This is a genomic window from Alteromonas gilva (assembly GCF_028595265.1).
Taxonomy (GTDB): Bacteria; Pseudomonadota; Gammaproteobacteria; order Enterobacterales; family Alteromonadaceae; genus Alteromonas; species Alteromonas gilva.
Window position 1 is genome coordinate 2,421,283 of record NZ_JAQQXP010000001.1, and the last position, 57,671, is coordinate 2,478,953.

General features: G+C 47.7%; 53 protein-coding genes and 1 pseudogene (2 of these 54 only partly in view). 26 read left to right on the forward strand and 28 right to left on the reverse strand.

Annotation, left to right across the window (positions count from 1 at the left end; all coding sequences use genetic code 11):
* Together OIK42_RS10610 and OIK42_RS10615 are read right to left on the reverse strand one after the other, a co-directional pair.
* On the reverse strand, positions 1–1,497 hold the 5' end (the start) of the coding sequence (locus tag OIK42_RS10610; RefSeq protein WP_273640376.1) for an efflux RND transporter permease subunit. Its footprint begins 1,662 nt before the window's first position; only the first 1,497 of its 3,159 coding nucleotides appear in the window; its start codon is at positions 1,495–1,497; its stop codon lies beyond the left edge, outside the window.
* Positions 1,498–1,500: 3 nt separating this feature from the next.
* Positions 1,501–2,706 (reverse strand): efflux RND transporter periplasmic adaptor subunit, encoded by a 1,206-nt coding sequence (locus OIK42_RS10615; RefSeq protein ID WP_273640378.1) that lies wholly within the window; start codon positions 2,704–2,706, stop codon positions 1,501–1,503.
* Positions 2,707–2,967: 261 nt separating this feature from the next.
* Here OIK42_RS10615 and OIK42_RS10620 point away from each other — a divergent pair, with 261 nt between their 5' ends.
* Positions 2,968–3,276: an isoamylase early set domain-containing protein gene (locus OIK42_RS10620; RefSeq protein ID WP_273640380.1), complete on the forward strand. Its 309-nt coding sequence runs from the start codon at positions 2,968–2,970 to the stop codon at positions 3,274–3,276.
* A gap of 78 nt (positions 3,277–3,354) precedes the next feature.
* Here the strand turns inward: OIK42_RS10620 and OIK42_RS10625 are convergent, their stop codons facing one another.
* Positions 3,355–4,284, reverse strand: a complete 930-nt coding sequence (locus OIK42_RS10625) for an electron transfer flavoprotein subunit alpha/FixB family protein (protein ID WP_273640382.1) — start codon at positions 4,282–4,284, stop codon at positions 3,355–3,357.
* On the reverse strand, positions 4,281–5,033 hold the full coding sequence (locus OIK42_RS10630; protein WP_273640384.1) for an electron transfer flavoprotein subunit beta/FixA family protein: 753 nt from the start codon (positions 5,031–5,033) through the stop codon (positions 4,281–4,283). The genes OIK42_RS10625 and OIK42_RS10630 overlap by 4 nt, the downstream gene beginning before the upstream one ends.
* A 280-nt stretch (positions 5,034–5,313) precedes the next feature.
* On the opposite strand from OIK42_RS10630, the gene OIK42_RS10635 reads away from it, so the two are divergent.
* The 6 genes from OIK42_RS10635 (at position 5,314) to OIK42_RS10660 (ending at position 9,957) form a co-directional block, all read left to right on the forward strand.
* Positions 5,314–6,960, forward strand: coding sequence for an electron transfer flavoprotein-ubiquinone oxidoreductase (locus OIK42_RS10635; RefSeq protein WP_273640386.1), 1,647 nt, complete (start codon positions 5,314–5,316; stop codon positions 6,958–6,960).
* A 98-nt stretch (positions 6,961–7,058) separates the two neighbouring features.
* Positions 7,059–7,454, forward strand: coding sequence for an H-NS histone family protein (locus OIK42_RS10640; protein WP_273640388.1), 396 nt, complete (start codon positions 7,059–7,061; stop codon positions 7,452–7,454).
* A 46-nt stretch (positions 7,455–7,500) separates the two neighbouring features.
* A complete protein-coding gene (locus tag OIK42_RS10645; RefSeq protein WP_309568762.1) occupies positions 7,501–8,286 on the forward strand; it encodes an alpha/beta fold hydrolase in 786 nt (261 codons plus the stop codon).
* Between the two features lie 245 nt (positions 8,287–8,531).
* Positions 8,532–8,756: a DUF2788 domain-containing protein gene (locus tag OIK42_RS10650; protein WP_273640390.1), complete on the forward strand. Its 225-nt coding sequence runs from the start codon at positions 8,532–8,534 to the stop codon at positions 8,754–8,756.
* Positions 8,757–8,790: 34 nt separating this feature from the next.
* A complete protein-coding gene (gene fldA / locus OIK42_RS10655) occupies positions 8,791–9,315 on the forward strand; it encodes a flavodoxin FldA (RefSeq protein ID WP_273640392.1) in 525 nt (174 codons plus the stop codon).
* Between the two features lie 162 nt (positions 9,316–9,477).
* Positions 9,478–9,957 (forward strand): energy transducer TonB, encoded by a 480-nt coding sequence (locus OIK42_RS10660; RefSeq protein ID WP_273640394.1) that lies wholly within the window; start codon positions 9,478–9,480, stop codon positions 9,955–9,957.
* 74 nt (positions 9,958–10,031) lie between these two features.
* On the opposite strand, the gene OIK42_RS10665 is transcribed toward OIK42_RS10660, so the two are convergent.
* Positions 10,032–12,038, reverse strand: coding sequence for a methyl-accepting chemotaxis protein (locus OIK42_RS10665; protein ID WP_273640396.1), 2,007 nt, complete (start codon positions 12,036–12,038; stop codon positions 10,032–10,034).
* Positions 12,039–12,450: 412 nt separating this feature from the next.
* On the opposite strand from OIK42_RS10665, the gene fur reads away from it, so the two are divergent.
* The gene (gene fur, locus OIK42_RS10670; protein ID WP_273640397.1) at positions 12,451–12,876 is read left to right on the forward strand and encodes a ferric iron uptake transcriptional regulator; all 426 of its coding nucleotides are present in this window, start codon (positions 12,451–12,453) and stop codon (positions 12,874–12,876) included.
* Between the two features lie 89 nt (positions 12,877–12,965).
* Here fur and OIK42_RS10675 read toward each other — a convergent pair whose 3' ends face one another.
* From OIK42_RS10675 to OIK42_RS10690, 4 genes are read right to left on the reverse strand one after another with little or no spacing between them, the layout of a single operon-like run.
* Positions 12,966–13,829 (reverse strand): aminotransferase class IV, encoded by an 864-nt coding sequence (locus OIK42_RS10675; protein WP_273640399.1) that lies wholly within the window; start codon positions 13,827–13,829, stop codon positions 12,966–12,968.
* A 24-nt stretch (positions 13,830–13,853) separates the two neighbouring features.
* Positions 13,854–14,780: a 5-oxoprolinase subunit C family protein gene (locus OIK42_RS10680; RefSeq protein WP_273640400.1), complete on the reverse strand. Its 927-nt coding sequence runs from the start codon at positions 14,778–14,780 to the stop codon at positions 13,854–13,856.
* A 3-nt stretch (positions 14,781–14,783) separates the two neighbouring features.
* The gene (locus OIK42_RS10685; RefSeq protein ID WP_273640401.1) at positions 14,784–15,512 is read right to left on the reverse strand and encodes a 5-oxoprolinase subunit B family protein; all 729 of its coding nucleotides are present in this window, start codon (positions 15,510–15,512) and stop codon (positions 14,784–14,786) included.
* Positions 15,512–16,279 (reverse strand): 5-oxoprolinase subunit PxpA, encoded by a 768-nt coding sequence (locus tag OIK42_RS10690; RefSeq protein ID WP_273640403.1) that lies wholly within the window; start codon positions 16,277–16,279, stop codon positions 15,512–15,514. The genes OIK42_RS10685 and OIK42_RS10690 overlap by 1 nt, the downstream gene beginning before the upstream one ends.
* Before the next feature lie 66 nt (positions 16,280–16,345).
* On the opposite strand from OIK42_RS10690, the gene OIK42_RS10695 reads away from it, so the two are divergent.
* A complete protein-coding gene (locus OIK42_RS10695) occupies positions 16,346–17,179 on the forward strand; it encodes a CvfB family protein (protein ID WP_273640405.1) in 834 nt (277 codons plus the stop codon).
* 10 nt (positions 17,180–17,189) lie between these two features.
* Positions 17,190–17,585, forward strand: coding sequence for an OsmC family protein (locus OIK42_RS10700; RefSeq protein WP_273640407.1), 396 nt, complete (start codon positions 17,190–17,192; stop codon positions 17,583–17,585).
* Between the two features lie 199 nt (positions 17,586–17,784).
* On the opposite strand, the gene OIK42_RS10705 is transcribed toward OIK42_RS10700, so the two are convergent.
* Positions 17,785–18,384 carry an outer membrane beta-barrel protein gene (locus OIK42_RS10705; RefSeq protein ID WP_273640409.1) on the reverse strand — a complete coding sequence of 200 codons (600 nt, stop codon included), beginning with the start codon at positions 18,382–18,384 and terminating at the stop codon, positions 17,785–17,787.
* 404 nt (positions 18,385–18,788) lie between these two features.
* On the opposite strand from OIK42_RS10705, the gene OIK42_RS10710 reads away from it, so the two are divergent.
* From OIK42_RS10710 to OIK42_RS10720, 3 genes are read left to right on the forward strand one after another with little or no spacing between them, the layout of a single operon-like run.
* A complete protein-coding gene (locus OIK42_RS10710) occupies positions 18,789–19,871 on the forward strand; it encodes an efflux RND transporter periplasmic adaptor subunit (RefSeq protein WP_273641500.1) in 1,083 nt (360 codons plus the stop codon).
* Positions 19,872–19,890: 19 nt separating this feature from the next.
* Positions 19,891–23,172 (forward strand): efflux RND transporter permease subunit, encoded by a 3,282-nt coding sequence (locus tag OIK42_RS10715; protein ID WP_273640410.1) that lies wholly within the window; start codon positions 19,891–19,893, stop codon positions 23,170–23,172.
* On the forward strand, positions 23,165–26,230 hold the full coding sequence (locus OIK42_RS10720; RefSeq protein WP_273640412.1) for an efflux RND transporter permease subunit: 3,066 nt from the start codon (positions 23,165–23,167) through the stop codon (positions 26,228–26,230). Before OIK42_RS10715 ends, OIK42_RS10720 begins: the two co-directional genes overlap by 8 nt.
* A 75-nt stretch (positions 26,231–26,305) precedes the next feature.
* Here OIK42_RS10720 and OIK42_RS10725 read toward each other — a convergent pair whose 3' ends face one another.
* The 3 genes from OIK42_RS10725 to OIK42_RS10735 form a co-directional block, all read right to left on the reverse strand.
* On the reverse strand, positions 26,306–26,635 hold the full coding sequence (locus tag OIK42_RS10725; protein WP_273640414.1) for a DUF3718 domain-containing protein: 330 nt from the start codon (positions 26,633–26,635) through the stop codon (positions 26,306–26,308).
* Positions 26,636–27,426: 791 nt separating this feature from the next.
* A complete protein-coding gene (locus tag OIK42_RS10730; RefSeq protein ID WP_273640415.1) occupies positions 27,427–28,221 on the reverse strand; it encodes a DUF2189 domain-containing protein in 795 nt (264 codons plus the stop codon).
* Positions 28,222–28,558: 337 nt separating this feature from the next.
* Positions 28,559–28,999, reverse strand: coding sequence for a hypothetical protein (locus OIK42_RS10735; RefSeq protein ID WP_273640417.1), 441 nt, complete (start codon positions 28,997–28,999; stop codon positions 28,559–28,561).
* 282 nt (positions 29,000–29,281) lie between these two features.
* Here OIK42_RS10735 and OIK42_RS10740 point away from each other — a divergent pair, with 282 nt between their 5' ends.
* The 5 genes from OIK42_RS10740 to msrQ all read left to right on the forward strand — a co-directional run bounded on the left by OIK42_RS10740 (position 29,282) and on the right by msrQ (position 34,391).
* Positions 29,282–30,508, forward strand: a complete 1,227-nt coding sequence (locus OIK42_RS10740) for a pyridoxal phosphate-dependent aminotransferase (RefSeq protein ID WP_273640419.1) — start codon at positions 29,282–29,284, stop codon at positions 30,506–30,508.
* The gene (yfbR, locus tag OIK42_RS10745) at positions 30,508–31,125 is read left to right on the forward strand and encodes a 5'-deoxynucleotidase (protein ID WP_273640420.1); all 618 of its coding nucleotides are present in this window, start codon (positions 30,508–30,510) and stop codon (positions 31,123–31,125) included. The genes OIK42_RS10740 and yfbR overlap by 1 nt, the downstream gene beginning before the upstream one ends.
* A gap of 4 nt (positions 31,126–31,129) precedes the next feature.
* On the forward strand, positions 31,130–32,497 hold the full coding sequence (locus OIK42_RS10750) for an anti-phage deoxyguanosine triphosphatase (RefSeq protein ID WP_273640421.1): 1,368 nt from the start codon (positions 31,130–31,132) through the stop codon (positions 32,495–32,497).
* Between the two features lie 223 nt (positions 32,498–32,720).
* Positions 32,721–33,725 (forward strand): protein-methionine-sulfoxide reductase catalytic subunit MsrP, encoded by a 1,005-nt coding sequence (gene msrP / locus OIK42_RS10755; RefSeq protein ID WP_273640422.1) that lies wholly within the window; start codon positions 32,721–32,723, stop codon positions 33,723–33,725.
* 21 nt (positions 33,726–33,746) lie between these two features.
* Positions 33,747–34,391: a protein-methionine-sulfoxide reductase heme-binding subunit MsrQ gene (gene msrQ, locus OIK42_RS10760; protein ID WP_273640424.1), complete on the forward strand. Its 645-nt coding sequence runs from the start codon at positions 33,747–33,749 to the stop codon at positions 34,389–34,391.
* Between the two features lie 272 nt (positions 34,392–34,663).
* On the opposite strand, the gene OIK42_RS10765 is transcribed toward msrQ, so the two are convergent.
* Both OIK42_RS10765 and OIK42_RS10770 read right to left on the reverse strand, forming a co-directional pair.
* A complete protein-coding gene (locus tag OIK42_RS10765; protein WP_273640425.1) occupies positions 34,664–35,371 on the reverse strand; it encodes a choice-of-anchor E domain-containing protein in 708 nt (235 codons plus the stop codon).
* Between the two features lie 190 nt (positions 35,372–35,561).
* Positions 35,562–35,960 (reverse strand): rhodanese-like domain-containing protein, encoded by a 399-nt coding sequence (locus OIK42_RS10770; RefSeq protein WP_273640427.1) that lies wholly within the window; start codon positions 35,958–35,960, stop codon positions 35,562–35,564.
* 115 nt (positions 35,961–36,075) lie between these two features.
* Here OIK42_RS10770 and OIK42_RS10775 point away from each other — a divergent pair, with 115 nt between their 5' ends.
* The 3 genes from OIK42_RS10775 to OIK42_RS10785 all read left to right on the forward strand — a co-directional run bounded on the left by OIK42_RS10775 (position 36,076) and on the right by OIK42_RS10785 (position 38,232).
* On the forward strand, positions 36,076–37,065 hold the full coding sequence (locus OIK42_RS10775) for a helix-turn-helix domain-containing protein (protein WP_273641502.1): 990 nt from the start codon (positions 36,076–36,078) through the stop codon (positions 37,063–37,065).
* Between the two features lie 273 nt (positions 37,066–37,338).
* Positions 37,339–37,701: a hypothetical protein gene (locus OIK42_RS10780; protein WP_273640428.1), complete on the forward strand. Its 363-nt coding sequence runs from the start codon at positions 37,339–37,341 to the stop codon at positions 37,699–37,701.
* Positions 37,702–37,752: 51 nt separating this feature from the next.
* Complete coding sequence (locus tag OIK42_RS10785) at positions 37,753–38,232, forward strand: YchJ family protein (protein WP_273640430.1); 480 nt, start codon at positions 37,753–37,755, stop codon at positions 38,230–38,232.
* A 36-nt stretch (positions 38,233–38,268) separates the two neighbouring features.
* On the opposite strand, the gene OIK42_RS10790 is transcribed toward OIK42_RS10785, so the two are convergent.
* Positions 38,269–39,255, reverse strand: a complete 987-nt coding sequence (locus OIK42_RS10790; RefSeq protein ID WP_273640431.1) for a glycoside hydrolase family protein — start codon at positions 39,253–39,255, stop codon at positions 38,269–38,271.
* A 171-nt stretch (positions 39,256–39,426) separates the two neighbouring features.
* Between OIK42_RS10790 and zntR the strand changes: the two genes are divergently transcribed.
* From zntR to OIK42_RS10805, 3 genes and pseudogenes are all read left to right on the forward strand, one after another.
* Entirely contained in the window at positions 39,427–39,849 is a 423-nt protein-coding gene (gene zntR / locus OIK42_RS10795) for a Zn(2+)-responsive transcriptional regulator (protein WP_273640432.1), read from the forward strand.
* Positions 39,846–41,096: an SO_0444 family Cu/Zn efflux transporter gene (locus OIK42_RS10800; protein WP_273640434.1), complete on the forward strand. Its 1,251-nt coding sequence runs from the start codon at positions 39,846–39,848 to the stop codon at positions 41,094–41,096. The genes zntR and OIK42_RS10800 overlap by 4 nt, the downstream gene beginning before the upstream one ends.
* Positions 41,097–41,182: 86 nt before the next feature.
* Positions 41,183–41,326, forward strand: a pseudogene (locus OIK42_RS10805) (YqaE/Pmp3 family membrane protein).
* Here the strand turns inward: OIK42_RS10805 and OIK42_RS10810 are convergent.
* From OIK42_RS10810 to OIK42_RS10830, 5 genes are all read right to left on the reverse strand, one after another.
* On the reverse strand, positions 41,310–42,884 hold the full coding sequence (locus OIK42_RS10810; RefSeq protein ID WP_273640435.1) for a tryptophan halogenase family protein: 1,575 nt from the start codon (positions 42,882–42,884) through the stop codon (positions 41,310–41,312). The pseudogene OIK42_RS10805 and the gene OIK42_RS10810 overlap by 17 nt on opposite strands.
* 23 nt (positions 42,885–42,907) lie before the next feature.
* Positions 42,908–44,395 (reverse strand): tryptophan halogenase family protein, encoded by a 1,488-nt coding sequence (locus tag OIK42_RS10815; RefSeq protein WP_273640437.1) that lies wholly within the window; start codon positions 44,393–44,395, stop codon positions 42,908–42,910.
* Between the two features lie 12 nt (positions 44,396–44,407).
* Complete coding sequence (locus tag OIK42_RS10820; RefSeq protein WP_273640443.1) at positions 44,408–45,442, reverse strand: cupin-like domain-containing protein; 1,035 nt, start codon at positions 45,440–45,442, stop codon at positions 44,408–44,410.
* Positions 45,443–45,454: 12 nt separating this feature from the next.
* On the reverse strand, positions 45,455–46,180 hold the full coding sequence (locus OIK42_RS10825; protein ID WP_273640444.1) for a SapC family protein: 726 nt from the start codon (positions 46,178–46,180) through the stop codon (positions 45,455–45,457).
* 143 nt (positions 46,181–46,323) lie between these two features.
* Complete coding sequence (locus tag OIK42_RS10830) at positions 46,324–49,386, reverse strand: TonB-dependent receptor (RefSeq protein WP_273640445.1); 3,063 nt, start codon at positions 49,384–49,386, stop codon at positions 46,324–46,326.
* Between the two features lie 631 nt (positions 49,387–50,017).
* Between OIK42_RS10830 and OIK42_RS10835 the strand changes: the two genes are divergently transcribed.
* Positions 50,018–51,115, forward strand: coding sequence for an ROK family transcriptional regulator (locus OIK42_RS10835; protein ID WP_273640446.1), 1,098 nt, complete (start codon positions 50,018–50,020; stop codon positions 51,113–51,115).
* A gap of 24 nt (positions 51,116–51,139) precedes the next feature.
* On the opposite strand, the gene OIK42_RS10840 is transcribed toward OIK42_RS10835, so the two are convergent.
* Positions 51,140–52,519 (reverse strand): GntP family permease, encoded by a 1,380-nt coding sequence (locus tag OIK42_RS10840; RefSeq protein ID WP_273640448.1) that lies wholly within the window; start codon positions 52,517–52,519, stop codon positions 51,140–51,142.
* Between the two features lie 111 nt (positions 52,520–52,630).
* On the opposite strand from OIK42_RS10840, the gene OIK42_RS10845 reads away from it, so the two are divergent.
* A complete protein-coding gene (locus tag OIK42_RS10845; RefSeq protein ID WP_273640450.1) occupies positions 52,631–53,176 on the forward strand; it encodes a gluconokinase in 546 nt (181 codons plus the stop codon).
* Between the two features lie 33 nt (positions 53,177–53,209).
* On the opposite strand, the gene OIK42_RS10850 is transcribed toward OIK42_RS10845, so the two are convergent.
* The 6 genes from OIK42_RS10850 to tmk form a co-directional block, all read right to left on the reverse strand.
* Entirely contained in the window at positions 53,210–54,202 is a 993-nt protein-coding gene (locus tag OIK42_RS10850; protein ID WP_273640452.1) for a substrate-binding domain-containing protein, read from the reverse strand.
* A 124-nt stretch (positions 54,203–54,326) separates the two neighbouring features.
* Positions 54,327–54,851: an O-acetyl-ADP-ribose deacetylase gene (locus OIK42_RS10855; protein WP_273640454.1), complete on the reverse strand. Its 525-nt coding sequence runs from the start codon at positions 54,849–54,851 to the stop codon at positions 54,327–54,329.
* Between the two features lie 16 nt (positions 54,852–54,867).
* Complete coding sequence (locus OIK42_RS10860; protein ID WP_273640456.1) at positions 54,868–55,431, reverse strand: pyridoxamine 5'-phosphate oxidase family protein; 564 nt, start codon at positions 55,429–55,431, stop codon at positions 54,868–54,870.
* Positions 55,431–56,213, reverse strand: coding sequence for a TatD family hydrolase (locus OIK42_RS10865; RefSeq protein WP_273640459.1), 783 nt, complete (start codon positions 56,211–56,213; stop codon positions 55,431–55,433). The genes OIK42_RS10860 and OIK42_RS10865 overlap by 1 nt, the downstream gene beginning before the upstream one ends.
* Positions 56,214–56,223: 10 nt before the next feature.
* Entirely contained in the window at positions 56,224–57,108 is an 885-nt protein-coding gene (gene holB, locus OIK42_RS10870) for a DNA polymerase III subunit delta' (RefSeq protein WP_273640461.1), read from the reverse strand.
* Positions 57,102–57,671 carry the 3' portion of a dTMP kinase gene (gene tmk, locus OIK42_RS10875; RefSeq protein WP_273640462.1) on the reverse strand. Its footprint extends 51 nt past the window's final position, so 570 of the gene's 621 nt are visible here — the last part of the coding sequence; its start codon lies off the right edge, out of view; its stop codon occupies positions 57,102–57,104. Before tmk ends, holB begins: the two co-directional genes overlap by 7 nt.

Sequence of the window (57,671 nt, forward strand, 5' to 3'; positions counted from 1 at the left end):
ATCGTAAGGTTTGAGCTTCATATGAGCCAAATGCGCTGGCAGGATAAGCTTTGATTCAACCAGTGAAAACAACAGGCAAACAATGACCACCAGACCAATGGTTTTCCATATTACGCCAAACGGACCAGACACCATGAGCATAGGCGAGAACGCCGCCACCGTTGTAAGTACGCCAAACGTAGCCGGCATAGCCACCTTTTTAACCCCGGCAATGACGTTGTCGGTGCTGTGGCCTTTTGCGTCAATCTCAGAATAGGCCGACTCCCCCATAATAATGGCATCATCTACCACAATGCCGAGTACAAGGATAAACGCAAACAAGCTTAGCATGTTGATTGAAACGCCCAGCATATCCAGGGGCAGTATCATCAGTGTGCCTAAGAAACACACCGGCAAACCCACCATTACCCAGAACGCCAGCTTGATCTTCAAAAACAGCGACAGGACTAAAAAGACCAGTAACCCGCCAAAAAACATATTTTCAAGCATCATATTAAGCCGATCGGCCAAATAAAATGACGCATCGCCCCAGACGTCGGCGTTTATATTGGCCGGAAACTTAGGCTTTTGTTTCTCGATATACGCGTTAACTTCTTTAGATATTTCCAATGCATTTTGATCGCCAACGGCTTTTACCCGCACATTTACTGCGGGCTGATTATCAAACTTGGCATAGGGCGAGTCTTCAATAAAACCATCATCAATAGTCGCAATATCGCCAAGAGTTAAACGACTGCCATCAGCGCGGGTAAGCAGGACAACCTGAGCAAACTCCCACCCTGTATACGCCTGCCCTTTAGTGCGCAGTAAAATATTACCCGAATCTGATTTAATGGAGCCACCGGGCAGATCTACCGACGATGCGCGTATCGCATTAACCACTTCGGAAAACGTCAGGTTGTATTTTTGCAGTGTATATTCCGACAACTCGATGGAAATTTCGTAGTCGCGGTCTCCTACCACCTGCACACTGGATATTCCCGGCAGATTAGCAACGTCATCGCGCAGATCTTTGGCGAACTCTTTTAATTCGCGTTCATTGGCGTCGCCATACACCGCAATCCACAATACATCCTGTTGGAATTTGGTACGATACACCACCGGTTTTTCGGTATTACCGGGGAATCTGGGAATGGCATCAACCTGCGATTTCACTTCGTCGAGGACAACCTGAACGTCATAGTCATCCTCGACCTGGATAGTAACTGAGCCCATTCCTTCGACGGCCGTTGCGGTGATCTGTTTGATACCATCTAAATCCTTGATAGCGTCTTCCAGTTTCAGTAATACGCCTTCTTCCACTTCTTGTGGCGCCGCGCCCAGGTATGGGACACGAACAGAAATCAGGTTGACTTCAAAATTCGGAAACACCTGCTTTTGAATAGACATAGCGCCGAATATACCGCCAACCAGTAAAATCCACATCAACAGGTTAGCCGCAACATTATTACGGGCAAACCAGGCAATCAAACCTGTCTGGGTATTATAGTGCTGCATGACTTAGGCTCCCGTGTTTAACAAACTGTCTTGTGCAGGTTTGTCTTGTGTAGCCGGGTTTTCTTCAGGTAACCGCACAGGCATGCCATCATAAGGATTAGGTACTGCACTGCGCACAACTTTATCGCCGTCATCTAATCCGCCAGCAATAAACACCGACTCAGGACTTGAGCGCACCACGTCGACGTCTCTGATAAATAACTGATTGTTATCGTCAACCACCAACACGGTGCCATCCAGACGTAATAAATTTCGCGGTAACACAATGAGTGATTGTGCATTGGTGCCGCTAATGACGGCTTTAACAAACTGACCAAAACGCAAAGGTGCACCCTGGGCTCCAGCACTGCGCAGATACGGGTCTTTCACTTCCACTACCGCATAAATCAGCCGGTTAGTGGTATCAAGTACGCCTTCACTACGAACAAGTTTACCTTGCCATTGCATGGACTTACCGCCAACCACTGCACTCAGTGTTACTTCATTTTGGTTAGCAATACCGGTTGAAAGATCAATAAATGCCAAATCGCTATCGGTCAGTGGCAAACGTATTTCCGCTACATCCGTAGCATAAATTTCGCCAACCAGACTACCGGTTCCTACAAACTGGCCTAAATCAACACTGCGCTCTACAACAATACCATCGTAAGGGGCTATTACCTGAGTGCGGCTTAAGTTACGCTGAGCCCTGGCCAGCTTGGCTTTAGCAGCTTTTACATTGGCCTGTTCTTTGGCTAGCTGCGGTTTGCGCAAGCCTAATTCCGGGGCTACCACATCATTGACTGAGCGCCATTCCTGGGCCGCAACTTTACCGCGCGCCAGTTCTTCTTGCAGCGCCGCTTCGGCTTGTGCCAATTCAGCTTCTGCCAGACTCAATTCTGTTTGATAATCATCCTGTTCAACGGTTAACAATACGTCGCCCTGTTTAAACATGCCGCCCACCACAAAGTTGTCGGCCACAGAGACGACCCGGCCACTGACCTGGATTGCAATACTGGTTTTATGCTCTGGCTGCACATTACCCTGGCTGCTCACGGTAAACTCAATGTTTTCTGAATAAACCGGTTGCGCGTCAACCAAAAAGGCCTGTTCTTCTACGACCTTCTTCTCTGGCGGCTTTTTGCTGATGATCATAATGGTAGCTGCTATGGCCGCCAAAACTAACAAGATAATCGGCAGCGCCGATTTAACTAACGATGATGCCTTCATTTATTATTTCTCGGTAATGCTCGTTATTGCTGCTTATTACGCACAGCTTTACTAATACTAAGTGATAGGTTGGCAATTCTACGTTTACAGCGACTATTTTGCCCGTCTAACTTTGTTAACAAATGTAACGGGCCAGTGTTTTTTCAGGCATGCTGTCAAGCGCATTAATTAGGGCAGATTTGACACCGATAAACACTTGAATCGATGACTTTTTGAGCGTAATTTAGATGAAAAGCTATTTGTTGAGCAGGAGAGAAAACAATGAGTCTTAAAAAGCAGTATTTAAAATCAAAACCGGTGTGCAAAGTGACCTTTAAACTAACCGCGACTGAAGCTGGCAGTGCTTCATCAGCCAAGCTAATTGGCGATTTCAACGCGTGGGATGTCGCCGCACAACCAATGAAGAAACTTAAAAATGGTGATTTCACCCAAACCCTGAATTTACCAGCCGATGCAGAGTATCAGTTTCGCTATTTGCTCGACGATGCTACCTGGGAAAATGACTGGGATGCCGACGCGTACGCGCCTTCTCCGGTCAGTTTTGAAGACAACTCAGTAGTGCGCGTATAAACGCGGTAATACTTTAAAATAGCCCGCGGTAACAACTACGGCGGGCTACTTTGTTGACGGTAGCGCTTGGTATACCGTTTAGCTCAGCGCCCTGTCAATTTCTGGCAGAGCCTTAAACAAATCGGCAACTAAGCCATAGTCTGCTACCTGAAATATCGGCGCTTCGGGATCCTTGTTGATGGCGACAATGACCTTTGCGTCTTTCATTCCCGCTAAGTGCTGAATGGCCCCGGAAATCCCCACGGCTATATACAACTGTGGTGCAACTATTTTACCGGTTTGCCCCACTTGCATATCATTGGGCACAAACCCCGCGTCAACCGCAGCGCGGCTGGCGCCCACCGCAGCGCCTAATTTGTCGGCAATACTCTCCAGCATAGCGAAATTCTCGCCATCCTGCATACCGCGTCCACCTGATATCACAATATTAGCGGCGGTCAGCTCGGGGCGCTCCGATTTGGTCATTTCAGCGTGTTCAAAGGTTACCTGTTGATTTTCGATTACCGTATCAAGGGCCACCACCTCTGCGCTGTTTCCCTCACTGGCAGCATCAAAAGCAGACGCTCGTACAGTCAGTACCTTTACGCTGTCATGGCTTTGGACAGTGGCAATAGCATTGCCAGCATAAATTGGCCGCACAAAAGTATCGGCACTTTCTATACCTGTAACATCCGATAACTGCACCACATCTAACAAGGCTGCAACCCGCGGCATAAAGTTTTTACCTGTAGTGGTTGCAGCTGCCAGAATATGCGAATAACCGTCTGCCATACTCACAACCAGTTCAGCTATGTTTTCTGCCAGTTGATGAGCATACACCGGGTTATCGGCGGTCAGTACCTTAGTAACGCCGGTGATTGATGCTGCCTGTCGGGCAACCTCCTGGCACTGACTGCCCGCCACTAAAATATGCACGTCGTCGCCAAGTTGCAGTGCAGCTGTAACCAGCTTGAGTGTTTCCGTTTTCAATTGTGCGTTATCGTGTTCTGCGTAGACCAATGTACTCATGAGATCACCTTTGCGTCGTCGCGAAGCTTACTAAGAAGTTCCGTTACCGTATCAACCATTTCGCCACCGGCGCGAACCGGGGGAGGCGTTACTTTTAGCGTTTGGGTCCGTGGGCTTATATCGACACCGAGTTGCGCTGCTGTCATCACGTCCAGGGGTTTACGTTTGGCTTTCATGATGTCAGGTAACTTGGCAAAACGTGGCTCGTTTAAGCGCAAATCCGTTGAAATGACAGCAGGTAGTTTCAAGGTTAACGTCTGCAGTCCACCATCTATTTCACGGGTAACCTGGACGCTTTGCGCAGCCACATTAACCTTAGAAGCAAAAGTCCCCTGCGGCATGCCCGTTAACGCAGCCAGCATCTGCCCTGTCTGGTTATTATCGGAGTCGATAGCCTGCTTGCCAATAATGACTAGCTCCGGCGACTCCTGTGCAACAATTTTTGCCAGCAATTTAGCGACCTGCAATGACTCAGGAAAGTCATCACATTCGATATGAATACCGCGGTCGGCGCCCAGTGCCATTGCGTTGCGGATTTGTTCCTGGCATGCTTTAGGACCAATACTCACAACAATTATTTCGCTCGCTACGCCCTGCTCTTTTAGGCGTACCGCCTCTTCTACCGCGATTTCGCAAAACGGATTCATCGCCATTTTGGCATTAGTGAGATCAACACCGGTCTGATCAGACTTCACCCTCACTTTAACGTTGTAATCAATCACTCGTTTCACCGGAACTAGTACTTTCATATAAGCCTCTTCTTATCTCGGATAGCTGTCGCTGCTTGCACTATGAATATCAGTCAGACATCTGGCCAATCACAGCCAGTGGGTTGTCTTATCCGCTGTCAAATTACAATTACAACAAGTCAGCAACATTTTTATAATAAAATTTACTTCCAGTTGACGTTAACGTCAACCTGGTTTAGCTTGAAGCTATCGTTTAAAAAGTTGCAAGGTGGCAAAAATGGTTGCCACTTTCGCTTACACCCACGCTATTAACAGGTCGTGACAACAGAGGAGTCTTGGTATGGAACGCGAATCAATGGAGTTTGATATTGTCATTGTTGGTGCCGGGCCAGCAGGCTTATCCAGTGCTATTCGTGCTGCCCAACAGGCTGCAAAAAATCATCAGGAACTCACCATTTGTGTTATTGAAAAAGGCTCAGAGGTGGGAGCCCATATTTTATCTGGCGGCGTCATGGAGCCGGGTGCCCTGGAAGAACTCATACCGGATTGGCAGAACAAAGTTGCCCCGTTAAATCAGCCGGTCACCGCCGAGGCAACTTACTTGCTGCGCAGTGAAACAAGCGCCACCCGGTTACCTGACATGCTGACGCCTAAAACAATGCATAACCAGGGCAATTACATCGTGTCGCTGGCCAATTTGTGTCGCTGGCTAGCCGAACAAGCCGAAGCCCTGGGCGTAGAAATATTTCCCGGTTTTGCCGCGGCAGAGATTTTGTATAACGATGATGGCTCTGTTGGCGGCGTGATCACCGGCGATATGGGGGTGGCAGCCGACGGTAGTGAGAAAGACAGTTACATACCGGGTATGGCACTCAAAGCCAAATATACTCTCTTTGCTGAAGGCAGTCGTGGTCATCTGGGTAAAGCGTTGATCAGTCAGTTTGAACTTGATAAAGACAAAACAGCGCAACATTACGCCATCGGCTTTAAAGAAATTTGGCAAATACCGCCCGAACAGCACCAGGCAGGACTTGTCATCCACTGTGCTGGCTGGCCACTGAATGACGCTGCTGGCGGTGGGTATTTATATCATGCGGAAAACAACCAGGTGCTGGTCGGCCTGATTGTGGATTTAAATTATCAAAACCCTTATTTAAGCCCCTTTGACGAATTTCAGCGCCTTAAACATCATCCCCTGTTTGCCAGCTATTTAACCGGTGGAGAACGTATTGCCTATGGTGCACGGGCGATCACCAAAGGCGGCTATCATGCGCTACCACAAATGGCATTTCCCGGTGGCTGCCTGATTGGTTGTAATGCAGGAACGCTCAATTTTTCTAAAATTAAAGGCATCCATACGGCAATTAAGTCAGGCATAGTTGCGGCCGACACAATTGTTGAACAGTTAAGCCGAAACACTGACATTAATTTTTGTACGCATTTTAATCAGACCTTTAAAAATAGTGATCTGTGCAAAGAACTTTATAAAGCGCGCAATTTTGGACCTGCATTACATAAGTTCGGTAATTTAGTAGGCGGTGCGTTTAATACCATTGAACAAAATTTACTCAATGGCAATTCGCCTTTCACAATTAAAGACACTAAAGCTGACTTTTCAAATATGAAAACAGCGACTAACTATTCGCCAATTAATTATCCCAAACCCGACAATAAACTCAGCTTTGACAAATTAAGCTCCGTCTATTTGGCAAATACCAGTCACGATGAAGATCAGCCTTGTCATCTGCAGTTAAAAGATAAACAGATCCCCATTACAGTAAATCTTCCAGAATACGCAGAGCCCGCTCAACGCTATTGCCCGGCGGGCGTCTATGAGATCGTCAATAACGAACAACATCAGCCTGAATTGCAAATAAATGCAGCCAATTGTGTGCATTGTAAAACCTGTGATATTAAAGATCCGTCACAAAATATACGTTGGTTTGTTCCCGAAGGTGGCAGTGGCCCTAACTATCCAAACATGTAAAATTACTGGCTATTTTTGATCAGTAAAATAATTTTTGAAAACTCACTTATTTAATTTAGAATTAGGGGCGTACTTTAACCAACTATTGGATAAATAAAATGAGTGAGTTTTTAAATGTATTAACTCATGGAAGACGTTTACAAGGTGCCGTAAAGGAATTATCGGTAGAAGAATTAGAAAGTGTCCAACAAAAACTATCCAGCATTATAGATAAAAGAAAAGAGCAGGAAGCTGAGGCAGCTAAAGCACAACAAGAAAAGCTGGCTAAACTGGAAGAAATAAAACAGCAAATGAGTGAAGCAGGTATCGACATTGCTGATTTGCAGGACGTAAGCGAAACTAAATCAAAACGTAAAACTGGCAAAAAACGTCCGATAAAGTACAAAATCACCAAAGACGGTGAAACTACAACCTGGACCGGTGTAGGCCGTATGCCGTTAGTATTCAAAGAAGTACTTGAAAATGGCCAGTCACTGGACGATTTCGCCGTTTAATGCCTGAACCCTGGCGCCCACCCTACCCGGAGACTTCCTTCCAACTATGACCATTTCACTGAATTACGAGCAGTTTGAGTGTGATCAGTCAGAGGCGCCATGGGTTGTGTTAATTCACGGCCTGTTTGGCAATTTAGACAATCTGGCCGTGCTGCGCCGTGCCTTGCAAAACGATTTCAACGTGTTGGCTATCGATTTGCCTGACCACGGCGAGTCACCCTGGGTGGAGACCTTTACACAAGCAGGCTGTGTCAACGCCCTGTATGAATTGCTAGCACAACAATCTATCAGCAAATGTCACCTGATTGGCCATTCATTAGGGGGTAAGGTGGCAATGAAAATGGCGTTACATCACCCCGGCATTATAAGTAGTCTGATAGTGCTGGATATCGCCCCAACCTCTTATCAGCCAAGCCACCAGGGAGTATTCGCTGGCCTCAAAAAAGTTGATCTGAGCAGCATTAGTAGCCGTAAAGAAGCCGACAATGTAATGCAAACAGAAATCAAGATTGCCGGTGTGCGACAGTTTTTGCTGAAAAGTCTCTATCAGGATACACAGGGACACTGGCAGTGGCGCTTTAATGTAGCGGGTCTGGAAAAGGACTACGTCAACATAAGTAGTTTTGAGACGTCACAGGATCAACAGTTTGCAGGGCCTGTAACCTTTATCAAAGGTGGCGAGTCGGATTACATTACACGTGAGCATCAATCCACAATCGCGCAGTTATTTCCTGCTGCAAAAGCAAAAATTGTGGAAGGGGTTGGTCATTGGTTGCATGCCGAAAAGCCCCAGGTGGTCAATAAACTTGTACTGCGCGCGTTACAACAGTAGCGCTCTATTCACCCTGTAAATAATAACTATTTGCATTTGAGCATTTATTTTATGCTAAACTCGCGACAAATATGGCTGATGTTGCTAAGACAAACCACCCGAACACGTTAAAAACGGAATTTTGAAGCGACATGGGTCACGCTGATCAGGGTTGGCACAGACAATGATTAACGACGCGAAGATTGCCTGCGACAGCGCCAATACTGTGGTATAGTCTGCGCGCAAAAAAGTAGTGAAGGTTTTTTATGTTTGCAAAGTATTACGAACAAATCGAATCCATCATGCTTGATTTGGCCTTAGTATGCCTGTTTGTTCTTATGATTTTTGCCGTGCATGACGTACTTAAAAAAAATGACGTCCCCCTGATTGGCAAAGTCGTTGCCTATGGTGTGCTGGGCCTTGGTGCTATGGGTTTTGTTGCAAAGGGTATAATCCAGTTAATCTGGCAGAGCAACGGTGTATCCGGATAAACAGTTTTAAAGAAAGAGTAGATAGAGGTTAAATATGGCAAGTGTTGGCCTGTTTTTTGGTAGCGACACTGGCAATACCGAGCATATTGCCAAGTTAATTCAGAAGGAATTAGGTAAAAACCTGATTGCTGTTCACGATATCGCAAAGAGTTCAAAGGAACAAATCGCTGAGTTCGATTTATTGCTTTTTGGTATTCCGACCTGGTATTACGGTGAAGCGCAGTGCGATTGGGACGACTTCTTCCCCGAGCTAGAGCAAATCGATTTCACCGACAAACTGGTTGCAATCTTTGGTTGCGGCGATCAGGAAGACTACGCCGAGTACTTTTTAGATGCCATGGGCATGGTCAGAGATATCGTTGAGGCTCGCGGTGCCATATTGGTTGGCCAGTGGTCAACGGAAGGGTATGAGTTTGAAGCCTCTAAAGGCATGGCCGATGATGACCACTTTGTTGGCCTGGGTATCGACGAAGATCGTCAGCCTGAGCTCACCGAGGAGCGTGTACGCGCCTGGTGTAAACAGTTACATGATGAGTTGTGCCTGGCCGAACTAGCCTGAGCGCCAGCTTAACTAATATATCGCATAAAACCTTATTAACGTTCGCCGCGCTGATAAGGTTTTTTTATGTCTGTTGATGCTGGTAAACTCAGTAACGGAAAATCCGCCAGGTAAGCATATCCCGGCAACCTCCGGCGATTAACAAGAGCATTAAGGATGAACATGCGACACCTTCTAATACCCGCTGCACTTTTTATACTGACCGGATGTCAGTCTGCTGCACCCACCAACTCTGCAACATCACATCACGCCAGCCCTGCGCAAGCGCAGATTGGCGCTGGTGCAACATTTAAGCGCTTTGCGCCCCGCTATCCAATCAGCGCCGCCAGACGAGGTCTCGAAGGCTGCGCAACAATTGCCTATACACTTACCCCCGCCAATGAGATTAAGGACGTCCTGGTTATCGATAGCAGTGATGAAGTCTTTGCCACAGAAGCGGTAACAGTGCTCCCTAAATGGAACTGGTCGGTCGTACCTGCTGAACACTTAATCCGGCCCATACGTTTGCAAACCCGCTTTGAGTTTTGTCTTCAGGATGGCAGTGGTCACTGCACACCAGAGGCGTTAGCCACCGGCACCGAATGTCGCGGCGAAGATCTGGTCATTTCATCAGGATCAATGATCAAAAAGGTAAGCTGGTAAGCTGGCTTATCCCTTGCATCGCACAATTGCTAACATAACTGCTTGCGCGTGCCCTGAGAATTACCTGACCCGCTTTACAACTTAAACTGCGATACTGCCTGTTTGAGTTCGGCGATTTCGCCGTCGATTTGTGACGTTGAGGCATTGGCTTTACCGGTACTGCTGGCGCTGAGTTCAGCCAGTTCAACGATCCGTTGCAGGCTTTCAGCCACATCAGCCATTAAGCTGTCCTGGCGCTGGGTATCGTTAACAATATCCCGGTTTATTGTACTGAGCTCCTGAATGATCAAGCTAATGGTTGCCACCTGCTCTGTGACCTGCTCAGTGGTGGTTAAGCTATTTCTAGCTTGCTCACGGCCACTGGTAATGGCCTGAACAGCTTGCTGAGCGTCCTTTTGCAAGCTGTTGATCATCGACTCAATTTCTTCGGTGGAGTGCTGCGTGCGATTAGCCAGGGTGCGCACTTCATCAGCGACAACCGCAAAGCCCCTGCCCTGCTCACCGGCCCGGGCGGCCTCAATGGCTGCATTCAATGCCAGCAAGTTAGTCTGCTCGGCAATGGTTTTAATAACATCAAGAATACTGCCAATACTACGGCTATTTTCATCCAGCCGGCTCACCACCTGCGCCGATCTCTCAGCCTGACGGGCCTGCTCTTCGCCCTGCTGACGATTATTCTCAGCCAGTTGTGCAATACTCTGGCTTTGCTGCTCAATCTGACTGAGCTTATTCATGGCCGTTGTAATCTGGCTGAGATTAGTGTGGCTGGTTTGCCTGACATGTTCGGTATTGGTGGCTGTAACTTGTACCTGCTGACGCTGTTCATCAACCTTCCTCAGGCTCTCTTCGCCAAGGGCCACACTTGCTTTGGTAACTTCTTCGAGCCGTTGTTCCTGCGCCAGAATATTACCAATGAGGGTACGAAGACTGTCGGTAAGGGTGTTAATTTTAGCCGCCAGCGCGGCAAATTCGTCGTTACCACTTTGATCCAGAGTACGCGTAAGATCGCCTTTGCTTAACTGGCTTAGCCCGCGGTTTATTTTTACCAATGGCCGGGCAATACTGCGGGTTGTAATGACCCCGAGGGTAATGGCCGCAATAAGGCCAATCACAAAGACGATAGCGGTCTTCAGTAACGCACCTACCACGGTATCCAGGATTTTTTGTTGCGCATTTAAGGTGCTGGTGTTGATCTGATCATACAACTGACCAATGGTATCCTGAGCAACCACCAGCGCCTGGTTAGCGGCTTTGCGATGACGAAAGCTTTGGGCAATCGACGATAGCTTTTGTTGCTGTAACCATACTAAGCCCTTGTCACCCTGCAAAGCAGCCAGAAACGCATCATATTGCTCGTTAAACATTGCCACCGTGCCCTGCGTATCAACGCTCTCGGCGAGACGATTTAAATAGTCCTTATCAACTTCCAGATTGCTCACCTGATAGGACAGATCATCAACAATGGCCGCGGTATTCTGGGCATTCGTACTGGCCACAAGCTCTTCAATGGCGGTATTCATGGTTAACAGTTTATTATCAATGTTATTACCTGTACCAACAATGGTCGCGATCCCCGGCTGACGCGTATCCAGATAGCCTAAATCCAGCATTAATGCACTTGCCTCATCGGCAATCGAGAGCACTTTTTCGGTTTGCTCCAGCAGCTGTTGCTGAAAGGATAACTGTTGTTCCAGCGCTTCGTACATTGACCGGCTTTCTGCCAGGTACGTGCGGCTTGAAGACATCGCCTGCTGCGCGAGCGCATCGTCACTGAGTAACTCTGAGAGCTGTTCGAGGCTTTGATCAAACCGCGCTGCACGAGCATTGAACTGTTCTTTACTGGTCTCAAGCTCGACCAGGGTTTCAACGTGATAGCCGTTTGCCGTTATCGTAGCCAGGGAGAGGATTTCGGTATTGGCTTTGTTCATTGTGGTTTGCACGGGCATTTTATCTTCAATAACATCCACGGCTGAGGACTGAATATCCGATAATCCCCAATAAGACAAAATACTGGTGATTAAAAGCAAACATCCAAATGAAGCAAAACCAAGAATGATTTTATTGACAACTGTTAACGGCATTCTGTAACCCTGATAAACCGACACTTATCGGCCAAATAGTTTGGTAACAACATGCAAAGTATAAAGTTTTACGCTAGCACCGATATACAACAATAGTTGCAATCTCACGATATTGCGTTGCAACTTTACGAGATTGGCGCATTTATCCCCACATATATAGCAGCTATAGCAGGCCTAATATCAACACTCGTCAGTGGCCACACATCTCTGATATATGTTGGTTAACATATATATACTTGTCACATTGCTAATTTGTTCACGCTTTACCAAATATAGTCTAATTCTAATGGGCATTTAGCAAAATTTGTCACTAATTATAGATTTAGCTGCAGTCTGTGCATTGTTATACTTTCAAATCTGCTCAAGTTACCTATAATAGCCTGAAATTCGCGTCTCAAGATGTGGGCATCTAATGGATCAAAATAAAGAACTTAAGAAAGCTGGCCTGAAGGTCACATTGCCTAGATTAAAAATTCTGCAAATACTGCAGGATCCGCAAAATCAGCATATCAGCGCAGAAGACGTTTATAAGATTCTGATTGAACACGGCGAAGAAATTGGTTTAGCAACGGTTTACCGGGTACTCAACCAATTTGATGATGCCGGCATTTTAAACCGACATCATTTTGAAGGTGGTAAGTCGGTCTTTGAAATCAGCCATAAAGAGCATCATGATCACCTTGTTTGTTTGAAATGTGGCAAAGTGATCGAGTTCGAAGACGAACTTATTGAGCAACGTCAGGAACAAGTGGCAAAAGAGAACAACATCAAACTCACCCATCACAGTTTATATCTGTATGGTGAATGCACTGACGGAAACTGCGAAGAGGTAGATTAATCCCGTTAGTATTTTCCGCTCAGGAAGGTTGAACGCTGTAAAACAAAAAAGGGCATCTGTTGATGCCCTTTTCAATGCAGGCCGGCTGGTTACAGTTCAAATTTTTGCTGAGAATACACAGTAAAAACTTGCTCCCATATCTCGCCAACGTTGCCATCACCAATGATTTGGCCATTAACCCTGGTGATCGGCAGTATTTCCTTTCCTGAGCTGGTTATCCACACCTCGTCGGCCGCCATTAACTCATCAACGGTAATAGCCTCCTCAGCAACCTCTATGTTGGCTAAAGACAGACACTTTAGGACCAGTTGGCGTGTAATACCGGGCAACAACTGATTATCCAGCGGCGGCGTGAATGCTTTGCCTTGTTTGATGATAAACACGTTACTGCTGCTGGCTTCGGTGATTTCACCCTGCTGATTAAACAATATCGTCTCAGCATTGCCCTCTTGGGCGCCTTGTTGAAAGTGCATGACATTGCCAAGCAAAGCGGTCGATTTAATATGGCAACGCTGCCAGCGTAAATCCTGTGTCAGCGATACACTCGCCCCGGGATGGATCAAACGGTCAGGCTGCGCCGGCGCTGCAAGCGCAAAGGCAAAACCAAAAATGGTGGGGCTCACACCTTGCGGGTACGCATGATAACGGCGTGTATCTGCGCCTCTGCTCACATGCAGGTAAACGCCGATGTTATCGCCCAGTAGGGCACGATTGTCACTAATAAGCCGCTGGGTGATAATTTGCCATTGCATGGAATCGAGGTCACAGCCGATCTCGATAGCTGCCAGCCCATTGGCTAAGCGGGCCATATGCTGGGTAAACCCCACCATTCTGCCACCATAACTGGGGATCACTTCGTATATACCATCACCAAATAAAAAGCCGCGGTCCAAAGGGGATATTCGCGCTTGTTCGAGCGGTATAAACTCACCATTTAAATATGCTATCGTCATGACAATCTCGTTCGGAAAAAACGCCTACCCCTGATACCAGCGCGTTATTGCACTCAGGGTTAACAGCCACTTTGCTCTGGCATCATCAGCGTCGAGTTGAAAAAAAGTTATCTTATCACCGGGAACGCACTGAGCGAAACGATTCAAATCACAGCGCGCAATCGTACCGACTTTGGGGTAGCCCCCGAGGGTTTGTCGGTCTGCCATCATGACGATAGGCTGTCCATCTGGTGGGATCTGCATTGCCCCCAGGGCAACCGCCTCAGAATATAACGCCTGCTCCCTGGTGTTTATGGCCGCACCACTCAAGCGATACCCCATGCGATCCATTTGCGATGTTAACGTATAATCACTGCTTAACAAACGGCGCCATTGCAAGGGGCTTACCCACTCGTGCTGATACCCGGGCACCAGTGCCACATGAATATCGCTTTGATATGCGGGTATAAGCCATTGTGGCACATTGCGCAGTTGTATTGATGATGGTGCCGCGTTGAGCTCCAATTGATCGCCGGATTTAAGGCTGCTGCCATCACCATTGAGACCGCCAAGACGTTCACGACTTACTGTACTGGCACTGCCCATTACCTTAGGCGCCTTAATCCCCCCACTAACCGCCAGATAATGCTTGGTGCCTAAACGCGCGGGCTCAATGGCCACCGTTTGTCCTGCCTTCACAGACAGTGTTTGCCAGCCAGGCTGCCCGGTACCATCGATACGAATGTCCGCTGCCGGACCGGTAACACTAATAAAGCAGGCCTTCGTAAAGGTACAGGTTAACGGCCCTAAAAATTCGATGGCCACTCCATCGGACTGACTACACAGCAGGTTAGCGAGTTTAAACGCCAACGGATCAAGTGGGCCGGCCTGACAAAAGCCGTCATGCAAGTGGCCGTGTCTGCCACTATCTACGATATACGCCGCCAGGCCAATTTGGTCGATGGTCAGCACCGTTTACCCCTCCCTGTCATCTGTGGTTAGCCAGTCACGGTACTGCTGTTGGTTAATTGCGTAAAACTCTACCGTATCGCCTGTCTGTAAGCGTATAGGCTGGCTATCTCCGGGCACGTAAAGTGGCACCGGGCACAACCCAAGCAAATGCCAGCCACCCGGTGACACGCCGGGGTAGACTGCCGTCTGCCGATCAGCAATGGCAACGGCTCCCTGAGGCACCGCTTTACGGGGATTCGCCAGCCTTGGCATTGCCAAACGCTCGTCGAGTTCGCCTAAATAGGCAAACCCCGGGGCGAATCCCACTGCGTAAACGCGGTAGGCAACTTGTTGATGAAGCGTAATAATTTGCGCTTCATCCAACCCCGTTGAAGCACTCACCAGCGCTAAATCATTGGCTACGGGTGCGCCATACCACACCGGCAGACGATGGGTTTGACCCGCGCCAGTATGCTCAGACTCACTCACGGAAAGGGGTAAATCGCGCACGTACTGATAAACGCCATGATAATCAATCCGGCTAATATCAAATACCACCATCAGGCTATCGTAGGCCGGAACAGCCTCACACAACCAGTCAGGGGTTGTCTGCTGTGACGGATGCGTTAACAGCGCCTGACGTAAAGTGGCAATGACCTGATTTGCGGTATCCAGCGAATCGCCTGAGGCATAAAAAATCAACCCATCCTCGCCGGCTATCTTTACTGCTCGTATCCCGTTAAATGCTTTCATCAGGCGTTGGTACCCGGTCTTATATGGGATAACTTACGTTTGGTTAGCGCTACCCGCAGCGCTTCTGCCATTGCGACTGCACCGGGTGAATCACCGTGCACACACAGGGTATCCACGGGCATAGCCAGTACCGAGTTATCGTTAGCAATAATAACCCCTTCGTCCATTAACCGCGTTGCCTGAGCAAAGGCTTCCTCTTCGTTTAACACCGCGCCTGCTTGTTTACGCGACAGCAGATAGCCCTGTGCGGTGTAGCGCCGATCGGCAAAAGCTTCAAACAACAAAACAACGCCAAATTCAGCGGCTTCCAGGGTCAGTTGTTCATGATCCGGGTGCGCCTGAATCATGAGCGGAATATCAGGCACTGGTCCTTGTGTCATCGCTTTTAACACCGAGCGTCGCAATTCAGTATTTTGCATCATGTCGTTATACAGCGCGCCATGAGGTTTGACGTATTCAACACGCCCTCCCTGAGCTCGCGCCATACCATCCAGCGCAGCTATCTGGTAATGCAGGCAAGCAATAAGTTCATCCTCCGCCATCGCCAGGCTGCGGCGACCAAAGCCCTGCAGATCCGGATAACTGGGATGGGCGCCAATGGTCACATTATGCTCCAACGCCAGGCGAATGGCCTTTTGTAGCGTCAGTGGATCGCCGCCATGAAAACCGCAGGCGATATTTGCCATGTCGATGTGCACCATAATCTGACCATCAACAGGCATTGTCCATGCACCATAACTTTCACCTAAATCACAATTTAACATCATAAGCAGTTAGTTCTTGTTGGCATATCAGTTATCATGTTACCTGTTCTATAATAAAAGTCAGTCCCCATGCTAAAAATTGGTCAGATTAATCCACTTGTGGTGGTCGGTGAATTTCCTTTTGGTTATCAGCTGTTACATCCTGAAGACGAACGCCCGGTAGTCCTTGCCGAGGCCGTTGAGTCTCCCCTCGCTGTCGACTCGCAAATAGAGGCGATGGTCTATACCGGCGAAAACGGTCAACTTACGGCCAGCCTGGCGGCGCCGAAAATTACCACCGGCCAGGTCAAAGTACTCAAAGCGGTAGGTGTTACCGACTTTGCGGCCTTTTTCGATTGGGGTCTCCCCCGCGATCTGATGGTGCCGCGACAAAATCAGGCCAGCCCGGTTAGCCAGGGCATGGTTTATCCTGTTTATTTATATTTTGATGAGGCAACGCAGCGCTTACTTGGCAGTACCAAGCTACATCATCATTTAAGTGAAAGTGGCGTTTATTACAGCCCCGGCCAGGAAGTTGAGCTGATTGTATGCGGTCAAACCGATCTTGGATATAAAGTGGTGATTAACCAAACCCATCTGGGCCTGGTCTTTGCCAGCGATGCGTTTAAAAAGCTTAAGGTTGGCGATGAAACCACCGGGTTTATTAAGCAGGTCCGCGAAGACGGCAAGATTGATGTTGTGCTGCAACAGGTAAATGCCACCGCGCGTGACTCACTGCAACAGGCTATACTGGACGATCTTGAGGCTCATGATGGGTTTAGCACGCTTACCGACAAAAGCCCACCGGAAGAAATTTACGCTCGTTTTAACGTCAGTAAGGCTGCGTATAAACGGGCCCTTGGCGCGCTGTATAAACAACATAAAATTCAGCTCGATAAACAAAAAGTGACATTATTAAAATAAGAGGCAGCGAATGAAAGCAACCGTTAACTGGCAACAAGCGCTTACTTTTAGTGGTAAAACCGACAGCGGCTTTGAACAAACCCTTGACGGTAATGGTGAAGCCCTGTCGCCAATGGAAACCGTATTACTCGCAGTAGGTGCCTGCTCGAGCATCGATGTTGTCGATATTTTAAAAAAACGCCGGCTCAGCATAACAGATTGCGTGTGTGAACTGGAGGCAACGCGGGCCGATGAGCCGCCGCGGGTATTTACCAGTATTCATGCCCATTACCGGGTAAGCGGTGACAACCTGAGCGACAAAGATGTTGCCAGGGCCGTGTCGTTATCGGCTGAAAAGTATTGTTCTGTCATGCTGATGCTTAAAGGCAATGTGGATATTAGCACCAGCTACAGTATTAACAGTTAATGACGTTCTGAAACCAAAACAAAGACAACATAAGTGTCAAAGACCAAGCGATTAACGATTTATAAGTGACTTAATCCGGGTGCCCACCACTAAAAACAGGCTCACGCTGACGATGTGACAGAGAATAAATGTATTCAACTCTTTCATTGTCAGCGTAACCGATAACTAAAACATAAAATATTGTTCGCAATTCACAATACTAAAAAGCAAAGGTTATACCGAGATTAATACTTCTCCAGTCATTTGAGCTACCAGAACCAAATTTCAGCTCGGGTAAAACCTGATAATCAACAAACAAACCAACAGCCTCTGTTGCCTGGTAATTTAAACCAACTCCATAGGTGAAACCACTGTCAGAGAATTTTAGTACATAAGGGTAAGTCTGGGTCGTATTGCCATCAAGATCTGTGAGAGAACTACTCGTCGTGATTTCATAATCGCTTTTAGTTATTCCGGCTAAAGAATATAAGTGAAAACCATTATAAACAGGATAAGAAGCTCGGATAAGCAACGAAATCTGCGTATCAATATCTTCTTTGTACTTTGCCTCAGGAGATCCAACGACATAAAATGGGTGCGAATATCCTGACGTACCGGTATTGTACCGGGTTTCGATAGAGACGTATTCGTTGAACTGATAACCACCAATGACACCGACGGACTCTAATTCTCTGTCAGGTTGCGAAGTTACTTCTTGTGCACTGTATTGGGCGCCAAAATACCAATTATTTTCACATCTGGCCGACATAGAAAAAACGATTGTTGCAGCTGTGAGTGCGATGATTAGCGTTCTTTTCATTAAAGTCCCTTTTATATTTAACAAGTATTCTATTTGAAATGCCAGAATATATCATGGCGATGAATATACCCTGAATAGGGTTGAATTCGGGCTAACTTATGGCGGCAAGATTGCTGCCAGGAGTTGGGATCACCGAACAAGCGCGACAATAAGTTTATTGTCAACCTGTTCGATTTTATCTGTTAGGCATACCCGAGGCCACGAAAAATTGCCAAATAAACCAGATATTAGCGAAAACCTTCACTTAATTACCAACCAAACCACAGTCAATCGATACAATTGCTTACAATACGACACATCTACTCGCTAATTTATTGTTTTTACTGCGATTATACTTTTGTTTTAAAACTGGCACAGCGAATGCTGTCTGGCGTATATAACAAATATACTTTGCAGGTAACATGATGGAACACACAACACACCGCAACCTTGGTACTTTATTAATCGCCGGCTTATTATTTAGCAGCATCACGTTAAGCGGCTGTATGAATGCCGAAGCCACCGACGACGGCAACGCCAAAGCTAAAGAAGACGTAATTATCAGTATCCCGGTTGAAGCCGTAGCGCTCACCAATGGGGAAATATCCTCCAGTTACCACACCACCGCTATCTTAGAAGCAAAAGAAGAAGCTTTCGTGGTTGCCAGAGCATCAGGCATTGTCGAGCAAATTTTTGTAGAAGAAGGCGATTACGTTGAAAAGGGGCAGGTGTTGGCCCAACTCGATAAAAAACGCTACGAGCTTAACTTAAGTAAAGCCCGTGCTGACTTAACCGGACTGGAAAAAGAGCTCAATAAAATCAACAAGGTACATTCTCGTCAATTAGTCAGTGATGATACCTTTGACAAGCTCACCGCTCAGTATGAAGGTGCTAAAGCCGTCCTGGCACTTGCCGAACTGGATTTGAAGGAAACCACCATTACCGCCCCTATCAGTGGCTATATTGCCGAGCGTAACGCCAAAGTGGGTAACCTGACAGAGTCGTTCCAACGCGAGCGCATGTTCCATATTGTTCAGCAACGTGAATTACAAGGCATTGTCTACCTGCCAGAAAGCGAGATGGCGGCGATTAAAGCCAACCAAAAAGCCAGCTTAAAAGTAGCCGCCCTGGGGAATGCGACTGTAAACGGTTATATTGAGCGTATCAGCCCCGTGGTGGATGCCACCACCGGCACATTCAAAGTGACCTTAACGGTGCCCAACGACGCCGGTAATTTAAAAGCGGGTATGTTTTCTGAGGTATCCATTGACTATGCCACACATAGCAACGCCACTTTAGTGCCGCGAAAAGCCCTACTCACCATTGACGATCGCACCAGCGTTTTTGTGGTAAAGGATGGCATCGCTAACAAACTGGATGTAACCACCGGCTTTGAAAACAGTGACTTTGTGGAAATTACTGACGGTTTAAGCGGTAATGAAACCGTGGTTACCGTGGGTCATCACAATCTTAAAGATGCTTCGCCAGTTGATATTGTAAATAGCTGATTGAAGCCAGGAGATTGTTATGCAACTTGTTGATATTGCTGTAAAACGACCGGTAGCCATTGGCATGTTTACGCTTGCCGTACTGCTCTTTGGCATGGTCTCTTTAGGCCGTCTCTCGGTTAACCTGTTACCCGAACTGGCGTACCCTACCCTGACGATTCGTACCGATTACAACGGCGCTGCGCCGGCTGAGGTCGAACAGTTGGTGTCTAAACCCATCGAAGAAACCATCGGCACGGTAAAAGGCGTGCGCAGCGTAAAATCCGTGTCCAGACCCGGCCAGTCAGACATTGTGCTGGAATTTGCCTGGGGCACCGAGATGGACTTTGCCAGTCTCGAAGTGCGCGAAAAACTTGATATTTTACAGCTGCCCCTGGACGTTGATAAACCGCGTTTACTGCGGTTTAACCCCAGCCTTGATCCCATTTTACGTTATGGCCTGAGCTTTAGCAGCCCTGACGCCTCCGCTGCCGCAATGAAACGATTACGTGTTTATGCTGAGGAACAAGTTAAACGCCAGCTTGAGTCGATTGAAGGTGTCGCCTCGGTAAAAATTGGCGGAGCACTGGAAAACGAGATCCAGGTACTGGTAGACCAACGCCGGGTGAGTCAGTTAAACATTAACGTTAATGACATCATTCGCCGTCTCAAGGAAGAAAACCTCAATGCTGCAGGAGGCCGGATTGACAATGGTAATCAGGCATTTTTAGTAAGAACCCTGAATCAGTTCAACGCAATAAATGAAATAGGCGACCTGTATATTGCCAACCGCGAGGGTAAATCTATACGCCTGCGTGATGTGGCAACCATCGAAAACGCCTATAAAGAACGTGACGCGATTAGCCGGTTTAATGGTCAGGAAGGCGCCGAAATTGCTATCTACAAAGAAGGGGATGCAAATTCTGTCGACGTGGCGCGCCTGGTAACGCAAGCCCTGACCCGCATAACTCAGGAACTACCCGCCGACTATCAACTAAACAAGGTCTACGATCAGAGCGAATTTATAAAACAGGCCATTGATGACGTGAAGTCCTCCGCTGTTATTGGTGGCATTCTGGCGATGCTGATTTTGTATCTGTTTTTACGTGATTTTTGGCCCACGCTGATCATTTCGATTTCGATTCCGCTGTCCGTTATCGCCACGTTTAACCTCATGTACGGTAACGACATCAGTCTCAATATTATGAGTTTGGGTGGTATCGCCCTGGCGGTGGGGTTGCTGGTAGATAACAGCATTGTGGTATTAGAAAATATCGACAAACACAAACAGCGCAGTAAAGGTTTGATTGACACCGCGCAGGCTGCTGCCAATGGCACCAAAGAAGTCTCCAGTGCCATTTTGGCCTCGACACTCACCACTCTTGCGGTATTCGTGCCACTCATTTTTGTTGAGGGCATCGCCGGACAACTGTTCAGCGATCAGGCGATGACCGTATCCTTTGCCCTGGTGGCGTCACTGATTGTTGCCTTAACGGTGATCCCGGCACTCGCTGCCAAAGCAACGCGCAAAGACACATTTACAGAGAACAGCGATTTTGAGCCCGCCCCTGCAGCGCCCAGAGAAGGCTGGCGCAAAGGTATGTATTATCTCACCCTGCCATTACGACTGCTGGTAAAACTGGTGTTTGGCATCGTTCCCATGCTGCTTACCACTGCTGTTATTACCTTATGGCGCGGGGTTGGTAAAGTACTGGCGATAATCTTACTGCCTCTGACCACACTTTTTAACCTTGGTTTTAGCGCCCTTGAAAAACTCTACAAGGTAAGCCTCGCGGCCGCATTGAATGCGCGCTGGCTGGTGCTTGGCGGCGCAGTAGCCGCCACCGCTTTTGCTTATTTACTGATCCCCCGTTTGGGAATGGAGTTAATCCCGCGTATGTCTCAGGGTGAATTCTTTATAGAAGTGACTTTGCCGGCAGGCTCACGGGTTGAACAAACTGATAACTTGCTAACGCGCCTGGCCGGGTTCACCGACTCTCTGCCCCAGGTGGCCCGCACCTATTCACTGGCTGGCACGGGCAGCCTCATCAGCGCAGCCCCTTCTCAGGGTGGCGATCACTGGGGCAAGCTTAATGTTGTGCTTAAGGACGACACCAGCGACGCTGATGAACAGCAAGTTAAACAATCACTACGGGAATTTTTAGCCAGGCAGGCCGGCGTACAGAGCAAATTTGGTTACCCGGAACTCTTTACCTTTGCCGCCCCTATTCAAATTGAGCTACAGGGCTATGACCTAAACCAGTTACAACGTTTTAGTGATGAATTAAAAGGCGGCCTGGAAGCGAATGACCGTTTTGCTGATGTCACCAGCAGTCTGCGAATTGGTAACCCGGAATTAAAAATCAACTTTAATCATGCCGCGCTGGCACGATTGGATATGGATGCTGCTACTGCCGCTAAACTCGTTGCAGCGCAAATTGGCGGCGAAGTCGCCACCCAATACAGTTTGCGCGACCGCAAAGTGGACATTCTGGTGCGTACTGAACAAACGCAGCGCGACCAAATCGAAGATATCGGCAGGATCATTGTTAATCCGGGGTCAGATCAGGCAATCCCTTTACATGCGGTGGCCGATGTATACCTCAGCAATGGTCCCAGTGAAATCACCCGTATCGGCCAGCAACGCGTCGCCCTGATTGAAGCGAACCTGCGCTATGGGGATCTGGCCCAGGGCGTTGCCGCAGCGCAACAGATCATCGATAACACGCAACTGCCACTGTCGTTAAAAGCGACCATTGCCGGTCAGAGTGAAGACATGCAACAAAGTTTCGACTCATTATTGCTGGCGCTGGCACTGGCCATCTTTATGGTTTATCTGGTGATGGCATCACAGTTTGAATCACTTGGCCACCCTCTGTTGATTCTGTTTGCCATCCCAATGGCAGTCGCTGGCGCGATTTACGGTTTATTAGTGACTAACACCCATGTCAGCGTGGTGGTATTTATTGGCCTGATTATGCTCTGCGGCATTGTGGTTAATAACGCCATAGTGCTTATCGACCGCATCAATCAACTGCGTGAGCAAGGACAGGACAAACACAGTGCTATCGTCACTGCAGCCCATACCCGTTTGCGCCCTATTATCATGACAACGTTAACCACCATTCTTGGTTTGTTGCCCATGGCCATCGGCTTTGGCGAAGGTGCTGAAGTGCGCACGCCAATGGCTGTAACGGTAATCTTTGGCCTGCTGTTTTCCACCGTACTGACATTAATATTGTTACCGGTCATCTACTCACTGTTTGACCGTAAACAATTCAAAGCCGTAAGCCAGGGCAGCGAGGAGCATGTGTATGGATAAGTTTGCTCAGGCGGGTGCCAGCCTTACCAGTTTTGCCTTACGCAAGCCGGTCACAGTATGCATGGTGTTTTTGTCGATGCTGGTGTTCGGCATCGCGGCCGGACGCTTATTACCCCTGGAGAAGTTTCCGGGCATTGATATTCCGCAAATGGTTGTGCAGATCCCCTATAACGATGCCACACCGGCTGAAATAGAGCGCATGATTACCCGCCCGGTCGAAGAAGCTATCGCGACGATGTCGGGCATCAAGCGTTTGCGCGCAACCTCCTATGAGAATCGCGCCGAAATATTTGTCGAGTTTGACTGGGATGCCAATATCAAGGCCAAGAGTATTGAAGCCCGCGAAAAAGTGGATGCCATACGCAATGAACTCCCCGATGACGTTGAGCGTGTCATGGTGTACAAGTTTAACACCAATGACATGCCGATTTTTCAGTTGCGGGTATCCAGCGACCGTGACTTATCCAATGCTTACGACCTTCTCGACCGCAATCTCAAGCAAGTCATTGAGCGGGTTCCCGGCGTCTCGCGGGTAGAGCTGTATGGCGTGGTAAAAAAACAAATCAGCATTCGCTTAATGCCTGAAAGAATGACCTCTTTACACATAAACACCGAGCAACTCGGCCAGCGTTTACGTGCGGCTAATTTTTCGATGACAGCCGGTCATTTTATTGCCAATGAGCAAAAGTACGTGGTAAATCCTCTGGGTGAATTTTCTGATATTCGCGATATTGAACAGATTTACGTTGCGCCGGGTATCATGCTCAAAGATATTGCCACTATTGCTTATGAATTACCGGAACGTAACTCGGGTCGCCACCTTGATCGCGCCTACGCTGTGGGCCTGAATATTTTTCGCGAGTCCGGCAGTAACCTGGTCGCCGTATCTGACCGTGTTATGAAGGTTATTGAACAGGCCAATGACGATCCCGCGTTTAATGGTATTAACCTCTATGTGATGGATGATGTGGCGGACAGTGTCAGTACCTCGCTATCAAACCTTGTTGAAGCGGGCTTATTTGGCGCGCTGCTGTCCATCGTAGTGCTGTACTTATTTTTACGTCAGATCACCACTACGTTGCTGGTGGTGCTATCGGTGCCTTTCTCTATTTGTATTACACTCGGCGTTATGTATCTGCTGGGCTACTCATTAAATATTTTATCGCTGATGGGCTTAATGCTGGCCGTAGGGATGCTGGTGGATAATGCGGTGGTAGTCACCGAGAGTATTTTTCAGCAGCGCGCCACCCATAGCGATCCCGAGCAGGCGACGAAACTGGGCGTGGGAAAAGTGAGTCTGGCGGTTATTGCCGGCACCGCCACGACTGCCATTGTGTTTTTACCCAACATCGTTGGCGTAAAAATAGATGTCACTGTGTTTTTAGAACATGTTGCAATTGCTATTTGTATTTCGCTCTTTGCATCGCTGCTGATAGCACAAACATTGATCCCGCTGCTGGCATCTAAAGTCAAACCACCTGCTGAGCATCAGCACAAAACCCCCGGTTATATTAAGCGTTACCGACAAATCCTGAACTGGTCGATGGGTAATCAGGGTAAAACGGCGGTGATTGCCCTGGTGATTCTGGCAAGTACTGCTATCCCACTGGGCGTCATTTCCAAGGATGATGAGGGCAACGATGATCAGCAGCGTATTTGGCTTAACTACCACCTCACGCAAAACTATACCCTTGAGGAAGTCGAAAAAACGGTCGACAAAATGGAAGAATATCTCTACGCAAATCAGGATAAATTTTATATTAAACAGGTTTATAGCTTTTATGAGCCGGGATTTGCAACGTCCAACATAACCCTGAAAGATGATTTACCCGTGCCGGTTTCGGAAATAAAACGGTTAATTAACCAAGACATGCCTAAATTTGTTCGTGCCCGCCCCTCTTTTCGCTGGAATGACGGTAATGGTGGCGGTGTCAGGCTAACCTTGCTGGGTGAGTCATCAGACCGCCTGCGGCTAATCTCAGACCGCGTGGTCGATGTGCTTGCCAGCGTTGACGGCCTCACCGATGTCAGAGCTGATGTCGGCAGCGAACGACAAGAGCTGCAGGTCCGGGTTAACCGCGACAAAGCCTATAAGCTGGGATTGTCCACACAACGAATATCTGGCCTCATTGCAACAGCCCTGCGAGGTAACAATTTGCGCACGTTCAGGTATGGCGAAGCAGGCGAAGTGAAAGTTCAGTTACTCTATGGTAAATCGGTTCAGGAATCGCTGCATGCATTGCGTAATCTGACCCTGGCCAACAACGACGGCCGCAATATTACACTGGACATGGTTGCCGATATCACTGTTAGCCCGCAACTGGCACAGATTAATCGCAACTACCGCCAGACGGCACTAGCCATTGGCGCCAACCTCAAAGAAGGCACAACCATGGATGATGCCCGCGAGCGCATTGAAACAGCCATGCAATATATCAATTTACCCACTGGCTATAACTGGAGTCTGGACGGCGGTTTCAGGCGACAGGACGAAGCCTTTGCGGTGATGCAAATGAACATGTTGCTGGCCGTCTGTATGATTTATATCGTCATGGCAGCGTTGTTTGAGTCATTATTGTTACCCACCGCCGTCATTACCTCACTACTTTTCAGCGTTACCGGTGTGTTCTGGGCCTATATGATAACGGGCACAGCCATGTCGGTAATGGGTATGATAGGTATGCTGATATTAATGGGGATAGTGGTGAACAACGGAATTGTACTGGTAGACAGAATCAATCAGCTGATGCAGGAAGGCAATGATCTGCTCAGTGCTGTTGTTGAAGGCTGCAGTTCCCGGATCCGGCCAATATTAATGACTGTCGCAACGACGGTGTTAGGTTTAGTTCCCCTGGCATTAGGCGGAGCAAGGATTGGTGGAGATGGACCTGCTTATGCCCCAATGGCCATTGCCATCATAGGCGGACTGGTGTTTTCAACCTTAACAAGTTTATTTCTGGTACCGCTGGCTTATGTCTTGTTGCTAAAACTTCGGTACAGGGTAGGTAAAATGATTCACAAAAGTGGTCGGCAGGTGAGCCGTTGGATTAAGGTGTAACAAAATAAAAAAGAGTTAAACGGGAACACGATTCTTTAGACCACAGCGGTTCCCGTTTATTCATTTCAACCACAATTAGCTACGTGCAGTTAGAAACTGATATACATTCGATGCATCACGTGATTGAGAAAACTCAACTAAAGAAACACCGTTGCAGGTTACGCCATTTTCAGCTTTAACCACTTTTAATACTTCGCGCTGGCTTGCACCGATAAGACCAATATTGCGTGATACTGAAGTACGAAGTAAACGCACATCGTCTTTAACTACCGCCTTACAAAAACCCGCGAACTCAGTATCGCCAATAAAACGTACGCCGTCAGCAGTAACATCAGCAGACGCAGACGCAACACTCATTACAGACAAAACAGCTGCGGTAATAGTAGATTTAAATAACTTGTTCATTTCAGTTTCCTCTCTGGGTTAATTATAACTCTGAGCACAATACAGGTTGTTGCTGCTGCAGAGTGCACCGGGTGATTACCGCTGGTGCACTATATTTATGCCCTATCTGAAATAAAATTACTGTTTTTTTATTGTATAGGTATGGTGAACCTAACGTAAAAATGAATGTTAACAGCAGATTAAAATCATAAATCATTGTATATAAACATTATTTATGAAATTTATATTTCTTTATGGAATATAAAACATTTACATTTAATTAAATCGTTCTAAAAAATGTGTCAAAAACTGAAATAAAACAGTCAAAAACAGGTTGAATTTACATGTCTTCACATCTTAATTGCGTTTGAACCTGCCTGAATCGACGCTAATCTGTAATTTAATTACATAAAAATGTAAAAATATAAGCAGATCTCCGTATTGTCCACGGCGGTGTTTCGCTCATTTTTGCTCACTGGCGCATACAAAGCGCAAAAAACATGTGCAGTAAATTAATCCGCTAATGGGCGGAGGCAGTCTCATCAAGCTCAACACAATGAAGCTATCTAATGGGAATGGCAAGCGGCGGGGTGCCAATGACACCACTGATATCAAATCGGCTAAATGAAGATGGTATGCATTGAGCGTGAATTAATAACAGCATGGTGATGATTGCTGCGTTGTTGCCGGTTAACTGCAAGCATAACTTTAATATTGTCGTTAATAATGTATCGGTCGCATAAAAAAACCAACCGGGTTAAAGCTAACCCGGTTGGTCACAAAGATGCAGGCTACCGTGTAAAACGGCAGGGTTAAACGTAGTTTCGTTCCCGTTTGGTCTCAATGGCATCAATATAGCCATGCCATGACGCATAGCCCAGTAATGGCATCAGTACAATAAAACCAATAAATCCCGTCACAAAGCCAATCGCGACCATGGTAAATATGATGCCTGCCCAGATAAACATGGGCACCTTATTCACCCACACCGCGTTAATACTGGTCATCACCGCCGTGGCTAAGTCCACTTTACGTTCCAGCAGAATGGGCTGGGTAAAGGCGGTTATAAGAAACATCGCCACGCAAAACAACGCCCCAACTCCGGTTCCCAACAGTAAGAACGGCATTAAACTTTCCACGTTTTCAATTTGATGCTGAGGGTAAAGCGCATGAATGATGGACGCGACCCGCAGCCAAAAGATCATCAGTACCATCAGTAGAATACCAAAGCCCCACTCATTCACCGCATTGCGGCGGATTGCGCGCAACGAATGCGCCAGTGTGGGTTTGTGGCCTTTCTCGTGTTCCCAGCTAATATCGTAGAGTCCGGCGGCTAAAAACGGGCCTATCAGCATAAAACACACGATAGAGGGCAGGATAACCAAATGCCAACCGGTCATGGCAACTAAATAAAATATCAGCCAGGGGATGGCGGCAAATATAACGCCATAAAAAATCGACAACATGGGTGTTCTGAGTAAATCCTGCAATCCTAAAGATAACCACTTAATCGGATCTCCGATATCGAGTTCTTTACAAGGAATTACCCGCGCGATTCCACTCTCCGTAATAGCGTTTTGTGGTGTTTCTTTAAAGTGCTGTGACATAAACTCGCTTCCCTCAACTATTGCTATACCCGATGCGTTGCTGCGATGCATAGATTAAGCGACATGATTTACCCGGTTAATATTTATACAGATACGGGCTGCATGACGCTTTGGTTCTAAATACCAATGCAAAGGGCGTTCATAAACGACAACTATCGGGGAAACTCCAGCTTATCCACTACAAATATCAATGCGAAATTACTGTTTTAACTCACAACGCAGATTGTAACAGTCACCGCGCAACCCACTTATCCATTACTACTTTGTGGAATTTTCCCCGCTGTTATATACACGATAGTTAAGAATGCCAAGTTTCACAATCTATTAACAATAAAAATTATCCGGGTGAGCGCAGCGGATACCAGGAAACAGGCGTTTTAAAGGCGCGACTTAACGCCGCATTAAGATCACTGAAGCTGCACACATCGCTTGGCAGACCGGTAATGCATTCCGCAGTAAAACGGTGACAGTTGCGCGACAGCGCACTGTAGTTGATATAGGTGAAAATTCGTTGGATGGCACGTTGTGATGCGCCCTCCTGCACCAATGGCTGTAACTGCGCATTACAGGCAATATAAATGCTCGCGCCGCTGCGATCGGTTAAAAAACGCTGGGGCGAAATAGCCTTAACCAGGCCAGAACCGTGCAATTCAACAATATGATCGGCCACCCAAATGCCGGTATGTTCAAATAAACCGTAGATACCGCAACACACAACCGCCCCTTCGAGAGGCTCTACCTGCCGCTTACTCTCACCGGGATAAACGTCGACGCTCATAGTAAATAGCCAGCACAGTGCATCGGTAGACAATAATGTATACGGGTCATCTCTGTGCCAGCAACTACCCCGCTATACGCTGCGCCTTGATACAAGACAGACATAGTTATACTCCAAAAAGGCCTTGGGGGCTATTGCTCTTTTATAGATAATGTTCGACCTCTCCACAAGGGCAAATGTGTAACAATATCTGCAAGGTATTTCACTTATTGAGTAAAAATTTGCTTAACAGCAAATAACCTATGCGATACCCTGAAGCCCCTGTAATTTAAGTAGTTGAAGATGAAACCGGTAAACAGTTCGCACAAGTTAGATAACGTCTGCTATGACATTCGCGGCCCTATTGCAGCTCAGGCGCGCAAAATGGAAGACGAGGGCCATCGCATTCTTAAGTTAAACATCGGCAATCCGGCCCCGTTTGGCTTTGATGCCCCCGACGATATTTTAAAAGACGTCATCCATAACCTGCCAACTTCACAGGGTTATTCTGACTCAACCGGTATTTATGCTGCCCGCGTTGCCGTAATGCAGTATTACCAGCAGATGCACATTCGAAATATTCAGGTTGATGATGTGTTTATTGGCAACGGCGTCAGCGAAATGATCATGATGTCTATGCAGGCATTACTCAACACCGGTGATGAAGTATTGTTACCGAGCCCCGACTATCCTCTGTGGACCGCAGCAGTGAGCCTGTCTTCTGGCACGCCTGTGCATTATCGCTGTGACGAACAGGCCGGCTGGTTCCCGGACATTGATGACATAAAAAGTAAAATCACTAAAAAGACCAAAGCGATAGTGATCATCAATCCCAATAACCCCACCGGTGCGGTATACAGTAAAGAGTTGTTGCAACAGATTGTTGAGGTGGCCCGTGAACACGAGCTCGTCGTTTTCTCTGACGAAATATACGATAAAATCCTCTATGATGACGCCAAACATACCTGCATTGCATCACTGGCCGATGACGTGTTTTTTGTTACTTTCAGTGGTTTGTCAAAAAACTACCGGGTAGCGGGTTTCAGAGCGGGTTGGTTAGTGGTGTCGGGCAACAAGCGTTTAGCCAAACACTATATTGAAGGCCTCACAATATTGTCGTCGATGCGCATGTGCGCCAATGTGCCCTGCCAAAGTGCCATTCAAACGGCATTAGGCGGATATCAGAGTATTAATAACCTCGTTCAGCCGGGTGGCCGATTAAAAATTCAGCGCGATCTGGCGGCCAAACGATTAAATGAAATTGACGGTATAAGCTGTGTTGCGCCCAAGGGCGCGATGTATTGTTTTGCCAAAGTTGACGCCGAAAAGTTCAACATTGCCAACGATGAACAAATGATTCTTGACCTGCTGAGCAGCGAAAAAATCTTACTGGTACATGGCAAAGCCTTTAACCTCGACGAAGGCATTTATTTCAGGCTGGTATTTTTACCCCACAGCGATATTCTTGCGCCGGCAATGGATCGTATCGAAAACTTTTTTAACGGTTATCGCCAAAAAGGCCAAAAGTAATGGCCGACAACAGCCATTTCTTTGCGCACCTGGCCAGAATGAAGCTAATTCAGCGCTGGCCGCTGATGCGTAACGTGCACAGCGAAAACGTGCAAGAGCACAGTTTACAGGTTGCGATGGTTGCCCACGCCCTGGCACTGATTAAAAACCGCTTTTTTGGCGGCACGCTCAACCCGGATCGGATTGCTACGCTGGCAATGTTTCATGATGTGTCGGAAGTGCTGACCGGCGATTTACCAACGCCGGTTAAATACTTTAACCCGGCCATTAAAGATGAATACAAAAAGATCGAAAAAATCGCCGAGCAAAAACTGATTGATATGGCACCTGAGGCGTTTAAGCAGGACTACGCCGAGCTCATCGATAGCCATTATCACAGCAAAGACGAAGCCTTTATTGTTAAAGCAGCTGATGTGTTATGCGCCTACCTGAAAACACTTGAAGAGCTCAGTGCCGGTAACCGTGAGTTTACCCTGGCGAAAAAGCGTCTGGACAAAATGCTCAAAGACTATCATTCAGACGAAGTTGATTATTTTCTGACTCGCTACGTGCCGAGTTTCTCGCTGAGTTTAGATGAAATCACTCAGGACGATGCCTACGAAGAACGCGGAGAATAAGCTAATGAACAATCCCACCGACCCAACATTCGATGACTCAGCATGGCAATCGACTTGGTGGGAGCGACGCTTGCCGCGCACCCAGGCCAGAGACGGCGACCACCGTTCGCCTTTTCAGCGCGATAAAGCCCGCGTATTGCACTCCGCTGCGTTTCGCCGCTTGCAAGCCAAAACCCAGGTGCTCGGTGTAGGGCTGAGCGATTTTTACCGCACCCGCTTAACGCATTCCCTGGAAGCAGCACAAATTGGCACGGGTATCACCGCTCAACTGCAGGGAAAATACCCTAAGCTTACTGACTTTGTAAGCCTTGATCCCTACCTCATTGAAACACTGTGTCTGGCGCATGATATTGGCCACCCCCCTTTTGGTCACGGCGGTGAAATTGCCCTGCACTATATGATGCACGAACATGGCGGGTTTGAAGGAAACGGGCAAACCTTCAGAATTGTCGCCCGCCTTGAGCCCTATACAGCAGAGCATGGCATGAACCTGAGCCGGCGCAGTGTGCTGGGACTGGTAAAGTATCCTAATTTTATAGATTCGTTAACCAACACCGCTATTGTGCCAACCGAAAAGGTTGGCAATCGTCAGGTAAAAGCCGAACAATGGCATCCGCCTAAAGGCTTGTTTCGCTGCGATCAAACATTATTTGAGTGGTTACTCGACCCATTGCCGCCAGCAGAGCGCGACCAGTTTATGCAGTATGACACCAGCGATGGCCGTCATCATAAGACCCGGTTTAAGTCCTTCGATTGCAGCGTAATGGAACTTGCTGATGACATTGCCTACGGTATACATGATCTTGAAGATGCGATTGTGATGGGCATGGTCAAGCGTAACGAATTTGCTGAAGAACTGGAGAACGAGCTAGTCAACCTCGAGGTCGCCTGGTTATCGGACGCTATTTGCGGCTTAGGCGAGCGCCTGTTCAGTCAACAGCAATACGAGCGCAAGAATGCCATTGGAGCGTTAGTGAACTGCTTTATCACGGCCATCCAAATTGACGAAAACCGTCTGTTTGACCACCCACTTCTACGTTACCAGGCCGTGTTACCTGAACGTCACAGTGCTGCATTATCGCTATTCAAACGGTTCGTATATCGTAAGGTTATTCGCAAACCTGAAGTACAGCTGCTTGAATATAAAGGACAACAAGTGGTGATGGAACTGTTTGAAGCCTTTAGTTCGGACCCTACCCGCTTGCTACCGGAAAATACCCGTCAGCGTTATCAGCTCGCCGCCGAGCAAGGCAACGGACAACGCGTTATTGCCGACTATATCGCTGGCATGACCGACGAGTTTGCTGCGCGATTATATTCAAATATGTTTGTGCCAAAGCGTGGCGGTGTGCTCGATACTCTTTCTCTGTAAGTCAGTGGCAGTAGTAATATCTGTATAGCACAGGTGCAGAGGGAGGCTCGAAGCATTCACTGCCCTTTTAAGTCTGACTTTTCCACTGAGAGCGCATTTGCCGCTGAGCGTCTCTGCAAAGCAACTATTCGTCCACAAGTTGAAATCTTTTTGCACTAATGACGGTCTTATTTCGTATCCAGAGGTAAGACACCTCGTATTAGATTATTTTGTAACGGATATTATGACTAAACGCTTTATACCATCACAAACATTCAAAGCCAGTGAGATCACAGAAGAGTCGGTATTTAAGTCACGCCGGCAACTGCTTAAATCAATGGGGTATGTTGGTGCCACAGGTTTGTTATCGGGCAGTGTGCAGGCGCGCGGCTGGTTTGATGAAGACGATGACAAAGTCGTAACCAGGACAAAACCGTTAGCATTTACCCAGTCACAGAAATGGTCTACCGACGAAACCCAAACCCCTTACGCTAAAGTCACCAGTTACAATAATTTTTATGAATTTGGCACCGGTAAGGACGATCCTGCTGAACGCGCCAAGCATTTCAAGGTCGATCCATGGACACTCACCATTGACGGCATGGTCAATAACCCTGTCACCTTAGGCTACGACGATATTCTTAATAAATTCCCTCTTGAGGAGCGTGTATACCGGTTACGTTGTGTTGAAGCCTGGTCGATGGTGATCCCCTGGTTGGGATTTGAGCTGAATAACCTGATTAAACTGGCTGATCCGCAAGGATCAGCAAAATATGTGGCATTTCAGACACTCGATGATCCAAAGCAAATGCCGGGCATACGCAATCCGTTTATTGGCGGCGGTATCGATTACCCTTATGTAGAAGGACTGCGTCTTGATGAAGCACTGCATCCCTTAACGTTAATGTCAGTGGGGCTATACGGTAAAACACTGCCGCCGCAAAACGGCGCACCAATCAGGTTGGTGGTACCGTGGAAGTATGGATTTAAGAGTATCAAGTCAGTAGTACGCATTACCCTTACCGATAAAGAGCCACCTACCACCTGGAATCGCCTCGCGGCTAACGAATACGGCTTTTACGCTAATGTGAATCCTGACGTCGCCCACCCGCGCTGGAGTCAGGCCAGTGAGCGACGCATTACCAAAGGCGGGCTATTTTCGCAAACCCGCATCGCCACCGAGAAATTTAACGGTTATGAAGAAGTTGCGCCGCTTTACAGCGGTATGGACCTCACTAAGTATTACTAAGCTGCTATATAACGGAACACTATGAAGTTGCTGCGTAAACCACTCAGGATGAGCCTTTTTCAGGTACGCTTGCTAAAAGGCGTGCTTCACGGGGTGATTCTGGCCTATTTATTATTAACCTTTAATGCTGCTATTAATGATAACCTCGGAGCAGATCCGGTGAAGGCGCTGCTTCATTTTACCGGTATTGGCGCACTAAATTTACTGGTAATAACCCTCATAGTGAGTCCGGCAGCGCGCTATGTACCGGCCCCGCCGCTTATGCGGTTAAGACGTATGCTCGGTATTTATGTGTTTGTGTATGCCCTGGCCCACCTACTCACCTATATAGCCTTTGAACTCCAGTTTGACTGGTCAATGGTAGTCGGCGAAATCATTAAACGGCCCTACATCACAGTGGGTATGGTGGCGCTGCTATTATTAACTGCATTAACCGTTACCTCTCCTAATAAAGTGAGGGCGGCAATGGGTAAACGCTGGCAGAGTCTTCACAACAGCATTTATCTGGTGTTGTTGCTGGCATTGCTACACTTTACCTGGTCGCGCAAAACAGGTTTACAGGAGCCGCTGATTTACTGGGTAATTGGCCTTATGCTGTTGTTTACACGAATAAAGATGTTCAAATCTTTCTTCAGTAAGTATTTAAAAAAGCACACAGGCAATTAGAGCATTATGATTGAGCAATTGGTTTGTCAACAAACCAATACCGCTTTTAAGGAAAGTAAACATACGAAGTATCGGCGGTGAAACCCATTCGCTATACAAAAAGTACATCTTCGCCCCATCAGATAGATCAAACCGATATCAATATGCCAAATCAACAAAAAAGCCGTTGTCATTTCTGACTACGGCTTGTTTGTTCTATCACGGCGAGTGAGGAGACTTGCTTTATCTAACCGGTGGCATATCAAATCTGTGTAACGATCTTGTTATACGGATTAGGCCTTTTTGCGGTTGCGACTCGCCATACCCATAAAGACTAACACTGCAGCAAAAATTCCCAGCGTTTCTGGCTCTGCAGCTTCTGGTGGCAGCGGCGGAGGTGTATCTTCATAAGTATAGGTATAAGTGTATTCAATGGATGCATCGGTATCAAAACTACCTTTAGAGGTATAATTACCTGCTGAACTTTGCATGATATCTGACACTGAGTTCATAAAATAATCAATTGTGCCATTACCAATAAAATCGCCTAAATCATCAGATAAACCGTAATCAATTGTTGATGAAACTATTAGCTCAAACGGACCAAGAATCCGTGTTTCGCCACCCTGGACGTTCAGAGCAGTTTTAAATTCAGGAGGAAAACTGGTTAAACTGGCAACAGCAGAAGCAGCAGTGTCTTCGTAAAACCATACTCGGCTCCATGCACCAACTTCAAAAGACGCCGTTGAAGTACCGTCATTCTTAACCGAAATATTACCGCTAGTATTGGCACGAAAAACCAGCTCTACACCCGTTAACGTATACATTCCACCATTATCGTCAAATTGATCTATATTGATGGCAGAATATACTGGGTCAGTGGTAGTACTGGTTTCTTTGTTGAAAATTTCGGCAATTGAAGAAACCGAGTCAGTAACTAATGCGGCATTAGCGGCGCCAGTAACCGTCAATGCTAATAAGAAAAAGACTTTCTTGAACATTATAAAATCCAATTTGTTACATTACGTTATATACACTAATAAATTTAGCACATTTTATGCCAATACATAGACCATTGTTTTATTTGGGGTTTTTATTAGCACTCTTTAAAATTGTAAAGTAACCTGACACCTTCAGCCCCATTAAATTACTGCAACCTTATCCTGAGATTTGTTCAGCGCACAACAATCACTAAATATCGCTAATAAGTTCAAAGCTCTCATTCAGCCAACCCGTTACACCACCAATCATTTTTTCCACTGGCCGGCCTAACCGGGCCAGTTTAATGGCTGCTTTTTCGATTGCATTACAAGGCGGACCGGCACAATACACCACAAACACTGTATCCCCGAGGCAATCGCTCTTACGTTGCTGATTTATTTTACTGTGAGGGATGATGGTTGCCCCCTCGATAAACCCTCTATGGGCAACCTCCTCTGTGCGCACATCCAGTAAAACAAAATCCACCAGGTTGTTGTTTAACGCATAATGCACATCCCAACAATCGGTTTCAAAGCGTAACAGTTGCTGAAAATGCGCCAAGGCTTCGTCACCCGGTGCAGGCGTTGGTCTGATTACGGTTGATGGCATGGTGAGTTTCCTTAGTAATCTATGATGTAAATGAACATTTATTATCCCGGGTAGACGACCTGCCAAATTATTTCTAAAATAACCACTATCGATAATGTTTAGACAAAGTTAAATGATGAATGTCACCGTCCTAGTTTGTGAGCAGCTATCGATGTTTGAACTCGCCTGCGCCACCGAGTTGTTTGCGCTGCCACGCCCCGAATTTAACCAGTGGTACCGCACAAAAATCGTAGCGCTTAAAGGTGACCAGTTTAGTGGCTTGTGCGATACGACATTTACGTGTCCGGTTGTTAACACCCTGCCAGCGACTGATTTACTGGTTGTTCCCAGTTTTCCTGTTCATATCACCAAAGTAGATACACACATTGCCAACGAGGTGCTGGCTCATTACCGGCGTGGAGGGCGAATAATCAGCTTTTGCTCCGGCGCATTTTTACTGGGCGCATTAGGCATTCTGGATAATCGTGAGGCCATTACCCACTGGCGTTATGCCAGCGAGTTTAAACAACGCTTTCCAGCAGTATCCTACTGTGAAGACAGCCTGTATGTTTACGATGGCCAGATTGGCTGCTCAGCCGGCAGTGCGGCGGCGATAGATTTAGGCATAGAAATAATACGCCAGGACTTCGGATATGAGTATGCCAACGCCGTAGCACGGAGACTGGTATTGCCAGCTCACAGGGATGGCGGCCAGTCACAATATATCCAGAAGCCCCTTGCCCGCCCCAACAACACACTGGCTAAGTGTATCGATTGGGCTCTCACGCAACTCAGTCCGCAGTTAACGGTTAACCAAATGGCGCAAAAGGCTAATATGACTCGTCGCACCTTCGACCGGCACTTTATCAAACAATTTAATATTACTGCACATCAATGGCTCTGCGAACGTAAGCTGGATGTGGCCAGGCAGCTGCTGGAAACGACCACACTGAGCATAGAGCAGATTGCCCTTCGCGCTGGCTTTGATAATGCCATTACCTTGCGGCACAATTTCAGAAAATATCTATCGGTTTCACCCACCCACTACAGACAAACGTTTCGTAAGCTACCCGACACAGTGATGCAATCTAACACAGTAATACAAAAACCAGGGTGCGCCTTATGACAGGTGCAAGCTCACCAGGCCACAGATAAATAAAACATAACCCGGCAGCTTCAGCCGCCTTAAAACAGGCAAACTGTACCTTGGTAGCCACAGCCACTTCGTAATCGCTTAAGACCGGCTTATCGCTAATAAAGCACAAACCAAACAACGGTATTACATCTTTACGTACAGGGCGGTTCGGCATTGTTTAAAAAAGTAGCAAATAACTCTTGCATGTTTATTTATACAGTATTACTGTATATACATACACTGTATAAGAAAATAGGAAACGCCATGACTTTACGGACTACTATACCAACTACACAGAACACCAATATTATTCAGTTTGCTCAGCGGGTTACGCAGCAACGGAGCGCCACTAAAGGTTGGTCATACTTGCTTTCAGATTCGGTCGCGTTTCAAAAAAACGTCGAACATGCTATTCGGATTCAAAAGCCCGACCAGGAAAAAATACCAACCTGGATAACACGGTTAATTACCAGTGGCCAATGCCGCTCAATTTATGTGGAAGATCTCAGCTTAACACCGCAAGAGCGTATATCGATTAACCGGTTATGTGAGCAGTATTCGGTGTCTTTAGTGACTGTTTCAGTCAACGACAAAATTGCAGGAAATATTGTTCAGGGCCCTTGGTAATTGCATTAAGGACAAGTAAACTGCTCAAATTTATAATTATCAGGAAGTCGTTTGAACTGTTATTGTGATAGCGGATTATGGTTTTCGAGCTGCTGTGAACCTTACATAAGCGGCCAACAAAATGCCCCTTCTCCGCAGGCGCTGATGCGCTCCCGGTACAGTGCATACTGTATAGAAAATTGGCAGTATATTTTACACACTTATGGCGAGAGACAGCGCCAATCTCTGTCTGCCAGTGATTTACAGGCAAGCGCGCAAAACACCCGGTGGCAGCGCTTAGAGATAGTGGCGACGTCAGACTACGCCACCAATAGCCAAAATAACCTGGTTGAATTTAAAGCCTATTATTTATTTGAAGGCAAGGCTCATGTATTACACGAAACCAGTCGCTTTGAGTATCAACAGGATGGCTGGCGCTATACCACGGGTGTTATTCATGATGATTCTGGCATTATAAAGCTCGGCCGTAACGATAAATGCCTGTGCGGCAGCGAAAAAAAATATAAACAGTGTTGTATGCGATTGCAGTAAGCAGCCCTGCAATTTGCGCCTGCTGATTGCTCCCGGTTACCAATCGATATAGACAGGCTTGTTGCGATCTGTGATGAGTTGGTTATTCAGCAATTGTAATTCAGTGATCTGAATAACACTGCGGCGCAAGGCATGATTACTGGAAACGGGCTTACCATCGACGCGACCGGGGTGAGTAAAATAAAACAGGTAAGCACGGTTATCTTTAACCACCACATCCGGATGCTGACCAATCTTAGTGTCATCTTTACCCTCGCCCGGCTCTGCGAGTAAATAGCCATTTTGCTGTTGCCAGTGTATTAAATCAGGTGAGCGGTAGACTGCCAGTCCACGCCAGGCATCTACAATCATCCAGTATTCACCATGCCAGTTAAATACAACCGGTCCTTCGCCCCGGCTGGGAAGCGCCGCTTTTCCTTTGTCCACCCAGTCATACAAATTATCGCTGTCAGCATAATATATCGACTTGCCATCGGGCTCATCATTATAAAACAATCTGAAGCCGCCATCGGGCAAGGTAATAACATCCGCATCAATGACTTTTTCACTGTTGAGAGACAGGGTCGACTGGTATTCCCAGTGGAGCAAATCAGCGCTGGTAAAATGCCCTATCGCACGGGGATGCTGCCAATCATTAAAGATGCCTGGCACCAGCGTTAAATACATATGAAAAGTACCATTATGAATAAACACTTCAGGCGCCCACAGAGTGGGTACATCCACGGGCATGCTGAAGCTGGCATCCTGAAGATAAGCCCAGTCTCGACCATTATCTGAAGCTGCGATGCCAATGGGCGTACCATGAACCCAGGCAACACCGTTTAACCCCTCGAGGTTAGCGCGACGATTAGTATAAAACATCAACCAGCGTTGATTTGCTTCATCACGAATGATGCTGGCATCCGCCGCGCCATCAAAGGTAGGATCGACATAGAGTGGCTGGGGCGCCGCTACACCTTGCTCTGTCACCAGCGAGGTGCAACTAGAAAGAATGAGTAACCATACAATAACAAGATAATGCATTCGCAATCCCAACAATGACTATTCTAGAGAGTAACGCCAGAATTCGCCTTCTCAAAACACTATCGCTGTATAGGTACCGGCAAGTTTACATGTGAAACTGTTAACTTTTTCTCGCGCTATTTTTTGTTATGCTTGACTCTGGAGTTAACTCTAGGGTTTATTATTACCGGCATGAATACAAAAGCTTTTAAGATTGGCCAGTTGGCTGGCCTGACCGGGCTCTCCAACGACACCATTCGTTTTTATGAACGTAAAGGGTTGATCCGGGCCATTCATCGGTCCGCATCCGGTTACCGACTTTTTTCGGACGCAGACTTGTCGCGGCTGCGTTTTATTAAACGTGCTAAACATGTTGGCTTCACATTAGATGAAATTGGTGAATTATTAGAACTACGTTTACATCCGGATGCGCACAGCTGCGAAGAAGTTAAACAGTTTACGCAAAAAAAGATTCACGAACTGAATAAAAAAATCGACGAACTTGAACGCATACGCACCTCACTCAGAACTCTGCATACGGCCTGTTGTGGAGGTGCTGAAAGTGCTGAATATTGTTCTATATTACAATCTCTGGAATCGGCGGAGGCTCCATGAACGACCTGGCATTACTGGCTGAAAACTTTTTTTTACTGTTTACTGAATCTGCGCCCTGGTTGCTACTGGGACTATTGGTAGCAGGTATCATGCATGAATGGGTGCCATTAACGCTGCTGCAAAAACACATGGGCAGCAGCCGTGTTTCGGCCATAGGCAAAGCCGCATTGATTGGCGCGCCCTTACCGTTGTGCTCCTGTGGCGTTATTCCCGCAGCGGTTGGCCTGCGGCGCAGCGGCGCCTCTAAACCTGCGACGATTTCTTTTCTGGTTTCCACGCCAGAAACGGGGGTCGATTCTGTTTCGGTATCCTATGCCTTGCTCGGCCCCTTGTTTGCCATTGTCAGGCCAATCAGTGCAGTTATCAGCGCCATATACAGTGGACTTATGGTCAAATGGCTTGATCCTGAACTGCCAATAAACAAGCAAAACACCGGGTCTGCCGCGGACGCCGCCACGCCCGTATCGGCTTGTTGTGCAACCGGGCAGTCAGCTAATACCAGCGCCACCGCACCGTCAGATTGCTGCGACAGCAAAAACGCCAGTACCGCCACTGCATCGTCAGATTGTTGTGGCAGCAAAACTACCCCTACCGCCCCGGTGTCTGACAGTTGCTGCGGATCCGCCGCGCCTAAGCAACAACGCGTGGCGCCAACCCTCTCCGTTGCCACCAGGGTTTCACAGGTCTGGCAATTTGCTACGGGGAAACTCCTTATTGATATTACAGTATGGTTATTAATTGGCCTGGCACTGGCTGCCGCCATTCAAACCTGGCTACCGGCCGACTTTCTTACCCGCTGGGGCGATGGCTTAGTGGCAATGCTGGTGATGGCCGTTATTGGCATTCCTATGTATATTTGTGCCACGGCATCAACCCCAATTGCGGTTGGCTTTTTAAGTGTGGGTTTATCGCCGGGCGCCGTGCTGGTTTTTCTGTTAGCGGGCCCGGCCACCAATATTTCCACCATGGGCATGATTGCCAAAGAAATGGGTCGTAAAACACTCGCACTCTATCTGTTTAGTGTGATCAGTGCCAGTATCCTGCTTGGGTATATCCTTAATTTATTAGTCAGCCGTTTCTCGTTACAATCCTGGGTAGCGCTGGGCCAGTCTGCTCATGATCACCATGAAATTTCAGCAGTCTATGCACTGTGTAGCGTGATTTTAGCGGCGTTAATGTTAAGGAATGGCTGGCAGTACTTACAGCAGCGGTTGGGGAAACCAGGGCAAGACAGTTGCTGCCATTAGCAGCAGCTTATCCATAACTGGCAGGCAGAGTGCAACATCTATAGCAGATTCTATAAGAATGAATATAAAACTATGGATATTTACGCATTTTGCCGTCAATATTACTGCCACCGCTTGGTGTTTACCTCTAGGTCGGCATTGGCTTACATTTTTGGTTAAACATTTTACTGACGCTATTGGGCTATATTCCGGGCATCGTACATGCAGTGTGGATTATTGCCCGTCGTTAAACTCCCCTCTTAGTGCTGCAGCGCTAAGACGGCTCAGATATTCCCGGTTGGTCGGCAACCTGGCCAAAAGCTGCGCACCAGTGCGTTTAAATTCTGCACGAGTTCGCTCAACCAATGGTTGTTGCGCGCATATCGGGCCACCGGGTCGCCAATCCTTAGAGCGAACCCCCATCCCATACAGTACATATTGTTTACTGGCTGAGGAAAACAGCTCTTGCCTGATATTTGTTTCCCATACGCCGGGGGGCTGGCTTTGCCACAGGGCGAGCGCGTCCGTTAGGCTGCTTGTCCAGGACGCAACATCGGTGTGAGCCCGCCAATACTCACTGTCTGTCCGGCTACTCAGGACATAATGTAATTTAATAAAATCAATGATCTCCTGCCAGCGGGCTAGCGTCATTGAATTATATCGACTGGCTAATACACGACCGGCCTCAGGGGTTCGCGGCAATTGCTCAGCCAACCACCGCGCTGACGTTTCGATGAGCACCAGGGCAGTGGCTTCAAGCGGCTCAACAAATCCGGCAGAAACGCCAATTGCGATACAGTTATTTACCCAAAATTTGGCCCTGTAACCAGGGTCGAAGCGTATCACCCGCGTATCAACAGGCGCTGCCGATAGTGTCTTATCCGCATTTATATAGCGCAGCAAAGCGTCTTCGGCTTGATCCGGGTTGGTTAGGTCGCTGGCAAATACATGGCCTATACCGCGGCGTTGCTGCAGCGTAATATCCCAAATCCAACCTGAGGAATGCGCTGTAGCAACCGTTGAGGAGCCGACTGGCGTATCTGGTGAAGCATGGTTAACTTGCGCAGCGATCGCCGTATCATTGAATAAAACATGGCGTTGGGACACAAATGGCACACCAAAATGTTTACCGATAAGTAGCGCCGCAAAGCCGCTGCAATCAACAAACAAATCGCCGTCAATGGTTGCACCGTCAGTCAGTTGAATCGCTCGGATATCATCATTATTATGAGAATGTATAGCCGCTACGTGCCCCTGCTTATAAACCACCCCCAGATTTTCTGTGCAATGCTGCTGCAGCAGGGCAACAAACTTGGCTGCATTTAAATGATATCCGTAATTAAAATTATAGGCGTATTCCGGCAATTGCGGCAGTTTGGGCGCGAGGTAGTTCTCGCAGACTGTGCCCTGACTACAAACCCAACTTTCAAATTCGCCAGGACAACCGGCCTGATGCCAGGCATCAGCTAAACTTATTGCACCAAAACCAGCCGGGGCAGTAAAGGGATGATAATAGTGCTCATCTTTCCCCTGCTGCCAACCGACAAATTTTGAAGCCTGCTTAAAGCTGGCGTCACAGCAGGTCAAAAATTGTTTTTCGGAAATACCAATAAGACGCAATGTATCGCGCATCGTTGGCCAGGTACCCTCTCCAACGCCAAGGTTCTTCACTGCCGGCGATTCAACTAACGTGATATGAGTCTGGCTGTGTTCACCGCTTGTGGTGTTTTTTGCTGCAATTATACCAGCAGTAAGCCATCCGGCCGTACCGCCGCCGACAATGACAACTCTGGTTTTATTCGTGTCCATAATGTTGCTGCATGCTCGCGTATTTATCCCTTCGCCGGACAATATTGTTTAATAAAATCGGCGTGTTCCGGCAGTTGTGACAGTGCATTATTAATCGATGTTTTCAATGTCGCCATTTGCTGCATTAATCCCTGTGGTGGTAACAGTCGTCCGGCACCATGATGCTGCCTGGGCATCAAGCCCTGCCCCATCATTACCTGTACCCAGGAGTCCACTCTGAACAGCCCCACGTCATCAGGCCAGGCATAGCCATTTTCAGCAAATATCGCCATGCGGTGAGTGAGCGACTCAGGGATAGACATCGTCCGGTAGTGATGCCAAAAATCGCTGTCGTTTCGCGCGGTCAGGTTATAGTGCAAAATGATAAAGTCGCGGATAGTCTCCATCTCTTTTTCGGCTTCGCGGTTATAACGTTCAGCCAGCAACTCATGCTCCCCGCTAAAGGGAAAAAGCTTCATCAGACGAAACAGCGCGGTGGTGACCAAATGGATACTGGTCGACTCCAGCGGTTCTAAAAAACCACTGGATAAACCAATGGCGATACAGTTTTTATGCCAGGCTTTGTTGCGCCGCCCGGTCGTAAACTTAAGGTAGCGAGGATCGGTTAATGGTTGACCCTCGAGGTTGGCGGTTAATGTTGCCAGGGCTTCGTCATCGCTTAAAAACTGACTACTGTAAACAATCCCGTTTCCGACTCTTGACTGCAGCGGAATGCGCCATTGCCAGCCTGCTTTATGGGCTGTGGCAATGGTATACGGACGCGGTGCCTCGGTGGCTTCGGTTTGTACTGCTATGGCACGGTCTGCTGCCAGCCAGTGACTCCAGTCTTCATAGCCAACGCCCAGTTGTTCGCCAATCAACAACGCGCGAAAACCTGTGCAGTCAATAAATACATCGCCGTCGATGGTCACGTCAGCGTCGAGCCTGAGGCGCGAGATATTGCCGCAGTTATCGTCAATATCGACGGCCTTAATCTTACCCTCAATACGCTTTACTCCGCCCGCTTCTGCTTTGCCTCGCAAATAGGCGGCGTATGCTGTCGCATCAAGGTGATACGCAAAATTAAGCGCTTTGTTGCCTAACTTAGTGGCAAACTTATTCTGTTTGGCGGCTTTTAACTCAAGGCAATAATCTTCGAGGCTATCCTGCTGGCCGTTGGCCACGGCTTCGAGCCAGAACTCGTGGAACTCAGCCATCCACGAGCGCTGCCCTATTTCACCAAATGAATGCAAGTAGCTATCGCCATCGTGAGCCCAGTTGTCGAACTGAATGCCCAGTTTAAACGTGGCTTGAGTGGCCGCCATAAATTCGCGTTCGTCGATCCCCATTAGCCGATGAAAATTACACATGGTGGGGATCGTGGCTTCGCCAACACCGACAGTGCCAATCTGGTCAGATTCCACTAACGTAATATCCAGTACATTGCCGAGCCTTGTGGCTAAGCTAAACGCGGTCAGCCAACCGGCTGTGCCGCCACCGGCAATCACTACACGGGTTTTGTTTTGCGCCATCCAACAACCTACCTAACGGTTTATATTATTCAACAACATTGCCCGTAAACGCCGGGCAGATAATTCGTTTATTTCGGCTAACGGCCCATGGCACTCCTGGGGTAAATGAGCCGTTACGTTCTTAGCATCCCCAAACACGTAATAATCGAACAAGGCACGCCAGGCAGCTTTTTCTTGTGTGGGTTTATCGCGCAAACTCAGCATGCCGTGCATTAATACATCCATGGCATTGCCCAAATAGGGCTTGGCTGTCATCCACCAAAAGTTAACCATAATATTAAAGCGGTCAAGGGCTTCTACTTCATGCCACCACATGCTGGGGTAGTATAAACCATCACCAGGTTCCAGGTCGGCGATGTAGGCGTTTTCCAGCGCGGTTTTAAGCCGTGGATACTGTGTAAAATCAGGCTTGGCGAGGTTGGCTGTGGTCACAACCTGACCGCCCGGTGTCGGATGTAACGGGCCTGGATAGAGATTTTCAACCTGCTGCGGTGCAAACAACGTAAAGCGTCGCTTGCCCAACACGCAGCATGCAATATTTTTAGGCTGATCAAAATGTGCTGCCGCTACCGACTCTGTGCCAATCCAAATTTTAGGCACCGGCTGATTATTAATAAATTCATCATGATCAAAGTCGAGGGTATTGGCTTTACTTAGTCCGGGTAAGCCCTGATCAAAACGCAGTGAGTTAATATACAAATAATCATGCTGTGCCTGGTCAATATTAGCCGCAATTTCTTGAACCACGTCGGCAAGACGCGCTTTTTCACTGGTGTAATTAAATCCGGTACAACTCTTGTTGTAACCGAAACGAGCATTGATCGGTGGCGCTCCACGGTAAACTAATAATGGATGACCAGTATCCTGCTCGCAGAGCTGATCCATAACCGCCTGCCTTGATTGTCGGGCTGTTTGAACCAACGGCCAGTCTTTTACCAGGCCTTTTAAAATAACCGGTTTATTAAGCGCAAACAGATCATCATAAGGAATCGTATGCGGCGTAATGCCATCTAAAACCAATACCCGGTTGGCAACCATGCTATTCATTTCCTGAAAAGATTATAATAACGCTGATTGAGCGTTCTTTAATTCAATTAAACGCTGAAAATTGCCCATCGATGACAGCAGAAAATACAGAGTACCGAGCATCCCGTACTGATTAAGTTTGTGCAATGACTCCGCATCCAGGGCGCTAAGCTTTTGTTCGTTAATGGAGTAATAGTGACTCAGACTTACCTGTTCTACATTACTCAGTTTAATCTCAATCGATACTGGCTCCAGCAAATCCATTTCACTAATCAGCGCAAACAGCGTTTTATTATATTGCGCTCCGCTCTCAATGGTTTGCAGTGCCTTTTTAATATATTGCAGATAGGGAGATTCTCCCCCCATCGGTAAAAACACGGCTTCACCGTACAGGGTATTTACCCTTGGATCATCGGTATCTACGCAAATCATCGGCGCATCCGCCTCGCCGGTATCTGACTTTTTATAGCCTATACTGAAAGGGCCCCTGGCGAGTAATGCCGGAGTATAACGCGTAGTCCACCCCTGCTCTGACAAAAACAGGTTTTCGTTTTTCACCAGCCCCAAAATAGCATGGAGCTGTAATTGCTCACTAGTCTCATCACGAAAAATAAGCAGCGGAAATTCTTTATGTAGTTCGGAAATTTCAGAGGCGTAAACCTGACTGCGGTTTACATGAATACTGGCATTATCTGCGGTGTTGATCTGCACTTTTAAATCGGCATGATCGACATTGTTTAGTACCGTTATGTTTGACATATAAAAATTCGCATAAAGCTAAGAAGTGTTGTCTTAATGCATCCTACCGTCAGCGGCTATTAGTGGCAAATACTAGGTTGCCTGCCCATCAGTAGCAAGAAAAACCAGACCGATGAGTGCACCGGTCTGGTAAAGCAGAGTAACTAGAACGTGTAACGTGCGTTCAGCACGTAACGTCTGTCCAGCTCCTGGACAAAGAACGTATTGTTATAGCTACGGCCATACTGACGCTGACCTTCTTCGGTGAGGTTAATGATATCCAGACTCAGCGTTAGGTCTTCGCTGAAATCATAGCTTACATTGACGTCTACTTGTTCATACTCGTCGATAAACAGTGGGTTTCGTACTGATGATACACCACGGTTTACTTCACTGAGGAACGCATCACGCCAGTTGTAGGCCACCCGGGCAGACAGACCGTCTTTTTCGTAAATCAATACGATGTTAGCGGTATCTGATAAGCCTTCAAGAGCGAACTGATCTAAAGATGGATCTGCCCCCACATCATAACCAATATCACCGTCTACGATGGTAAAGTTAGCCTGATATCCAAAACCACTCTCACCAAAGAAGTGCTGCCAGGCTAACTCGTAACCTGAAATCCGCGCACTTTGGTTATTCACAGGCTGCGTTACTTCGAACTGTAAGGCTGGATCGCCCGCTACCGGTTCTACGTTATTATTGGCAAATACGGCATCAGCAAAGGCCTGACCTTCTTCAAACTCATCAGCACCGCCAGGGAATGCATTCGGGTTTGCCAAAAGTGCCGTCATGGTAAAGAAGTTACGCTCTGTAACTTCGACCCCACGGGCCTCAAGTTCAGCAATAGCCTGAGCAGAAGTGGTACCCGGTGCACCGGAAGTGGCATCAAGCAAGCCGAATAGCGGTTGTGCAACCTGCTGTGTACCTACGAAGTTATCAACGTCTTTGCGATAATAACCCACCGACACCATACTCGACTCACCATAGTAATATTCCAGTGATAAATCGAAGTTGTTGGATTCAAGCGGGTCTAACTGGGCATTACCACGGTTACCTGATGGCACGCCACCTAAGTAAGTAGGCCGCCCCGGCGCACCAACGGTGGTTGCGGTATACATTTGGTTATAGGCAGGACGTGCCAACGTCATACTGTATGACGCACGAGCTTTTAAGTCGTCAGTCAGGTCAAGAGACAAGTCGATATTCGGCAAGAAACTCTCATAAGAATGATCTTGTGATAACGCCTCAGTACCATTACCCAGTTGCAAACGGAAGTCGTTATCTGACAACCAGATGATTTTTTCTGGTACGGCTTGCAGAGAAATTGATTCTACATCGGTTTTCTCATAACGAGCACCCACTACCAGGTTAGCTTCGAAACCGCCAATTTCACCGTCCATCGATGCCATCGCGTATAAAGATAAAATATCTTCTTTAACGGTATTATTATCCGAGCCAACCGCAGGCAGATCGCCGGGCGTAAAACCGTAAGCCGGCGCAATCGCTTTGAGTAATTCAACGGCGTTGCCAACAAAGGATACGCTTCCTAATGCAATAGTGTTAGCGCCAGCCGGCACTGCGATGGCGTCGGCACCGTCAACACCACTCATATCATGGTCTTCGAACTGACAGGCCGTACAGCCTACTTCCAGTAGACCTTCCGGAATATTGCCTACATCAGCAACACCCCAGCCACCAAGCTGAGCTTCAGTTTCGTAGCGAACCTGATTCATTTCGGTGCTCATATAGCCCACACCAAAATCAACTTTTACACTGGCGCCTTCATCCCAGGTACCATCAAAACGGAATTGATTTACATCTGAAGTTTGATCAGACGAAATGGCTCGGGTAACCTGAGGCCCCACATCCGGGACGTCAAAAATGCCGTTATTATTACCTTTGATTGAGTCATCAATAACGATGCTGGCCTGCGGAATAGGCCGTGAAAAGTCCATGGTTTGCCAGCCAGCGGTCGCACCTGCGACGTTAAAACGCACAACGTTTTTACCGTAGGGACCAGCGCCACCGCTGCTCGCTTCGGCCAGTGAGGCGTCAAAGCGTAAGTTAAGAGAGTTCGACGCCCACCAGTCAACATTAAACCCAAAGGATTTAAGCTCATCTTTAGCGCCCATGACCAGGTTCTGGAAGAAAAAGTCCTTACCGCCATCGATATCTTCGGTAAAGCGAATAGGTGTGGCAACTACCGGGTTACCATCAAACTCCATATCGGTAAATTGACGCGCAAACCAAATCCCGTCGACCACAGAAGTCGATTGAATTTCATTGCTGGCATAGGTGGCATCAGCAGTAATTGTCATATCATCAGACGGTGCGTACTGAACCGTCAGCATACCGTTAATACGCTCACGGTTGTCGCTGTTAACGCCGAGACCTAAGTTAGACGGCATAGCCACTAACTGGCCTTCGTTTGGCGCGTTGGTGACATTGGCACCATCCACTAGTCCAAAAGTGCCCGGTGACGACGAATCCCAGTTGTACAACTGGTAGTTTTCAACGCTCATATGGCGGCTACCGGAATCTCGTTCCTGGAATGAACCAAATAACGAGACACCAAAATTCGATTCTTCGTTTACCCAGTTCGCTACACCACTTACCTCTGGGGTAACGCCATCACCACTTTCATCTTTAACCGCTTTGACACCCATCGAACCGCGGTTATCGCCTTGTGCCAGCGGTTTGAGTGTATTGATGTTAATGGTCGCACCAATACCACCAGACGGTACCGCAGCGCGACCTGTTTTATACACTTCTATGCCACTTACACCTTCAGAAGCCAGGTTTGAGAAATCGAAAGAACGCGTGGTTCCCGATGCGCCCTGATCTAACGGGTTACCGGTAATTGAGGCTACGTTTGCAGCCGGCATTTGACGGCCATTTAACGTAATCAGGTTAAAGTTACCGCCAAAACCACGCACGGTCACCTCGGAACCTTCGCCATTTACACGGTTTATCGACACACCCGTAATACGTTGTAATGATTCTGCCAGGTTGGTGTCAGGGAATTTACCCATGTCTTCAGCAGAGATGGCATCTACAACCCCCGAAGACTGACGCTTGACGTTCATAGATTGGGACAGACTGCCCCGAACGCCGCGCACTTCTATCTTTTCTACTGTTTCCGCTTGTTGTGCCTGAACGCCTGTAGCGACCATCACATATAGTGCCCCGGATACAGCCGTAGCTAACTTGCTTTTATAAAACATAATTTGGTTTCCAATGAGATTAACACTTTTAATTATTTGCGCTGTGCAAGCTAACGATATTCAACCTATTCACCCAACCGGTTGGTATCTTCAGAGCAGCAAGATTGTCCTGACCGCTGCTAATGCATCGTGCGCTGTGCTAAATCCAATACAGTTCTCTCATCCGCATTGAATACGTTACATCTGCAACAATTACGTTAACCAGTTGTAACAGGTATATGTATAGTTACATTTTGATAACAATGCAAGCATTTTGTAAAGCAACCTAACTAAATGTTAATTAATTACCAAATTTTGCTACAATATATACTTACCTAAAGTATTAACAGGCAAAAAATGGTGATTAAACAACCATTATTAGCAATTTAGGCTGGCAGATTACGGTCGAATTAAAATAAAATGTAAGGGACCCTTACGTAAAATCAGTTATTGACTGGCAGTTTAATCATTTGGTTGTTAGTAAATAACATAACTTTGTTAATGAAATGTATTATTGAACAATGGCCAGGGATCTGCTCAATTAGGCGTCGTTTGGCGCTGCTTATTGAGCGGGCTGGCAAAAAGGCTTTTTACTTGTCAGAAAGCAGGTATATTAATCAAAGCGTTGATTTATAGAGTGAATAATAAAAAAATGAATAATAATATCTTCACACAGCGAGCAGCGCCATTAGCATTAATGACAGACCGACAATTTTTCCACTGTCTTAAAACCTATGGGCCCATGACGCGCGCTGATATCGCCAAGAAAACCGGTATCTCCAGGCCTACCATTTCAGAATCAGCGCAGCGCCTTGAAAGTAGTGGTTTGGTCGTCGAAACGTGTCGTGCCAAGCCCAAAAAGCAAGGCCGAGCCGGTGTGATTTACGAAATTAACGCACACAAAGGGTTAACCATGGCGATTGCCATTGGGGTTAAGCAAATACAGCTACGTCTTACTGATTTGTCACTAAAAGTTATTCGGGAACATTGCTTTTCTATTGATCCCGCCTGGCAGCAGGACGACCTCAGCGAAGCTGTGATTCGCTTTATTCGTCTGGCCACTCAGGACCAGAGCCCGCCGCTACTGGCTATTGGCGTCTCAGTCGCCGTGCCGGTTAATTCTCAAACCGGTGACATTCATGCACTGCCCTACTCCAAATTTACCGTTATCCACGGCATCAATTTTAAACAAGTGCTCAGCGAAACCTTTGGCTGCCCGGTGATCATCGATAACGATGTTAACTGGGCTGCGCTGGCAGAAAAAACCATTGGTATCGCCAGGGGTGTGGCGAATTTTGTGTTTATTTACTTTGGCGAAGGTATCGGTGCTGGCGTATATATGGACAACTATGTGATCCGCGGAGTGGCAGGCATCTCCGGTGAAATTGGGCACATCATGGTTAACCCTACAGAGAACTTACAGGATTTTGTGACCAATCATAAGCTCCAGAAAGCGCTGGAAAACAATGAAGAACTCACAAACCACCCTGCGATTAAACAAATATGTCAAACGTTGGCTACAATTGCCGCGACACTCAATCCTGAAATGTTCGTCTTGGGCGGGCCGATGACTAAATTCGATCAGTTTATTCCGGCCATCGTAAAAGAGATAACACCGCTGTTATTTAACAGCGTCAACGTTGTACCCAGTAATGCCCCGAATTACGCGCCTTTAAATGGTGTTGAAGCCGGTGCCTATGAACTGGCGTTACTGTCTTTCGGGGTGCCCGCACCGGCGTCAGAGGAGTAGGTCATTGAGCACCTTACTGCAGCGCTAAAACAACCAGCTTACACACAACGCTAACACAAACGCGATGCTTCCCAACAGCGTTTCCATCACGGTCCAGGTTTTAAGCGTGGTTTTCTCATCTATTTCCAGTAATCCGGACACCAACCAAAATCCCGAATCATTAACGTGTGACAACACCGTAGCGCCACCGGCAATGGCGATTACAATGCAGCACAGATCCACCGCTGATAAACCCGTTAACTGAGATACGACCGGCGCCATAAGGGCTGCCGTGGTGGTTAACGCCACAGTCGCTGAACCCTGCGCGACTCTGAGGCAAACCGACATCACAAAGGCAGCAACAATCACCGGCAAACCTGTATCAACCAGCAGTTGTGCAAAAGCATCACCAATACCTGCCGCCCGCAGAACGCCTCCAAACATACCGCCCGCACCGGTCACTAATATCACTGCACAGAGCGGGCCCAGAGCGTCGTTACACATCACTTCATATTGTTTCCGGCTAAACTGATGACGTAACAAATAAAAGGCAAAAAGTAAGGTAAACAGCAAGGCTACCGGCGTTTTACCAATTAAACGAAAGCTGTCCAGCAGCGCCGAGTCAGCCGTCACAATACCGGCAACCTGCAACGTATTGATTACCGTATCGAAACAGATCAAACCAAAAGGTAACAGCAGGATCCCCAACACCCTGCGAAATGAGGGGCGATGTACCGAAGTTGACTGACTTGCCTCACTCTGAATAAACCACTGTGGCAAAGGTACATCAAAACGCTTACCCGCATACAGACCATAAAGATAACTACCAAGAAACCAGGTCGGCACGGCAATTACGGTACCCACTAGCAGTAATAACCCGATGTTCGCGCCGAGTAAGTCAGCCGCAGCCACCGGACCTGGGTGAGGCGGCACAAACGCATGCATAACCGCAAAAGCACCGGCTGCCGGCAACACCGTGACCAACGTAGACTGCTGTAAGCGCCGGGCAACACTCAATAATATAGGCATCATAACGATTAAACCGGCGTCAAAAAAAATTGGAAAACCAAACAACAGCGAGGTTATACCCAAGGCCAGTGGGGCCCGCTGCAAGCCAAACAAATTAATCATTCGTTCAGCCAACACATCGGCACCGCCGCTGGTTTCGAGTATTTTACCGATCATCCCTCCAAGGCCTACCAATAAGGCAACCGCTGCCAGGGTACTGCCAAAACCACTCATCATTACCGACAAAACATTTGCCGGATTAATCCCGGTCAGTAGCGCCGTAAGCAGACTAACAAGAATAAGTGCAATGAGCGCATGTACTCTGGCCACAATGATTAGCAGCATCAGTACGATAATCATTCCAAAACCAGTGGCGAGCAAGAGCAGATTGTTTGTTTCGTTGATTGCGGTATCCATTAATTCTCAAACTTGTCTGAATTGTTTCTTCACACCAAGCCGTTCTACGGCTAGAATGTTACGCATAACATAAAGAAGAACATTTTTTTAACAATAACGCAAGTGATCCCAATGGCAAAATTTGTATCAGCGAGTCAGGCACAATGTATTGTCGTTATGGGCGTCAGTGGTTGTGGAAAAAGTACCATTGGCGCATTGCTGGCTAATGAGATGTCGGCTGACTTTGTAGATGGTGACGATCTCCATCCGCCACAAAACATTGCCAAAATGGCACGTGGAGAAGCACTTACCGATAGTGATCGCCTTCCCTGGTTGCAGGCAATTAACCAATGCGCATTAACTGCACAAAATAATAATCACCGCCTGGTTATTGTTTGCTCAGCATTAAAAAAAACCTATCGGGATATGTTAAGATCTGGCCTGCCGGCGCTTAGGTTTGTGTATCTGCACGGTACCTATGAACTGATTAAACAGCGTCTTGAAGATCGCCAGGGCCATTTTATGAAAGCTGACATGCTCAAAAGCCAGTTTGCCACCCTGGAAGTACCTGATAGCAGTGAGACAGATGTTATTGCCGCGGATATTACATTGAGCAAAGACACTTTGGTGGCCAGAATCATTCATCACCTAAGGCATGATAATCCGGCAGAGTTATAGCTCATCGCATTGCATTGTCCGGTGTTAAGCTGACTATAAACTTTGCCCATCATTTAGCGAAAAGCCTAAATCAACAATGCGGCCAGGCCCTCTTTTGCCCTTGATAGCATCAATAACCAGATGGGCACTTTTAATACCAATGGCCTGCCGTGGAGTAATGACACTGGTTAGCGTTGGTTGCATGGTTTGACCAACATCGAGGCTGTTATAGCCGACGATGGCTAAATCCTGTGGTACCCGAATGCCAACATTGTTGCAGTGCTGCATGGCGCCTACCGCCAAATCGTCGTTGGTACAAAAGATGCCGTCCACGGCACTGTAAGTATCCAGAGCCTGCTTGAGTAAATTCATTCCCTGCGTAAAACTCGACTGAAAAGGTGTTGCGATAGTTTGCGGTGTATACCCTGCTTCCCACATGGCCTGCTCATAGCCTTGCTGGCGTAACAATGTGCGGCGGTCAAGGCGTGCGGCCAGATAAACAATACTGCGCTTGCCACAACTAATCATTTTATTTACCGCAGCAAATGACGCCGCTTTATGATCTAAGCCTACCGCCATGTCAATGGGTGACTCAGGCAGCTCCATACATTCAACGACAGGCAGGCCTGACTGTTTCAGCATTGTCCGGGTTCTTTGGCTATGTTCTGTCTCGCTTAAAATAAGACCGTCGATTTGATATGACATCAACATTTCTATTTTACGCTCTTCTACCTGCTGATCATAACCCGTATGAGCCAGCAAGATATCGAACCCCTCAGCATTAGAGATGGTTTCAATGCCCTCTACCAACGCCGCAAAAACCTGGTTCGATAACGACGGGATAACCACGCCAATCGTGCGGCTCAGTGCTTTTGACATCAATGCGGGTGCGCGGTTATGGATGTATCCGGAACGCTTAACGGCCTGGGCTATTTTTTCACGTGTTGCTGGCGCAACTTTTTCAGGTGAACGAAAATAACGGGAAACGGTCATTTTCGTAATACCCAGTTGATCAGCAATATTCTGCAGAGAAACACGTTGCGTCATAGGAGCCCATTAGTTAATCAATCGCCTTCGATGTTACACGTAACATCAACGAAATAGAACACATTTACACGTTTGTTTTTCTCTGTGCTTTGGTTACCTTCCCTGAACCGGAGAATAGCAATTGCTACTGCTGATCAGAGTGCTGCAACTGTTGCCATTGCTTAACGAAACAGTCGTACAGCGGCTGATCAAATAAATAGAAGCTTACCCGGAGGCTGTGTAAAAAAGGGCGGCAACTTTGCAGCGCAATGCGCGCGGCTGCGTTATGCGGAAACCCATAGACGCCACAGGAGATGGCCGGAAACGCCACCGATTTGCAATGATATTGAATAGCCAGTTCGCAGCTGTTTTGATAAGCGCTGCGCAGTGTTTGCGGTGGATTGCTATCACTCTCATAGACTGGTCCCACAGTGTGAATAATGTATTGCGCTGATAAGCGGCCTGCCGGTGTAATCCGCGCCTCACCGGCAGGACAACGCACACCGTCTTGTTGAGGTAATGCTTTACAAGCTGCAAGCAGCTCAGCGCCAGCGGCCCGATGAATAGCGCCGTCTACGCCGCCGCCTCCGAGTAACGTGGGATTGGCAGCGTTGACGATTGCATCGACGCTCGCTTGGGTAATATCACCTAACACCAATTGCATGGACATTCTCAGCTCCCGGATTTCAGGGGATTAAATCTTTGCAAAGCCACCGGGAGCCCTGCCTGACAAAGCGCTGGCGCTGCTGCGGGTTACCTTTTAAGTTTAAATAATCCACCTCTGTGACCTGCAAAGCAACGACGCAGAAATGTGCCGGCATAGCATCAGGATCGCTTTCATCAACCTGCAAAGGTTGCTCGGGATGAGTGCGGGGCGCGGCGGGTTGTCCCCATAAAAACTGCTGGCGACCTGCACGCGATAAAGACTGCCAGTATTCTGCGCACAGCGCGTTGCCTGTTTCAGGTGTATGTATCGTCGCTGTTACGTTAAGACGGTATTGCTCGCGCGTTGTAGTAAAGTACCAGCATACGGCGGCATTGGGCTGCACAGTCAATTCCGCAAACTTGGCGCTGCGGATATCGCTGATAAACCAGATGGTATCCTGCTGTGGCGCAAACGTGCGGCACACCACCGTGCGATTTTGCGCCCTGCCCTTTGCATCTACCGTTGCCAGCTGAAAATAGCGACTTTGCGGTTCGTCACGGGTTTTCCTGAGGCTACTGTCGAGTAAACTATGCCAATCAGACATCAACCTTTACCGTTTGCCTTGATACCCGAAAATAAACGATAAAAATTAGCCGTGGTTGCTTCGGCCAGCTCATTAACACTAATACCGCGCAGTTTGGCAATAAACTCGCCCACTTCCACTACATAACCCGGTTGGTTCTGTTTTCCCCGGTGTGGAACAGGTGCCAGCCACGGCGAATCCGTCTCTATCAGGAGTCTGTCCAGTGGGATCGCTTTGGCGACTTGTTGTAATTCAGTGGCCGATTTAAACGTCACAATGCCGGAAATAGAAATATAAAAGCCCATCTCCATGGCCGCTTGAGCCATAGGTAAGTCTTCAGTAAAACAATGTAACACCCCAATGGTTTCTGGCGCTTTATATTGTTTAAGTAAATCAAGCGTGTCCTGACGTGCATCGCGGGTATGGATAATCAGCGGTTTGCCTGTCTCGTTAGCAACCTTAATATGATCTATGAAAGACTGTACCTGTACGTCTTTGGTATCTTCACTGTAATAATAATCCAGCCCGGTTTCACCAATGGCGACTACTTTATCGCTGCTCGCAGCACTAAGCAGTGTCTCGAAGTCACAGGCATCTTCCTGATGCAGTGGGTGCACACCACAGGAAACCGACACATCACTGAACCCGGCAACCGTGTTGACCATTTCAGGATAATCGTTAACCGACACCGACACACACAAAAAGTGCTCTACACCACGCTGACGTGCAAAGGTCAGCGTTTGCGCCAGTTCCTCACTGTTTTGTTTGAGGCGATCGAGGTGGCAATGAGAATCTACAAACAAAAACGACTCCTTAAGCTTGTTTTAACTGAGAAAATATTTGGCAAAGCAAGAGCATCTTATTCACACCAGGGTGTCTGACCCTGGCCGCCAGCCTGATACACTGCTGATAGCGTTGTAAGTCTTCGTTACGCTGTGACTGGCAATATTGATCATGAAAATACTGCTGGCACCAGTATACCACCTGTTCAGCATGATCCTGCCATTTCGCCGCGGCCTGAGTGATGTCCTGATTATTACCCAGCATTGCCTGTAAACCATCCATAAAATCACGATAGGTTATAGACTTTTCATCACTGAGTGCGCTGGCCAGGCGTAACGGGGCATTTCCATAGGCCTTGAGTAATGCCTCGTCCACATCAGTAAAGCCCTGTTGTGCCAGCCATTGCAGACTTTGTGCTGTCGGCGGCGTTGCCAGCACATGTTTTTCACAACGGCTTAAAATAGTGGGCAACAACCCGGTGAGGCGGTGAGTAATGAGCAATAAATAGGTATTATCAGTGGGCTCCTCGAGGGTTTTAAGTAAGGCATTGGCTGCTGCTTCGGTCATTTTATCTGCGATGGGAATCAACAGCACTTTGTGCTGTCCGATTTGCGCAGTCGTATTGAGCTTTTGAATACTGGTGCGAATAGCATCTACACCCAGTTGCTTATCGCTTTCAAGCATGTAGCGGTCTGGGTGGTTGCCGGCGGCAATTAATTTACAGCTCTGACAGGCCTCGCATGCGCCCTCGCTGGTTGGCTTTAAACACAGAATACTCTGCATCAACGCTTCGGCTAACTGCTCCTTGCCAACGCCCCGGGGGCCGCTGAGTAAAATACCGTGGTGCAACGTATTGCGATTAAAGCGTTCCACCAATGATGAAAAATGCTCGTGCAGCCAGGGTAACACTAACATGAGAAATAATGCTCTAAGGTATCTTTTACCGACTGATGCACCGCTTCCATATGTTGCATGGCATCGATAGTGATCACTGATTCATCGGCTGCTGCCAACGCCTGGTAGCGAGCCCGGGTGCGGTGAAAAAAGTCCAGTCCCGCCAGTTCTATACGGTCTAACTCGCCACGGCCACGCGCGCGCGCGAGGCCCACTTCCGGTTCAACATCCAAATACAGGGTCAGATCGGGCACAAAACCCTGTAAGGTGATGTCACGCAACGCATCCAGCTTAGCCTGTTGAATACCGCGTCCGCCGCCCTGATAAGCCTGAGATGATAAATCGTGACGATCGCCAATCACCCATTTACCATCTGCCAGTGCCGGTTTGATGACATTGGCCAGTAGTTGTGCTCTGGCGGCATACATCAACATTAGTTCGGTTTCTTCGGTTACCGTTTCCTGCCAGTTTTGCTTTACGCAATGTCGGATAGCCTCAGCCATCGGCGTGCCGCCCGGCTCTCGCGTGGTGATAGTCTTGTGTCCCTGAGTTTGTATTATTGACTCTACCAGGGCGATAACCGA

What these genes read in the sequence shown, in the direction of transcription:
- OIK42_RS10750 (WP_273640421.1), top strand. Translation starts at nt 31,130, where the DNA reads ATGAACAATCCCACCGACCCAACATTCGATGACTCAGCATGGCAATCG.
- OIK42_RS10835 (WP_273640446.1), top strand. Translation starts at nt 50,018, where the DNA reads ATGAATAATAATATCTTCACACAGCGAGCAGCGCCATTAGCATTAATG.
- OIK42_RS10845 (WP_273640450.1), top strand. Translation starts at nt 52,631, where the DNA reads ATGGCAAAATTTGTATCAGCGAGTCAGGCACAATGTATTGTCGTTATG.
- OIK42_RS10710 (WP_273641500.1), top strand. Translation starts at nt 18,789, where the DNA reads ATGGAACACACAACACACCGCAACCTTGGTACTTTATTAATCGCCGGC.
- OIK42_RS10860 (WP_273640456.1), bottom strand. Translation starts at nt 55,431, where the DNA reads ATGTCTGATTGGCATAGTTTACTCGACAGTAGCCTCAGGAAAACCCGT.
- OIK42_RS10820 (WP_273640443.1), bottom strand. Translation starts at nt 45,442, where the DNA reads ATGAATAGCATGGTTGCCAACCGGGTATTGGTTTTAGATGGCATTACG.
- msrP (WP_273640422.1), top strand. Translation starts at nt 32,721, where the DNA reads ATGACTAAACGCTTTATACCATCACAAACATTCAAAGCCAGTGAGATC.
- OIK42_RS10790 (WP_273640431.1), bottom strand. Translation starts at nt 39,255, where the DNA reads ATGCATTATCTTGTTATTGTATGGTTACTCATTCTTTCTAGTTGCACC.
- OIK42_RS10735 (WP_273640417.1), bottom strand. Translation starts at nt 28,999, where the DNA reads ATGAGCGTCGACGTTTATCCCGGTGAGAGTAAGCGGCAGGTAGAGCCT.
- OIK42_RS10660 (WP_273640394.1), top strand. Translation starts at nt 9,478, where the DNA reads ATGCGACACCTTCTAATACCCGCTGCACTTTTTATACTGACCGGATGT.
- OIK42_RS10705 (WP_273640409.1), bottom strand. Translation starts at nt 18,384, where the DNA reads ATGAAAAGAACGCTAATCATCGCACTCACAGCTGCAACAATCGTTTTT.
- OIK42_RS10815 (WP_273640437.1), bottom strand. Translation starts at nt 44,395, where the DNA reads ATGGCGCAAAACAAAACCCGTGTAGTGATTGCCGGTGGCGGCACAGCC.
- OIK42_RS10720 (WP_273640412.1), top strand. Translation starts at nt 23,165, where the DNA reads ATGGATAAGTTTGCTCAGGCGGGTGCCAGCCTTACCAGTTTTGCCTTA.
- OIK42_RS10615 (WP_273640378.1), bottom strand. Translation starts at nt 2,706, where the DNA reads ATGAAGGCATCATCGTTAGTTAAATCGGCGCTGCCGATTATCTTGTTA.
- OIK42_RS10765 (WP_273640425.1), bottom strand. Translation starts at nt 35,371, where the DNA reads ATGTTCAAGAAAGTCTTTTTCTTATTAGCATTGACGGTTACTGGCGCC.
- msrQ (WP_273640424.1), top strand. Translation starts at nt 33,747, where the DNA reads ATGAAGTTGCTGCGTAAACCACTCAGGATGAGCCTTTTTCAGGTACGC.
- OIK42_RS10850 (WP_273640452.1), bottom strand. Translation starts at nt 54,202, where the DNA reads ATGACGCAACGTGTTTCTCTGCAGAATATTGCTGATCAACTGGGTATT.
- OIK42_RS10695 (WP_273640405.1), top strand. Translation starts at nt 16,346, where the DNA reads ATGCTAAAAATTGGTCAGATTAATCCACTTGTGGTGGTCGGTGAATTT.
- OIK42_RS10625 (WP_273640382.1), bottom strand. Translation starts at nt 4,284, where the DNA reads ATGAGTACATTGGTCTACGCAGAACACGATAACGCACAATTGAAAACG.
- yfbR (WP_273640420.1), top strand. Translation starts at nt 30,508, where the DNA reads ATGGCCGACAACAGCCATTTCTTTGCGCACCTGGCCAGAATGAAGCTA.
- OIK42_RS10640 (WP_273640388.1), top strand. Translation starts at nt 7,059, where the DNA reads ATGAGTGAGTTTTTAAATGTATTAACTCATGGAAGACGTTTACAAGGT.
- OIK42_RS10740 (WP_273640419.1), top strand. Translation starts at nt 29,282, where the DNA reads ATGAAACCGGTAAACAGTTCGCACAAGTTAGATAACGTCTGCTATGAC.
- OIK42_RS10730 (WP_273640415.1), bottom strand. Translation starts at nt 28,221, where the DNA reads ATGTCACAGCACTTTAAAGAAACACCACAAAACGCTATTACGGAGAGT.
- OIK42_RS10715 (WP_273640410.1), top strand. Translation starts at nt 19,891, where the DNA reads ATGCAACTTGTTGATATTGCTGTAAAACGACCGGTAGCCATTGGCATG.
- OIK42_RS10635 (WP_273640386.1), top strand. Translation starts at nt 5,314, where the DNA reads ATGGAACGCGAATCAATGGAGTTTGATATTGTCATTGTTGGTGCCGGG.
- fur (WP_273640397.1), top strand. Translation starts at nt 12,451, where the DNA reads ATGGATCAAAATAAAGAACTTAAGAAAGCTGGCCTGAAGGTCACATTG.
- zntR (WP_273640432.1), top strand. Translation starts at nt 39,427, where the DNA reads ATGAATACAAAAGCTTTTAAGATTGGCCAGTTGGCTGGCCTGACCGGG.
- OIK42_RS10620 (WP_273640380.1), top strand. Translation starts at nt 2,968, where the DNA reads ATGAGTCTTAAAAAGCAGTATTTAAAATCAAAACCGGTGTGCAAAGTG.
- fldA (WP_273640392.1), top strand. Translation starts at nt 8,791, where the DNA reads ATGGCAAGTGTTGGCCTGTTTTTTGGTAGCGACACTGGCAATACCGAG.
- OIK42_RS10810 (WP_273640435.1), bottom strand. Translation starts at nt 42,884, where the DNA reads ATGGACACGAATAAAACCAGAGTTGTCATTGTCGGCGGCGGTACGGCC.
- OIK42_RS10675 (WP_273640399.1), bottom strand. Translation starts at nt 13,829, where the DNA reads ATGACGATAGCATATTTAAATGGTGAGTTTATACCGCTCGAACAAGCG.
- OIK42_RS10650 (WP_273640390.1), top strand. Translation starts at nt 8,532, where the DNA reads ATGTTTGCAAAGTATTACGAACAAATCGAATCCATCATGCTTGATTTG.
- OIK42_RS10630 (WP_273640384.1), bottom strand. Translation starts at nt 5,033, where the DNA reads ATGAAAGTACTAGTTCCGGTGAAACGAGTGATTGATTACAACGTTAAA.
- OIK42_RS10855 (WP_273640454.1), bottom strand. Translation starts at nt 54,851, where the DNA reads ATGTCCATGCAATTGGTGTTAGGTGATATTACCCAAGCGAGCGTCGAT.
- OIK42_RS10780 (WP_273640428.1), top strand. Translation starts at nt 37,339, where the DNA reads ATGACTTTACGGACTACTATACCAACTACACAGAACACCAATATTATT.
- OIK42_RS10775 (WP_273641502.1), top strand. Translation starts at nt 36,076, where the DNA reads ATGAATGTCACCGTCCTAGTTTGTGAGCAGCTATCGATGTTTGAACTC.
- holB (WP_273640461.1), bottom strand. Translation starts at nt 57,108, where the DNA reads ATGTTAGTGTTACCCTGGCTGCACGAGCATTTTTCATCATTGGTGGAA.
- OIK42_RS10840 (WP_273640448.1), bottom strand. Translation starts at nt 52,519, where the DNA reads ATGGATACCGCAATCAACGAAACAAACAATCTGCTCTTGCTCGCCACT.
- OIK42_RS10825 (WP_273640444.1), bottom strand. Translation starts at nt 46,180, where the DNA reads ATGTCAAACATAACGGTACTAAACAATGTCGATCATGCCGATTTAAAA.
- OIK42_RS10690 (WP_273640403.1), bottom strand. Translation starts at nt 16,279, where the DNA reads ATGATGTTAAATTGTGATTTAGGTGAAAGTTATGGTGCATGGACAATG.
- OIK42_RS10770 (WP_273640427.1), bottom strand. Translation starts at nt 35,960, where the DNA reads ATGCCATCAACCGTAATCAGACCAACGCCTGCACCGGGTGACGAAGCC.
- OIK42_RS10830 (WP_273640445.1), bottom strand. Translation starts at nt 49,386, where the DNA reads ATGTTTTATAAAAGCAAGTTAGCTACGGCTGTATCCGGGGCACTATAT.
- OIK42_RS10800 (WP_273640434.1), top strand. Translation starts at nt 39,846, where the DNA reads ATGAACGACCTGGCATTACTGGCTGAAAACTTTTTTTTACTGTTTACT.
- OIK42_RS10725 (WP_273640414.1), bottom strand. Translation starts at nt 26,635, where the DNA reads ATGAACAAGTTATTTAAATCTACTATTACCGCAGCTGTTTTGTCTGTA.
- OIK42_RS10685 (WP_273640401.1), bottom strand. Translation starts at nt 15,512, where the DNA reads ATGAAAGCATTTAACGGGATACGAGCAGTAAAGATAGCCGGCGAGGAT.
- OIK42_RS10700 (WP_273640407.1), top strand. Translation starts at nt 17,190, where the DNA reads ATGAAAGCAACCGTTAACTGGCAACAAGCGCTTACTTTTAGTGGTAAA.
- OIK42_RS10645 (WP_309568762.1), top strand. Translation starts at nt 7,501, where the DNA reads ATGACCATTTCACTGAATTACGAGCAGTTTGAGTGTGATCAGTCAGAG.
- OIK42_RS10665 (WP_273640396.1), bottom strand. Translation starts at nt 12,038, where the DNA reads ATGCCGTTAACAGTTGTCAATAAAATCATTCTTGGTTTTGCTTCATTT.